Origin of the sequence: Streptomyces alboflavus (genome assembly GCF_000716675.1) — a bacterium.
GTDB classification, from domain to species: Bacteria; Actinomycetota; Actinomycetes; order Streptomycetales; family Streptomycetaceae; genus Streptomyces; species Streptomyces alboflavus.
In genome coordinates this window covers 1-55807 of record NZ_JNXT01000045.1, presented here as the reverse complement: position 1 = coordinate 55807, position 55807 = coordinate 1, and the positions used below count along the sequence as shown (strand labels likewise).

At 70.8% G+C, this 55807-nt stretch carries 54 protein-coding genes and 1 riboswitch (1 of these 55 cut by a window edge); of the genes, 26 read left to right on the top strand and 28 right to left on the bottom strand.

Annotation, left to right across the window (positions count from 1 at the left end):
* Positions 1–824, top strand: the 3' portion of a protein-coding gene (locus OO63_RS29165) for a bifunctional albaflavenone monooxygenase/terpene synthase (RefSeq protein WP_030359855.1). It extends 550 nt beyond the left edge of the window; only the last 824 of its 1374 coding nucleotides appear in the window; the start codon falls outside the window, past its left edge; its stop codon occupies positions 822–824.
* A 31-nt stretch (positions 825–855) separates the two neighbouring features.
* Here the strand turns inward: OO63_RS29165 and OO63_RS29160 are convergent, their stop codons facing one another.
* On the bottom strand, positions 856–1827 hold the full coding sequence (locus OO63_RS29160) for a GlxA family transcriptional regulator (protein ID WP_030359856.1): 972 nt from the start codon (positions 1825–1827) through the stop codon (positions 856–858).
* Positions 1828–1920: 93 nt separating this feature from the next.
* On the opposite strand from OO63_RS29160, the gene OO63_RS44005 reads away from it, so the two are divergent.
* Positions 1921–2208, top strand: a complete 288-nt coding sequence (locus tag OO63_RS44005; RefSeq protein WP_078619428.1) for a hypothetical protein — start codon at positions 1921–1923, stop codon at positions 2206–2208.
* Here OO63_RS44005 and OO63_RS29155 read toward each other — a convergent pair.
* The 8 genes from OO63_RS29155 to OO63_RS29120 all read right to left on the bottom strand — a co-directional run bounded on the left by OO63_RS29155 (position 2112) and on the right by OO63_RS29120 (position 12234).
* Positions 2112–3152 carry a ribonucleotide-diphosphate reductase subunit beta gene (locus tag OO63_RS29155; RefSeq protein ID WP_030359857.1) on the bottom strand — a complete coding sequence of 347 codons (1041 nt, stop codon included), beginning with the start codon at positions 3150–3152 and terminating at the stop codon, positions 2112–2114. The genes OO63_RS44005 and OO63_RS29155 overlap by 97 nt on opposite strands.
* Positions 3152–5566, bottom strand: a complete 2415-nt coding sequence (locus OO63_RS29150) for a ribonucleoside-diphosphate reductase subunit alpha (protein ID WP_030359858.1) — start codon at positions 5564–5566, stop codon at positions 3152–3154. Before OO63_RS29150 ends, OO63_RS29155 begins: the two co-directional genes overlap by 1 nt.
* Before the next feature lie 129 nt (positions 5567–5695).
* A riboswitch (cobalamin riboswitch) is annotated at positions 5696–5837 on the bottom strand.
* Between the two features lie 258 nt (positions 5838–6095).
* Entirely contained in the window at positions 6096–6800 is a 705-nt protein-coding gene (locus OO63_RS29145; protein WP_030359859.1) for a hypothetical protein, read from the bottom strand.
* A gap of 123 nt (positions 6801–6923) precedes the next feature.
* Complete coding sequence (gene mctP, locus OO63_RS29140) at positions 6924–8546, bottom strand: monocarboxylate uptake permease MctP (protein WP_030359860.1); 1623 nt, start codon at positions 8544–8546, stop codon at positions 6924–6926.
* Entirely contained in the window at positions 8543–8824 is a 282-nt protein-coding gene (locus tag OO63_RS29135) for a DUF3311 domain-containing protein (protein WP_078619427.1), read from the bottom strand. Before OO63_RS29135 ends, mctP begins: the two co-directional genes overlap by 4 nt.
* Before the next feature lie 122 nt (positions 8825–8946).
* Positions 8947–9147: a YbdD/YjiX family protein gene (locus OO63_RS29130; protein ID WP_030359862.1), complete on the bottom strand. Its 201-nt coding sequence runs from the start codon at positions 9145–9147 to the stop codon at positions 8947–8949.
* On the bottom strand, positions 9144–11288 hold the full coding sequence (locus tag OO63_RS29125; RefSeq protein ID WP_030359863.1) for a carbon starvation CstA family protein: 2145 nt from the start codon (positions 11286–11288) through the stop codon (positions 9144–9146). The genes OO63_RS29130 and OO63_RS29125 overlap by 4 nt, the downstream gene beginning before the upstream one ends.
* Positions 11289–11394: 106 nt before the next feature.
* Complete coding sequence (locus OO63_RS29120) at positions 11395–12234, bottom strand: GntR family transcriptional regulator (protein WP_234311252.1); 840 nt, start codon at positions 12232–12234, stop codon at positions 11395–11397.
* Between the two features lie 374 nt (positions 12235–12608).
* Between OO63_RS29120 and OO63_RS29115 the strand changes: the two genes are divergently transcribed.
* From OO63_RS29115 to OO63_RS29100, 4 genes are all read left to right on the top strand, one after another.
* Positions 12609–13883 carry an extracellular solute-binding protein gene (locus tag OO63_RS29115; protein WP_030359865.1) on the top strand — a complete coding sequence of 425 codons (1275 nt, stop codon included), beginning with the start codon at positions 12609–12611 and terminating at the stop codon, positions 13881–13883.
* Between the two features lie 210 nt (positions 13884–14093).
* Complete coding sequence (locus OO63_RS29110; protein WP_030359866.1) at positions 14094–15083, top strand: carbohydrate ABC transporter permease; 990 nt, start codon at positions 14094–14096, stop codon at positions 15081–15083.
* Entirely contained in the window at positions 15080–15910 is an 831-nt protein-coding gene (locus OO63_RS29105; protein WP_030359867.1) for a carbohydrate ABC transporter permease, read from the top strand. Before OO63_RS29110 ends, OO63_RS29105 begins: the two co-directional genes overlap by 4 nt.
* 6 nt (positions 15911–15916) lie before the next feature.
* Positions 15917–17419 (top strand): glycoside hydrolase family 3 protein, encoded by a 1503-nt coding sequence (locus tag OO63_RS29100; RefSeq protein ID WP_030359868.1) that lies wholly within the window; start codon positions 15917–15919, stop codon positions 17417–17419.
* A 122-nt stretch (positions 17420–17541) separates the two neighbouring features.
* Here the strand turns inward: OO63_RS29100 and nagB are convergent, their stop codons facing one another.
* Positions 17542–18327: a glucosamine-6-phosphate deaminase gene (gene nagB, locus OO63_RS29095; protein ID WP_030359869.1), complete on the bottom strand. Its 786-nt coding sequence runs from the start codon at positions 18325–18327 to the stop codon at positions 17542–17544.
* A gap of 562 nt (positions 18328–18889) precedes the next feature.
* Here nagB and OO63_RS29090 point away from each other — a divergent pair.
* Positions 18890–19960 carry an SIS domain-containing protein gene (locus OO63_RS29090; protein ID WP_030359870.1) on the top strand — a complete coding sequence of 357 codons (1071 nt, stop codon included), beginning with the start codon at positions 18890–18892 and terminating at the stop codon, positions 19958–19960.
* 97 nt (positions 19961–20057) lie between these two features.
* Here the strand turns inward: OO63_RS29090 and OO63_RS29085 are convergent, their stop codons facing one another.
* Positions 20058–20894, bottom strand: a complete 837-nt coding sequence (locus tag OO63_RS29085) for an SDR family oxidoreductase (protein ID WP_078619426.1) — start codon at positions 20892–20894, stop codon at positions 20058–20060.
* Positions 20895–20989: 95 nt separating this feature from the next.
* Here OO63_RS29085 and OO63_RS29080 point away from each other — a divergent pair, with 95 nt between their 5' ends.
* Complete coding sequence (locus tag OO63_RS29080) at positions 20990–21586, top strand: TetR/AcrR family transcriptional regulator (RefSeq protein WP_030359872.1); 597 nt, start codon at positions 20990–20992, stop codon at positions 21584–21586.
* A 415-nt stretch (positions 21587–22001) separates the two neighbouring features.
* Complete coding sequence (locus OO63_RS29075) at positions 22002–23468, top strand: sensor histidine kinase (protein ID WP_031192731.1); 1467 nt, start codon at positions 22002–22004, stop codon at positions 23466–23468.
* Between the two features lie 220 nt (positions 23469–23688).
* Here the strand turns inward: OO63_RS29075 and OO63_RS29070 are convergent, their stop codons facing one another.
* Together OO63_RS29070 and OO63_RS29065 are read right to left on the bottom strand one after the other, a co-directional pair.
* Entirely contained in the window at positions 23689–23946 is a 258-nt protein-coding gene (locus OO63_RS29070; protein ID WP_016639615.1) for a WhiB family transcriptional regulator, read from the bottom strand.
* Between the two features lie 319 nt (positions 23947–24265).
* Complete coding sequence (locus OO63_RS29065; protein WP_030359874.1) at positions 24266–25234, bottom strand: diacylglycerol/lipid kinase family protein; 969 nt, start codon at positions 25232–25234, stop codon at positions 24266–24268.
* Positions 25235–25336: 102 nt separating this feature from the next.
* Here OO63_RS29065 and OO63_RS29060 point away from each other — a divergent pair, with 102 nt between their 5' ends.
* Entirely contained in the window at positions 25337–25795 is a 459-nt protein-coding gene (locus OO63_RS29060; protein ID WP_030359875.1) for a hypothetical protein, read from the top strand.
* A 146-nt stretch (positions 25796–25941) separates the two neighbouring features.
* Here the strand turns inward: OO63_RS29060 and OO63_RS29055 are convergent, their stop codons facing one another.
* From OO63_RS29055 to OO63_RS29045, 3 genes are all read right to left on the bottom strand, one after another.
* The gene (locus tag OO63_RS29055; RefSeq protein ID WP_078619425.1) at positions 25942–27108 is read right to left on the bottom strand and encodes an RNA polymerase sigma factor SigF; all 1167 of its coding nucleotides are present in this window, start codon (positions 27106–27108) and stop codon (positions 25942–25944) included.
* Positions 27105–27518: an ATP-binding protein gene (locus OO63_RS29050; RefSeq protein WP_030359877.1), complete on the bottom strand. Its 414-nt coding sequence runs from the start codon at positions 27516–27518 to the stop codon at positions 27105–27107. The genes OO63_RS29055 and OO63_RS29050 overlap by 4 nt, the downstream gene beginning before the upstream one ends.
* Positions 27519–27762: 244 nt before the next feature.
* The gene (locus tag OO63_RS29045; RefSeq protein ID WP_030359878.1) at positions 27763–28023 is read right to left on the bottom strand and encodes a UBP-type zinc finger domain-containing protein; all 261 of its coding nucleotides are present in this window, start codon (positions 28021–28023) and stop codon (positions 27763–27765) included.
* 46 nt (positions 28024–28069) lie between these two features.
* On the opposite strand from OO63_RS29045, the gene OO63_RS29040 reads away from it, so the two are divergent.
* Positions 28070–29668 (top strand): Na+/H+ antiporter, encoded by a 1599-nt coding sequence (locus OO63_RS29040; protein ID WP_030359879.1) that lies wholly within the window; start codon positions 28070–28072, stop codon positions 29666–29668.
* A gap of 51 nt (positions 29669–29719) precedes the next feature.
* Here the strand turns inward: OO63_RS29040 and OO63_RS29035 are convergent, their stop codons facing one another.
* The 3 genes from OO63_RS29035 to OO63_RS29025 all read right to left on the bottom strand — a co-directional run bounded on the left by OO63_RS29035 (position 29720) and on the right by OO63_RS29025 (position 31720).
* A complete protein-coding gene (locus OO63_RS29035; RefSeq protein WP_030359880.1) occupies positions 29720–30631 on the bottom strand; it encodes a 1-aminocyclopropane-1-carboxylate deaminase/D-cysteine desulfhydrase in 912 nt (303 codons plus the stop codon).
* Between the two features lie 119 nt (positions 30632–30750).
* Entirely contained in the window at positions 30751–31341 is a 591-nt protein-coding gene (locus OO63_RS29030; protein WP_030359881.1) for an N-acetylmuramoyl-L-alanine amidase, read from the bottom strand.
* Positions 31342–31486: 145 nt separating this feature from the next.
* Positions 31487–31720, bottom strand: a complete 234-nt coding sequence (locus OO63_RS29025; RefSeq protein WP_030359882.1) for a hypothetical protein — start codon at positions 31718–31720, stop codon at positions 31487–31489.
* A gap of 369 nt (positions 31721–32089) precedes the next feature.
* Here OO63_RS29025 and OO63_RS29020 point away from each other — a divergent pair, with 369 nt between their 5' ends.
* From OO63_RS29020 to OO63_RS28985, 8 genes are all read left to right on the top strand, one after another.
* A complete protein-coding gene (locus tag OO63_RS29020) occupies positions 32090–33496 on the top strand; it encodes a family 2B encapsulin nanocompartment shell protein (protein ID WP_030359883.1) in 1407 nt (468 codons plus the stop codon).
* A 130-nt stretch (positions 33497–33626) separates the two neighbouring features.
* Positions 33627–34718, top strand: a complete 1092-nt coding sequence (locus tag OO63_RS29015) for a family 2 encapsulin nanocompartment cargo protein polyprenyl transferase (protein WP_078619424.1) — start codon at positions 33627–33629, stop codon at positions 34716–34718.
* A 466-nt stretch (positions 34719–35184) separates the two neighbouring features.
* Positions 35185–35784: a GNAT family N-acetyltransferase gene (locus tag OO63_RS29010; protein ID WP_030359885.1), complete on the top strand. Its 600-nt coding sequence runs from the start codon at positions 35185–35187 to the stop codon at positions 35782–35784.
* A gap of 218 nt (positions 35785–36002) precedes the next feature.
* A complete protein-coding gene (locus OO63_RS29005) occupies positions 36003–36602 on the top strand; it encodes a dihydrofolate reductase family protein (protein WP_030359886.1) in 600 nt (199 codons plus the stop codon).
* 44 nt (positions 36603–36646) lie between these two features.
* Positions 36647–37024, top strand: a complete 378-nt coding sequence (locus OO63_RS46410; protein ID WP_199819516.1) for a hypothetical protein — start codon at positions 36647–36649, stop codon at positions 37022–37024.
* A gap of 53 nt (positions 37025–37077) precedes the next feature.
* Positions 37078–38013, top strand: coding sequence for a hypothetical protein (locus OO63_RS28995; protein WP_063750473.1), 936 nt, complete (start codon positions 37078–37080; stop codon positions 38011–38013).
* Positions 38010–38711 (top strand): HAD-IA family hydrolase, encoded by a 702-nt coding sequence (locus tag OO63_RS28990; RefSeq protein WP_078619423.1) that lies wholly within the window; start codon positions 38010–38012, stop codon positions 38709–38711. The genes OO63_RS28995 and OO63_RS28990 overlap by 4 nt, the downstream gene beginning before the upstream one ends.
* Before the next feature lie 265 nt (positions 38712–38976).
* On the top strand, positions 38977–39999 hold the full coding sequence (locus OO63_RS28985; RefSeq protein ID WP_063750472.1) for a sigma-70 family RNA polymerase sigma factor: 1023 nt from the start codon (positions 38977–38979) through the stop codon (positions 39997–39999).
* 3 nt (positions 40000–40002) lie between these two features.
* On the opposite strand, the gene OO63_RS28980 is transcribed toward OO63_RS28985, so the two are convergent.
* Positions 40003–42042: an elongation factor G gene (locus tag OO63_RS28980; protein WP_051811298.1), complete on the bottom strand. Its 2040-nt coding sequence runs from the start codon at positions 42040–42042 to the stop codon at positions 40003–40005.
* A gap of 318 nt (positions 42043–42360) precedes the next feature.
* Complete coding sequence (sodN, locus tag OO63_RS28975; RefSeq protein WP_030359892.1) at positions 42361–42756, bottom strand: superoxide dismutase, Ni; 396 nt, start codon at positions 42754–42756, stop codon at positions 42361–42363.
* A 166-nt stretch (positions 42757–42922) separates the two neighbouring features.
* On the opposite strand from sodN, the gene sodX reads away from it, so the two are divergent.
* Positions 42923–43384, top strand: a complete 462-nt coding sequence (sodX, locus tag OO63_RS28970; protein WP_030359893.1) for a nickel-type superoxide dismutase maturation protease — start codon at positions 42923–42925, stop codon at positions 43382–43384.
* Here the strand turns inward: sodX and OO63_RS28965 are convergent.
* Positions 43288–43917, bottom strand: coding sequence for a CGNR zinc finger domain-containing protein (locus tag OO63_RS28965; RefSeq protein WP_030359894.1), 630 nt, complete (start codon positions 43915–43917; stop codon positions 43288–43290). The two genes, sodX and OO63_RS28965, sit on opposite strands and share 97 nt — an antisense overlap.
* 117 nt (positions 43918–44034) lie before the next feature.
* On the opposite strand from OO63_RS28965, the gene OO63_RS28960 reads away from it, so the two are divergent.
* The gene (locus OO63_RS28960; RefSeq protein WP_030359895.1) at positions 44035–44808 is read left to right on the top strand and encodes a class I SAM-dependent methyltransferase; all 774 of its coding nucleotides are present in this window, start codon (positions 44035–44037) and stop codon (positions 44806–44808) included.
* Positions 44809–44918: 110 nt separating this feature from the next.
* Here OO63_RS28960 and OO63_RS28955 read toward each other — a convergent pair whose 3' ends face one another.
* From OO63_RS28955 to OO63_RS28945, 3 genes are read right to left on the bottom strand one after another with little or no spacing between them, the layout of a single operon-like run.
* Positions 44919–45680, bottom strand: coding sequence for an amino acid ABC transporter ATP-binding protein (locus tag OO63_RS28955; RefSeq protein WP_030359896.1), 762 nt, complete (start codon positions 45678–45680; stop codon positions 44919–44921).
* Positions 45680–46630, bottom strand: coding sequence for an amino acid ABC transporter permease (locus OO63_RS28950; protein ID WP_030359897.1), 951 nt, complete (start codon positions 46628–46630; stop codon positions 45680–45682). The genes OO63_RS28955 and OO63_RS28950 overlap by 1 nt, the downstream gene beginning before the upstream one ends.
* 37 nt (positions 46631–46667) lie before the next feature.
* On the bottom strand, positions 46668–47627 hold the full coding sequence (locus OO63_RS28945) for an ABC transporter substrate-binding protein (RefSeq protein ID WP_030359898.1): 960 nt from the start codon (positions 47625–47627) through the stop codon (positions 46668–46670).
* Between the two features lie 563 nt (positions 47628–48190).
* On the opposite strand from OO63_RS28945, the gene OO63_RS28940 reads away from it, so the two are divergent.
* The 4 genes from OO63_RS28940 (at position 48191) to OO63_RS28925 (ending at position 51741) form a co-directional block, all read left to right on the top strand.
* A complete protein-coding gene (locus OO63_RS28940) occupies positions 48191–49405 on the top strand; it encodes an NAD(P)-dependent malic enzyme (RefSeq protein ID WP_030359899.1) in 1215 nt (404 codons plus the stop codon).
* Positions 49406–49928: 523 nt separating this feature from the next.
* Positions 49929–50891, top strand: a complete 963-nt coding sequence (locus OO63_RS28935; protein WP_030359900.1) for a zinc-binding dehydrogenase — start codon at positions 49929–49931, stop codon at positions 50889–50891.
* Positions 50892–50971: 80 nt separating this feature from the next.
* A complete protein-coding gene (locus OO63_RS28930; protein ID WP_030359901.1) occupies positions 50972–51181 on the top strand; it encodes a helix-turn-helix domain-containing protein in 210 nt (69 codons plus the stop codon).
* On the top strand, positions 51181–51741 hold the full coding sequence (locus OO63_RS28925) for a Clp protease N-terminal domain-containing protein (protein WP_030359902.1): 561 nt from the start codon (positions 51181–51183) through the stop codon (positions 51739–51741). The genes OO63_RS28930 and OO63_RS28925 overlap by 1 nt, the downstream gene beginning before the upstream one ends.
* Before the next feature lie 201 nt (positions 51742–51942).
* On the opposite strand, the gene OO63_RS28920 is transcribed toward OO63_RS28925, so the two are convergent.
* Complete coding sequence (locus OO63_RS28920) at positions 51943–53022, bottom strand: PadR family transcriptional regulator (RefSeq protein ID WP_030359903.1); 1080 nt, start codon at positions 53020–53022, stop codon at positions 51943–51945.
* Between the two features lies 1 nt (position 53023).
* The gene (locus tag OO63_RS28915; protein WP_030359904.1) at positions 53024–54022 is read right to left on the bottom strand and encodes a DUF4097 family beta strand repeat-containing protein; all 999 of its coding nucleotides are present in this window, start codon (positions 54020–54022) and stop codon (positions 53024–53026) included.
* A gap of 161 nt (positions 54023–54183) precedes the next feature.
* On the opposite strand from OO63_RS28915, the gene OO63_RS28910 reads away from it, so the two are divergent.
* Positions 54184–54981 (top strand): hypothetical protein, encoded by a 798-nt coding sequence (locus tag OO63_RS28910; protein WP_030359905.1) that lies wholly within the window; start codon positions 54184–54186, stop codon positions 54979–54981.
* 28 nt (positions 54982–55009) lie between these two features.
* On the opposite strand, the gene OO63_RS28905 is transcribed toward OO63_RS28910, so the two are convergent.
* The gene (locus OO63_RS28905; protein WP_031192730.1) at positions 55010–55684 is read right to left on the bottom strand and encodes a TetR/AcrR family transcriptional regulator; all 675 of its coding nucleotides are present in this window, start codon (positions 55682–55684) and stop codon (positions 55010–55012) included.
* Positions 55685–55807: the final 123 nt, after the last annotated feature.

Genomic DNA, 55807 nt, shown 5'->3' with positions numbered 1-55807 from the left:
CCGTCTTCGAAGGTCTCTACCGCCGCATGGTGCTCTCCGTCGGCCCGCTCTACCGGGTGCCGACCCCCGCCAACCGGCGCTTCGAGCGCGCCCTCGCGGATCTGCACGCGCTCGTCGACGAGATCATCGCCGAACGCCGCGCCCTCGGCACCGGCCAGGAACAGGACCTGCTGGCCGAATTGCTCCGCGCGCACGACGAAACCGGAGAGCCGCTCGCCGATCAGGAGATCCACGACCATGTGGTCTCCCTCGTCGTCGCGGGCGCGGAGAATGTCGCGTCCACGCTGGCGTGGACGTTCCATCTGCTCACCGAACACCCCGAGCAGGAAAGGCGGTTGGTTGAAGAAGTAAATTCCGTGGCGTCGGGACGCCCGGTGGCCTTCGCCGATCTCAAGGAGCTGCCGCACACCCGCAATGTCGTCACGGAGGCGATGCGTATACGTCCGGCCGCGTGGATTTTCACGCGCCGCTCGGTGGCCGAGACCGACCTCGGCGGCTATCGCATTCCGGCCGACGCGGACATCGTCTACAGCGTGTACGCGATGCAGCGCGATCCGCGTTCGTTCGAGCGGCATCTGGAGTTCGACCCGGACCGCTGGAATCCGGAACGCGCCGCGAGCGTCCCGGAGTTCGCGATGATGCCGTTCAGCGTCGGCAACCGTAAGTGCCCCGGGGATCACTTCAGTCTGGCGGAGCTGACCCTGATCCTGGCCACCGTCCTGCCGAAGTGGCGCCTCAGCCCGGTCGAGTCGACCGACACGGCCACCAAGGTCGGCATCACCCTGCACCCGAAGAAGCTGGTCCTGCGCGCACAGCGGCGCTGACCCGGGGCCCGCGGGCCGGCTCGCCCCGCTCTCATGCGGCCGAGTCGGCCCCGGGCCCGCGGAACGTACGACGGTAGGCGTTGGGCGTGGTGCCGAGCGCGCGGACGAACTGATGGCGCAGCGCGGCCGCGTTCCCGAAACCGGCGCGGCCCGCGATCGCGTCCACCGTCTCGTCCGTCGCCTCCAGCAACTCCTGGGCGTGCAGCAGGCGTTGGCGCAGCAGCCAGCGGTAGGGCGTCGTGCCCGTCTCCTGCTGGAAGCGGCGCGCGAACGTGCGCGGCGACATATGGGCGCGGGCGGCGAGCTGGTCGACGGTCAGCTCCCGGTCGAGGTGGCGCTCCATCCACGCGAGCACCTCGCCGACGGTGTCGCAGCGGGTGCGGGGCAGCGGCCGCTCGATGTACTGGGCCTGGCCGCCGTCGCGGTGCGGCGGGACGATCATCCGGCGCGCGATGGCGTTGGCGACCTCCGTGCCGTTCTCCTTGCGGACCAGGTGCAGACAGGCGTCGATGCCCGCGGCGGTGCCCGCGGAGGTGATGACCGGGTCGGCGTCCACGTAGAGCACGTCCGGTTCGACGATCGCGCGCGGATGGCGCCGCTTCAGCTCCTCGGCGTGCCGCCAGTGCACGGCGCACCGTCGCCCGTCGAGCAGTCCGGCGGCGGCCAGCACGAAGACGCCCGTGCAGACGCTGAGCACCCGGGTGCCGCGGTCGGCGGCGCGGCGCAGGGCGTCGAGGAGGTCGGGCGGGAACTCCCGGGTCACGTAGGAGTCGCCGGCCGGGATAGTGATGAGGTCGGCCTCTTCGAGGCGGTCGAGGCCGTGCGTGGTGGTGATCGAGTACCCGGCGTGGGTGGAGAGCACCGGGCCCTCGGCGGAGGCGACCGCGAAGTCGTACACCGGCAGCCCCTCGTCGCTGCGGTCGAGGCCGAACACCTCGCACACGACGCCGAGCTCGAAGGGGTGCACGCCGTCGAGCACGACGGCGGCCACGTTGGTCAGCATCCTGCCAGTGTGCCGTAGCGTTGGCAGGAAATCGAGGTCGTACGACAGTCCTGCCACTGACGGCGAAGGACGGCCGGCGCGAGAGTGGATGTCATGAACGCACACGACGCACTCAACACGCTGGCCGTCCTCGGAGTCTTCCTGCTCGTGGCGCTGCCCTCGCTCATCGGCCACGCGCACGACCGGCGGATCGACCGCCAGCTGCGCGAGGCCGAGCGAGGGCAGCAGCCCTCAAGCCGGAGCCCGGCTCAGGACCCGGTCCGGGTCCCGGCTCAGGGCCTCGCTCAGAACTCGTCGTCGAAGGAGACCGAACCCTCCACGGCGACCTGGTACGCCGAGGGGCGCCGCTCGAAGAAGTTGGTCAGCTCCTGCACGCCCTGAAGCTCCATGAACGAGAACGGGTTCTCGGAGCCGTAGACCGGCGCGAAGCCGAGCCGCTGAAGGCGCTGGTCGGCGACGCACTGCAGGTACTCGCGCATCGACTCGGTGTTCATGCCGGGCAGGCCCTCGCCGCAGAGGTCCCGCGCGAACTGCAGCTCGGCGTCGACCGCCTCCTTCAGCATGTCCGTGACCTGCTGCTGAAGCTGGTCGTCGAACAGCTCCGGCTCCTCCTTGCGGACGGTGTCCACGACCTCGAAGGCGAAGCTCATGTGCATCGTCTCGTCGCGGAACACCCAGTTGGTGCCGGTCGCGAGGCCGTGCAGCAGACCGCGGCTGCGCAGCCAGTAGACGTACGCGAAGGCACCGTAGAAGAACAGGCCCTCGATGCACGCCGCGAAGCAGATCAGGTTGAGCAGGAACCGGCGCCGGTCGGCCTGGGACTCCAGGCGGTCCAGCTTCTCCACCGAGTCCATCCACTTGAAGCAGAACTCGGCCTTCTCCCGGATGGACGGGATGTTCTCCACGGCCGCGAAGGCGGCGGCGCGGTCGTCCGGGTCGGGCAGATAGGTGTCGAGCAGCGTCAGATAGAACTGGACGTGCACGGCCTCCTCGAACAGCTGCCGGCTCAGGTAGAGCCGCGCCTCGGGGGAGTTGATGTGCTTGTACAGCGTGAGCACGAGGTTGTTCGCCACGATCGAGTCGCCGGTCGCGAAGAACGCGACCAGACGGCCGATCAGGTGCTGCTCCTCGGGCGTGAGCTTGGCCAGGTCGGCCACGTCCGAGTGGAGGTCGACCTCCTCGACGGTCCAGGTGTTCTTGATCGCGTCGCGGTAGCGCTCGTAGAAGTCCGGGTAGCGCATGGGGCGCAGGGTCAGCTCGAAGCCGGGGTCGAGCAGGTTCTTCTCACCACTGGTCGTCGTGGTGTGGTTGGCGGACTGGGACATTACTGGCAGGCCTCGCAGGACTCGGGGTTTTCCAGGGAGCAGGCGATCGCCTCGGGGTCGGTCACCTGCTGGGGGACGGGGGCAGCGGCGGCGGCCTGGCCGGACGCCGCGCGGGCGATGCGCGTCGCCGGGCGCGAGCGCAGGTAGTACGTGGTCTTCAGGCCGCGCTGCCAGGCGTAGGCGTACATCGAGGAGAGCTTGCCGATGGTCGGCGTCTCCAGGAACAGGTTCAGGGACTGCGCCTGGTCCAGGAACGGCGTGCGGTCGGCCGCCATGTCGATGAGGCCGCGCTGCGGGATCTCCCAGGCCGTGCGGTACAGGTCGCGGACGTCCTGGGGGACCCAGGTGAAGCCCTGCACCGAGCCGTTGGACTCGCGCAGCGCCTCCCGGGTCTGCGCGTCCCACACGCCGAGCCGCTTCAGCTCCTGCACCAGGTAGGAGTTGACCTGGAGGAACTCACCGGACAGGGTCTCGCGCTTGAAGAGGTTGGAGACCTGCGGCTCGATGCACTCGTACACGCCCGCGATGGACGCGATGGTGGCGGTCGGCGCGATGGCGAGGAGCAGCGAGTTGCGCATGCCCACCTTGCCGATACGTTCCCGCAGCGCCGCCCACCGGTCGGGCCAGGTCAGCTCGACGCCGTAGTGGTCGGGGTGCAGGACGCCGCGCGCGGTGCGGGTCTTCTCCCAGGCGGGGAGGGGGCCGTTCCGCTCGGCGAGGTCGGCGGACGCCTCGTACGAGGCGAGCATGATGCGCTCGGCGATGCGGGTCGAGAGCGCCCGCGCCTCGGGCGAGTCGAACGGCAGCTTCAGCTGGAAGAAGACGTCCTGCAGGCCCATCGCGCCGAGGCCCACGGGCCGCCACTTGGCGTTGGAGCGCCCGGCCTGCTCGGTCGGGTAGAAGTTGATGTCCACGACGCGGTCGAGGAAGGTGACGGCCGTGCGCACGGTGGCGTCGAGCCGGTCCCAGTCGATGTCGCCGCTCGCTGTGTCGACGAACGCGCCCAGGTTCACCGAACCCAGGTTGCACACGGCCGTCTCGCCGTCGTCCGTGACCTCCAGGATCTCCGTGCAGAGGTTGGAGGAGTGGACGGTGTGGCCCGGCTCGGCCGTCTGGTTGGCCGTGCGGTTGGCGGTGTCCTTGAAGGTCATCCAGCCGTTGCCGGTCTGCGCGAGGGTGCGCATCATGCGGCCGTACAGCTCGCGGGCGGGGATGGTCTTCTGCGCGAGACCGGCCGCCTCCGCCTTCTTGTACGCGGCGTCGAACTGCTCGCCCCACAGGTCGACGAGCTCGGGCACGTCGGCCGGAGAGAACAGCGACCAGGGCTGGTCGGCGGCCACGCGGCGCATGAACTCGTCGGGGATCCAGTGCGCGAGGTTCAGGTTGTGGGTGCGCCGGGCGTCCTCGCCGGTGTTGTCCCGCAGCTCCAGGAACTCCTCGATGTCGGAGTGCCAGGTCTCCAGGTAGACGGCGGCCGCGCCCTTGCGGCGGCCGCCCTGGTTCACGGCGGCGACGGAGGCGTCGAGGGTCTTCAGGAACGGCACGATGCCGTTGGAGTGCCCGTTCGTGCCGCGGATCAGGGAGCCGCGCGAGCGGATGCGGGAGTACGAGAGGCCGATGCCGCCGGCGTGCTTGGAGAGCCGTGCGACCTGGTGGTAGCGGTCGTAGATGGAGTCCAGCTCGTCCAGCGGCGAGTCGAGCAGGTAGCAGGACGACATCTGCGGGTGCCGGGTGCCGGAGTTGAAGAGCGTCGGCGAGGACGGCAGGTAGTCCAGACGGCTCATCAGGCGGTAGAGCGCGGCGACCTCGTCGAGGGCCCGCTCGGAGGTGTCCTCGGCGAGACCGGCGGCCACGCGCAGCATGAAGTGCTGCGGGGTCTCGACGACCTTGCGGGTGATCGGGTGCCGGAGCAGATAGCGGCTGTGCAGGGTGCGCAGGCCGAAGTAGCCGAAGCGGCGGTCGGCGCCGTCGGCGAGCGCGGCGTCCACGAGGCCGTCGAGGCGCTCCGCGTGCAGCGTGGCGAACTCGGCGGTGCGGTCCGCGATCAGGCCCTCACGGTGGCCGACGGCGACGGACTGGGAGAACGACGTGACGCCCTGCGAGGCGGCTTCCTCGCGGATACCGATGGTCAGGAGCCGGGCCGCGAGCTGCGAGTACGCGGGGTCCTCGGAGATGAGCCCGGCGGCCGCCTCGGTCGCGAGCTCCCGCAGCTCCACCTCGTCGGCCTTGGCCGAACGGCCGCGCAGCGCGGCGGCGGCGACCCGGCCGGGGTCGGCGTCGGGGAGGTCGGCGGTGAGGTCGGTCAGGACGCGCAGCAGGGCGGTCCCCGGTCCGTCGGTGGTCTGCGCGGCCTGCTGGGCCTCGGCCTGCTCGGCGGCCTGCGCTGACGCGGGTTCGGCGGGCGCGATGGTCACGTGGTGCTCTCCCTCGCTCGGCTCTGGGCCTGTGGAGAGCGGCACGGCGCGGCTGCGCCCGCGCAGGGGCGACTCCGCGTCCACCAACCCATTCCTCGAGGCCCGGACGTCTCGGCACCCGGACCGGACGGTCCAGGTGCGCTGTCGGCAGGTCGTCGGACTCACCGGCGCATGTTGCGGGCGCGAGCGCACAAATGCGTACCAGTACACCGTTGCGGGACAGTTCCGGACTTGCACCGGATTCCCCTGCGGCGACAGCGAGGACGAGCATACATCTTGTGCTGGCTTTCGGTGCCACCCCTAGATGTTGTGTCGGAGGGTAGCGGCGTTGTCGCGGGACGAGGCGCCCTGAACCTCAACTCGGGGGCGGGGCGTGGCATTCCGAGGGGGCGTACGGCCGCTGCCGGGGGCCCGCGCAGAGGCCGCCGAGGGCCCGCTCGGGAGGTCGCTCAGGCTCCGCTCGGGAGGTCGCTCAGGCCCCGCTCAGCCAGCCGCTGCGGCGTCGCTCAGCCACCCGCTGCGGCTCCGCTCAGCCACCCGCGCCCGGCGGGTCCTGGGGCGCGCCGTCGCCCTCGCGCGGGATGTCGCCGCGCTCCACCGGCGTGGCGGGGGAGGTCTTCTCGGGCAGTACGGCGTCCAGCTCGGCCGCGTTCGCGCGGTGCGCCTCCTCGGCGGCGGCGCGCAGCGTGTCGCGGTCCACCAGGTCGGGGTCGGCGGAGAGCTGGATGCGCAGGCCGTGCTCGGAGCGGACGTACTCGTGCCAGGAGCCGGACCGGCCGGTGGAGCCGGGGTTCTCGGGCGAGTCGGGGCCCGAGGCGCGGTACCAGCCCTTGCCGTCCTTCTCGCAGCGCCCGGCCGGGGGATACACGCTCCGGCAGGTCTTGCCGTCGACGGTGCCCCGCTCCACGCCGACCTTGATCTGCGCGCCGCCCCGCTTCGCCACGTACACCGCCTGGAAGCCGTCGTCCCCGAGAACGCCCACGGACTGCTCCGCCAGTGTGAACCCGTCGGCCTCGGTCACGTACACGTGCGCCGTCCGGGTCTGCGCGGCGCGGGCGCGGTCCTCCAGGTCGGCGCGGGAGGGCGTCGATCCGGCGCCGGAGCCCGCGTTCCCGGAGGCCCTGTCCCCGGAAGCCCTGTTCCCGGACCCGGCGTCCTCGGAGCCGCACCCGGTGAGGGCGAGGGGCGCGAGGAGCAGCAGGGCGGCGGGGAGCAGGAGGCGAGGACGCGGCATGGGCCCATTCTTTCGTACGCCGGTTCGGGGCCGGAGGCGGCACGGCGAAGGCCGCCGCGTCCCGGGCGGAACACGGCGGCCTCCAGGCAGGGTGGCCTCCAGGCAGGGCGGAGCCCGAGGGCGTCAGTGCCCGGCGCCCACCTTCGGCAGCTCCACCGCCACGCCCTTGTCACCGGCATCCGCGGTGTAGTCCTCCGGGGACGTCTCGTCGACGCCGTCGGGGGCGCCCATGGCCTTCAGGACGAAGGTGAGGACGACGGTCACGACGACGTTCAGGACGAACGCGGTCAGGCCGATGTAGCCGATCTCACCGATGCCCGGGATCTCCTTGGACGAGCCGCCGAAGTGCGCTTGCGTCGGCGAGGCGACTCCGTACGCGGCGACCGTCCCGTAGATCATGCCGACCGCCCAGCCGGCGAGCAGCGCCCACCGGTGGAACCAGCGCGTGAACAGGCCGCCGACGAGGGCGGGCATGGTCTGCAGGATCCAGATGCCGCCGAGCAGCTGGAAGTTGATGGCGACCGTCTTGTCCATGGTGAGGACGAAGGCGAGCGCGCCCACCTTCACCAGGAGCGAGACCAGCTTGGAGACCTTCGTCTCCTGCGCGGGTGTCGCGCCGGGCCTGATGAAGTCCTTGTAGATGTTGCGGGTGAAGAGATTCGCGGCCGCGATCGACATGATGGCGGCCGGGACGAGCGCGCCGATGCCGATGGCCGCGAAGGCGACGCCCGTGAACCAGTCCGGGAACATGTCCTCGAACAGCTGCGGGATCGCCAACTGCCCGTTCTCGACCTTCACCCCGGCCGCGATCGCCATGAACCCGAGCAGCGCGAGCAGGCCGAGCATCAGCGAGTACAGCGGCAGGATGGTGGTGTTGCGCCGGATCACGTCGCGGCTGCGCGAGGACAGCGTCGCCGTGATCGAGTGCGGGTACATGAAGAGGGCGAGCGCGGAGCCGAGGGCCAGGGTCGCGTACGTCCAGGTGCCCGCGTCGCCCGGCACGAGCGAGCCGACGGGTTTGCCGGTGGCCTCGTTCGTCGCGGAGAACTTCTCATTGGCGGCGCTGAAGATGTCGTCGAAGCCGCCGAGCTTGATCGGGATGTAGATGATGGCCACCACGATCACGATGTAGATCAGGGTGTCCTTCACGAACGCGATCAGCGCGGGCGCCCGCAGACCGGACGAGTACGTGTACGCGGCCAGCACGCCGAAGGCGATGAGCAGCGGCAGGTCCTTGATGAACCAGTTGGTGTCCTCGCCGCCGCCGACACCCATGACGTCGAGGACGGCCTGGATGCCGACCAGTTGGAGCGCGATGTACGGCATCGTCGCGAGGATGCCGGTGACCGCCACGGCCAGCGAGAGCCCCTTGGAGCCGAACCGGCCCCGGACGAAGTCCGACGTCGTCACGTACCCGTGCTTGTGCGAGACCGACCACAGGCGCGGCAGGAAGGTGAAGATCAGCGGATAGACGAGGATGGTGTACGGCACGGCGAAGAACCCGGCCGCGCCCGCCGCGTAGATCGCCGCCGGGACGGCCACGAAGGTGTACGCGGTGTAGAGGTCGCCGCCGAGCAGGAACCAGGTCACCCAGGTCCCGAACGACCGGCCGCCCAGGCCCCATTCGTCGAGGCTCTGCTCGTTCTCGGCCTTGCGCCAGCGGGACGCCAGGAAGCCCATGACGGTGACCGCGAGGAAGAAGAAGATGAAGACGGCGAGCGCGACGCCGTTCACGCCGTCGTTCACCGGGACGCTCCGTCCTTCTGGGCCTTGCGGCCGCGCTGGTCACGCTGCCACAGCTGGTAGGCGATCATCGTGAGCGCGGTCGAGACCAGCACCCACAGCATCTGGTACCAGTAGAAGAACGGGATCCCGATGAAGGCCGGGTCGGCCTTCGCGTACGAACTCACCCAGAGCATCGCCACGAAGGGCGCCACGAGGCAGAGGGCGATGACCACGCGGACCGGCGTGACCACCGGCTGTCTCACTTCAGGCGCAACTGGCACTTCAGGCGCATCTGACATCCCGCCGCTCCGTTCCCTCACTTATCCCGTTCTTAACGTGCGGGAAATCTAAGTCAGAGATCTCGCGGTACGGAACCCCCGTCCGTATAACGGACGGGTACCGGAAGTGCCGTCGTGCCTGCTCAGCAGCAGCGGAAGCCCGCTCGGGGGTCCGACTCCTGCCGGTCCGTCCGCATCCGCTCGAACGCGCGGCGGCTCGGCACGACGGCGTCCGGATGATCCTTGCGTACGTGCGCCACGTACCGCTCGTACGCGGACTCGTCGGTCAACTCCCTTACGTACCAACGCAGTCCGCGCAGGGCGCGCAGGAGGGGTCCGCTCATGGCGAGCCCGCCGTCTCGCGCTCCTCGGCCGCCGCGATCTCCGCCTTCTCCTCCTTCGTGGCGAAAAGCCCGGCGGGCGCGACCGTCCTGGACTCCTCGAACGGCGCCTCGCTCAGCTTCGACGACAGCGGATCGCGGATGTGGCGCACGCAGATGCGCAGCGCGTCGGCGATCACGATCACGATGAGGAGCGCGAGCGCGGCCGAAAGGACGCCGTCCACCGTGGAGTTGGTGACGACGGTGTGCATGTCGTCCATCGACTTGGCGGGCGGCAGGACCTTGCCGTCGTCGATGGCGTCCTGGTAGATCGAGCGCTGCTTGAAGAAGCCCACGCGCGGGTCGCTGGAGAACACCTTCTGCCAGCTCGCCGTGAGCGTCACCGTGGCGTCCCAGATCAGCGGAACGCCCGTGATCCAGGCCCACTTGAGCCGTCCGGACTTCACCAGGAGCGTGGTGCAGACGGCGAGGGCGACGGCGGCGAGCAGCTGGTTGGCGATGCCGAAGATCGGGAAGAGCTGGTTGATGCCGCCGAGCGGCTCGTGCACGCCGACCCAGAGGAAGTAGCCCCACAGGCCGGTCACGGCGGCGCTGGTGAGGACCAGGCCCGGCTTCCAGCTGATGTTCTTGAAGGGCTTGTAGACGTTGCCCAGCATGTCCTGGAGCATGAACCGGCCCACGCGCGTGCCCGCGTCGAGCGCGGTGAGGATGAACAGCGCCTCGAACATGATCGCGAAGTGATACCAGAAGGCCTTCAGCGAGCCGCCGGTGACCTTGGAGAAGATCTCCGAGACGCCGACCGCGAGGGTGGGCGCGCCGCCGGTGCGCGAGAGCAGCGAACTCTCCTCCACGTTCTTGGCGGCCTGCGCCAAGTCCTCGGGGGAGATGGTGTATCCGAAGCCCGCGACGGCCTTGGACGCCTCCTGCACGGTGTCGCCGACCACGCCCGCGGGCGCGTTCATCGCGAAGTAGAGGCCCGGGTCGATGATCGACGCGGCCACCAGGGCCATGATCGCCACCGCCGACTCCATCAGCATGGAGCCGTACCCGATCATCCGGACCTGCGTCTCCTTCTGGATCATCTTCGGCGTCGTGCCGGAGGAGATCAGGGAGTGGAAGCCGGAGAGCGCCCCGCACGCGATGGTGATGAACACGAACGGGAAGAGCGAGCCCGCGAAGACCGGACCGTCGCCGCGCGAGGCGAAGTCGGTGACCGGGTCCATCTTCAGCGTCGGCAGCGCGATGACGACGCCGAGCGCGAGCAGCACGATGGTGCCGATCTTCATGAACGTCGACAGGTAGTCGCGCGGCGCGAGCAGCATCCACACCGGCAGGATCGAGGCGATGAAGCCGTACGCCACCAGCCAGATCACCAGCGTCGACGGCGCGAGCGTGAACGCCTCCGCCCACGAGGACTCCGCCACCCAGCGGCCCGCGATCAGCGCGAACAGCAGCAGCGCGACACCGATGAGGGAGACCTCGCTGACCCGTCCCGGCCGCAGGATCCGCAGGTAGAAGCCCATGAACAGGGCGATCGGGATCGTCATCGCGATGGAGAAGGTGCCCCACGGCGACTCGGCGAGCGCGTTCACGATCACCAGGGCGAGCACGCCCAGCAGGATGATCATGATGGCGAAGGCGGCGAGCAGCGCCGCGGCCCCGCCGAAGGGGCCGATCTCGTCCCGCGCCATCTGGCCGAGCGAGCGGCCGTCGCGGCGGGTGGAGAAGAACAGGACGACCATGTCCTGCACGGCCCCCGCGAAGATCACTCCCGCGATGATCCAGATCGTGCCCGGCAAATAGCCCATCTGGGCGGCGAGCACGGGACCGACCAGCGGTCCGGCGCCCGCGATGGCCGCGAAGTGATGGCCGAGCAGCACCCGCCGGTCGGTCGGGTGGTAGTCGATGCCGTTGTCGAGCCGCTCGGCGGGCGTGGCCCGGCGTTTGTCGACCTTGAGCACCTTGTACGCGATGAACTTCGCGTAGAAGCGGTAGGCGATGGCGTACGAGCCGAGGGCGGCGGCCACCATCCAGGCGGCGGACACCTCCTCGTCCCGGGAGAGGGCGAGTACGGTCCAGCCGGAGGCGCCGACCAGCGCGACGACTGTCCAGAGGGCGATGCTCTTGGGGTTCGCTGTGCGCACGGGCCGTCCTCCCGTTCACGATCTGCGGTGACGGGAGGACGGTAGGGGCAGGAACGTGGTCCGCGCTACAGGGCGGACGGGATCAGTCCTGGGGGGTGTGCGCGGGTCAGTCCTGGGGGCGCTTGAGGCGGGCCACGAACTTGTACCGGTCGCCCCGGTACACCGACCGCACCCACTCCACCGGCTGGCCCTGGCCGTCCAGCGAGTGCCGCGACAGCATCAGCATGGGCAGGCCCACGTCGGTGCCGAGCAGTCCGGCCTCGCGCGGGGTGGCCAGCGAGGTCTCGATGGTCTCCTCGGCCTCCGCGAGGTGCACGTCGTACACCTCGGCGAGGGCCGTGTAGAGGGACGTGTACTTCACCAGGGAGCGTCTGAGCGCGGGGAAGCGCTTGGCCGAGAGGTGCGTGGTCTCGATGGCCATCGGCTCGCCGCTGGCCAGGCGCAGGCGCTCGATGCGCAGGACGCGGCCGCCGGTGGCGATGTCGAGGAGTCCGGCGAGGGTGTCGTCGGCGGTGATGTAGCCGATGTCGAGCAGCTGGGAGGTCGGCTCCAGGCCCTGGGCCCGCATGTCCTCGGTGTACGAGGTGAGTTGGAGCGCCTGCGAGACCTTGGGCTTGGCCACGAAGGTGCCCTTGCCCTGGATCCGCTCCAGGCGGCCCTCGACGACCAGCTCCTGCAGGGCCTGGCGCACCGTCGTGCGGGAGGTGTCGAACTCGGCGGCGAGGGTGCGCTCGGGCGGGACCGGGGTGCCGGGGGGCAGGGTCTCGGTCATGTCGAGCAAGTGCCGCTTCAGGCGGTAGTACTTGGGCACCCGCGCCGGGCGTACCGACTTGCCGGGGCCGGAGCCGTCCGCTGTGGTGGAGGCGGCCGGGTTTCCCGTCACGGACGCTTCCCCCGTCACGGACGTGCCCGCCCCGGCCTGGGTACTGCCCGCCTCTGTGCCCATGCTCCGCCTTCCCGGCTCCTGTGCTGCTGCTGTCACCGGCTCCTGCGCTGTCGCCACCGGGTCCTCCGTCTGTCGCGGCTCACATCGTGGCACGGTCCGGGGCGAGGGGCGCCCCCTGCTCGCGCGAAGGTCGCGCGGGGCCGCGGTCCCGGGGTGTTTCCGGGGGTGCGACACGGGCCCGTACCCACTCAGGTGTCGGTCCGATAACGGACGTGACTGCCCTTCTTATACACCCTTGACACCTATAAAGGTCTAGGCCAAGCTCCCCGTACTGGTCTACACCATTAAAGACCAGGTCCAGTCCCACGGGCAGTCTTTCGGTCCTCTTGGTCGCTGCGGGTGGGGGGTTGGCTGGCATCCAAAGGAGGATGACTGTGAAGCGCAAGCTCATAGCGGCTATCGGTGTCGCGGGCATGTTGGTCTCTGTCGCGGCCTGTGGCGGCGACGACAAGGACGACAAGAAGTCCGGGGCGGACGGCTTCAAGGGCGAGACGCTGACGCTCTGGGCCATGGACGGCTCGACGCCGGACCAGTGGCAGAAGGACGTCACGGCCGCCTTCGAGAAGAAGACCGGCGCGAAGCTGAAGTTCGAGGTCCAGCAGTGGAACGGCATCCAGCAGAAGCTGACGACCGCCCTCTCCGAGGAGAACCCGCCGGACGTCTTCGAGATCGGCAACACGCAGACCGCCGCGTACGCCAAGACCGGTGGCCTCGCCGAGCTCGATGACCTCAAGGAGACCATCGGCGCCGACTGGACCGAGTCGATGAACAAGGCCTCGGTCATCGACGGCAAGCAGTACGCCGCCCCGTGGTTCGTCCTCAACCGCGTCGTGGTCTACAACAAGAAGGTCTGGGCCGACGCCGGCATCAAGACGACCCCGAAGACCCGCGCCGAGTTCCTCAAGAACCTCAAGCAGATCGGCGAGAAGACCGACGCCGAGCCGATCTACCTGCCCGGCCAGAACTGGTACCACTTCGTCGGCCTGACCATCGGCGAGGGCGCCGACCTTGTCAAGAAGGACGGCGACAAGTACGTCTCCAACCTCGACGACCCCAAGGTCGCCGCGGCCATGAAGACGTACAAGCAGTTCGCGGACCTCTCCAAGGCGCCGAAGAACAAGGACGAGGCCACCCCGCAGCAGGCCGAGATCTTCGCCAAGGGCAAGACCGGCGCCTTCATCGGCATGAGCTGGGAGGCCGCGACCGCGATCAAGGCCAACAAGAAGATCGAGAAGGACATCGGCTTCTTCACGATCCCCGGCGCCACCGCCGCCAAGCCCGAGGGCGTCTTCCTCGGCGGCTCCAACCTCGCCGTCGCCGCGACCAGCAAGAAGCAGGAGCTCGCCAAGGAGTTCCTCAAGATCGCGCTGTCCGACAAGTTCGAGGGTCAGTTCGCCAAGGAAGGCGGCACGATCCCGAACAAGAAGGCCCTGGAGTCCAACCTCAAGGGCAACGCGGCCGCCGAGGCCGCCGCTCCCGCCACCGCGGGCGGCGGCACCACCCCGCTGATCCCGGAGTGGGGCGCGGTCGAGAACCCGCCGAACCCGATCAAGAACTACATGACCGCGGTGCTCAACGGCGATTCGCCCGCCGACGCCGCCAAGAAGGTCGAGGGCGAGCTCAACAAGCGCCTGGCGCAGAAGCAGTAAGGACGCAGACCCCGCCGGGGGCGGCGGGTGAACCGACCCCGCTGCCCCCGGCGTACCCATGGGTGCTCCGCGCTCCCCGCGCGACCCCGCGTTCTCCGCGCCCCCGGTGGCGCCACCCCCGCGCTGCCCATGGCGCCCCCGCGCTGCCCACGGCGCCCCCCCCCGCGCCGCCCCCAGCGTTTCGCGTTGCCCACGAAAGAGATGGCGAGCATGACCGTGCAGAAGACCGAACGGCCGCCCTCCGGCCCGACGGAGGTGCAGACACTGGACGGCGGGCCACGGCCAACGGGCCCGCGCAGGTCCCCAGGACGTCTCGCCGGCCTCACGCCCTATCTGCTACTTGCCCCCGCGATCATCGCCACCCTGCTGCTGCTCGGCTGGCCGCTGGTCAACAACGGGATCCTGTCGTTCCAGAACCTCAACATGCGGCAGTTCATTCTGCACTTGACCGAGTGGAACGGAATCGACAACTACAAGGAGGTCCTCAGCAGCGAGGACTTCTGGCGGGTCACCGGCCGCTCGGTCGCCTTCACCGCCGTCAACGTCGTGCTGATCATGATGCTCGGCACCATGGTCGGACTGCTCCTGGCCCGCCTCGGCCGGAAGATGCGCACCTTCCTCCTGGTCGGCCTCGTCCTCGCCTGGGCGATGCCCGTCGTCGCGGCGAGCACGGTCTACCAGTGGCTGTTCGCACAGCGCTTCGGCGTCGTCAACTGGGTGCTCGCCAAGATCGGCTTCGAGTCGATGGCCGACCACGACTGGCTGGCCACGCAGTACTCCACCTTCTTCGTGGTCCTGCTGCTCATCGTCTGGATGTCCATCCCCTTCGTGGCGATCAACCTGTACGCCGCCACGACCACCATTCCCAAGGAGCTGTACGAGGCCGCGTCGCTCGACGGCGCCGGGGCCTGGAAGCAGTTCACCCAGGTGACGCTGCCGTACCTGCGGCCCTTCCTCTACGCCACCACGTTCCTGGAGATCATCTGGGTCTTCAAGGCGTTCGTGCAGGTCTTCACGATCAATGAGGGCGGCCCCGACCGGCTCACCGAGATCCTTCCCGTCTACGCCTACATCGAGGGCATGGGCAACCAGCACTTCGGCATGGGTGCGGCGATCGCGCTGCTCACCATCCTCATCCTGCTGGCCATCACCTCGTTCTACCTGCGGATCGTGCTCAAGCAAGAGGAGGACGAGCTGTGAAGCGCTCGCTGATGGGCCGCCTGTGGCCCAACCTGGTCGCCGTCGTTCTCTTCATCTTCTGCGTCTTCCCCGTGTACTGGATGTTCGCGACGGCCTTCAAGCCGACCGTCGACATCATCGCCGAGGACCCGGTCTGGTTCCCGACCGACGCCACGCTCGAACACTTCAGGACGGCGATGGAGGTCGACCACTTCTGGACCATGGTCGGCAACTCCCTCACCGTCACGATCCTCGCCGTCCTCTTCTCCCTCATCATCGGCGTGACCTCGGCGTTCGCCCTCGCCCGGATGCGCTTCAAGGGACGGCGCGGCTTCATCATCGGCTTCATGCTGGCGCAGATGGCGCCGTGGGAAGTCATGGTCATCGCGATCTACATCATCGTGCGCGACGCGGACATGCTGAACAGCCTGATCCCGCTGACCCTCTTCTACATGGTGATGATCCTGCCCTTCACCCTCCTCACGCTCCGCGGCTTCGTCGCCGCCGTGCCGAGGGAGCTGGAGGAGTCCGCGATGGTCGACGGCTGCACCCGGATGCAGGCCTTCCGCCGGGTGATCCTGCCGCTGCTCGCGCCGGGCCTGATGTCGACCTCGCTCTTCGGCTTCATCACCGCCTGGAACGAGTTCCCGCTGGTCCTCGTGCTCAACAAGGAAGCGGACGCCAAGACCCTGCCGGTGTGGCTCTCCAGCTTCCAGACCGCGTTCGGCGACGACTGGGGCGCCACCATGGCCGCGGCCTCGCTGTTCGCCATCCCGATCCTGATCCTCTTCGTCTTCCTCCAGCGCAGGGCCGTGGCCGGCCTGACCGACGGCGCCGTGAAGGGCTAACGCACCATGACCTCCTCCTACACCGCCTCCGCGGGCACCCAGGACTCCCTCACGCGCGACGCCCTGACCGTGCTCCAGCCCGGCTTCGGCGGCACCACCGCCCCCGACTGGCTGCTGCGCCGCATCGGCGAGGGCCTCGCCTCCGTCGGCCTGTTCGGCCGCAACATCCAGACGCCCGAGCAGGTCGCCGCGCTCACCGCCCAGCTGCGGGCCGAGCGCGAGGACATCGTCGTCGCCATCGACGAGGAGAGCGGCGACGTCACCCGCCTGGAGGTGCGCACCGGCTCCTCCTTCCCCGGCAACCACGCGCTCGGCGCCGTGGACGACGTCGCGCTCACCCGGGGTGTCGCCGCGGAGCTCGGCCGCCGCCTCGCCGAGTGCGGGGTGACCTTCAACTGGGCGCCGTCCGCCGACGTCAACTCCGACCCCGGCAACCCGGTCATCGGCGTACGCTCCTTCGGCTCCGACCCGGACCTGGTGGCCCGGCACACCGGCGCCTACATCGAGGGCATGCAGTCCGCCGGCGTCGCCGCCTGCGCCAAGCACTTCCCCGGCCACGGGGACACCGCGGTCGACTCGCACCACGCCGTGCCGCACATCGACGTCGACGCGGACGTCCTGAACGCCCGCGAACTCGTCCCCTTCCGCGCGGCCATCGCCGCCGGTACGCGCGCGGTGATGAGCGCCCACATCAGCGTCCCCGCCCTCGACCCGGAGCTGCCGGGCACGCTGTCCCGGCGCATCCTCACCGACCTGCTCCGCGGCGAACTCGGCTTCGACGGCCTGATCGTCACCGACGGCATCGAGATGCGCGCCATCTCCGGGACCTACGGCATCGAGCGCGGCACCGTCCTCGCCGTCGCCGCGGGCTGCGACGCGATCTGCGTGGGCGGCGGCCTGCACGACGAGCTGACGGTCCTCCGGCTGCGGGACGCCCTGGTGGCCGCCGTGCGCGCGGGCGAACTCCCCGAGGAGCGGCTCGCCGACGCCGCCGCCCGGGTGCGCGCCCTCGCCGACTGGGCCTCGGCCTCGCGCGCGGCCGACGCCGGGGGAGCGGCGGACCCGGAGATCGGCCTGCGCGCGGCCCGCCGCGCCCTGACGGTCACCCACACCGAGTCCTCCGCGGGCACGCTCACCGAGGCGCCCTACGTCGCCGCCTTCACGCCCCTGGCCAACATCGCCGTCGGCGACGAGACCCCCTGGGGCGTCGCCGCCGAGCTGACCCGCCGTCTGCCCGGCACCGAGACCGGCTCCTTCAGCGGCGACGACGCGGGCGCGAAGGCCCTCGCGGCGGCGGGCTCCCGACGCGTGGTCGCCGTCGTCCGCGACGCCCACCGCCACCCGTGGATGTCCGCCGCCGTCGACCACCTCCTCACCGCCCGCCCCGACACCGTCGTCGTCGAGATGGGCGTCCCCCAGTCCAAGCCCACCGGCTCCCTGCACATCGCCACGTACGGCGCCGCCCGGGTCTGCGGCCAGGCCGCGGCGGAGGCCTTGACGGGCGCGTGAGGCGCTCGTCCCGGCCCATGTCCCCGGCCCAAGGCGAGATCCGGCGGTAGCAGCACGCGAACGGCGCCGGGCGCCCCCACCACTGGGGGCGCCCGGCGCCGTCTGCGTACCCGTCCGGAGGATTAAAGCCCCTGCCACTCCGGCTTGTTGGCGTACGTGTGCCGGAAGTAGTCCGCCAGCTTCAGCTTGGACGCGGCCGCCTCGTCCACGATCACCGTCGCGTGCGGGTGCAACTGGAGCGCGGAGGCGGGGACCACGGAGGCCACCGGACCCTCGACCGTCGCCGCCACGGCGTCGGCCTTGCCCTCACCCGTCGCGAGCAGCACCAGGTGCCGGGCCTCCAGGATCGTGCCGATGCCCTGCGTGATGACGTGGTGCGGGACCTGGTCGATGTCGCCGTCGAAGAACCGCGCGTTGTCCACCCGGGTCTGCTCGGTCAGCGTCTTGATCCGCGTCCGCGAGGCCAGCGACGAGCAGGGCTCGTTGAACCCGATGTGCCCGTCCGTGCCGATCCCCAGCAACTGCAGGTCGACACCGCCCGCCTCCGCCAGCGCCCGGTCGTACGCCTCACACGCGCCCTGCACGTCCGCAGCGCTGCCGTCGGGCCCCATGAAGGCCGACTCGTCGAGGCCGAGCGGCGCCACGACCTCACGCAGCACCACCGAGCGATACGACTCCGGGTGCCCCGCCGGCAGCCCCACGTACTCGTCGAGCTGGCAGATCCGGGCCCGCGACGCGTCCACTTCGCCCGCGCGGACCTTCGCCGCCAGCGCCTCGTAGATGGGCAGCGGGGTCGAGCCGGTGGCGACACCGAGCAGGGCGTCGGACTTGCGGCGCACGAGGGCGGCCATGGCCTCCGCGATGAGCTCGCCGCCTGCCTTGGCGTCCGGGACGATGACAACTTCCACGCTGGGCCTGCCGATCTGGTGTAGGGGAGGAGCGGGACTGGCGCTCGGAAGAGTGTGGTATAGACCAATCTAGCAGAGCCGCACCACCCAGGTGCAGGGGTCGGACACCCCGGGCGCCCACGACATCAGCCCTTTCCCGCCCGCACACGCGCACGCCCCCACATGTCCATGCTCCGACCCGAACCCGGCCTTCGCCTGCCGACCTGTACTCGCCGTGCTGCGTCGCCTGTACTGCGCCCGGTGTCCTCCTTCCTGCGGCTGCCCGGGCCACGCGGCGGTCCCCGGGGCAGGGCTCCCGCCTTGGCGCTCGCGCTCCTGCGGCCGGCCCGTGCTCCTGCGGCCGGCCCGTGCCACGGCGGCTGACCCAGGGCCACGGCGGCTGCCGCTGGACCACCGTGAGTCCGCGTCACTGCGGCGCGGCCCGGACCCCAGCGACTGCCCCTACGCCGCAGCGGCGGCCCCAGGGACGAGGGGGGAAGTCACCGTGGCCCCTACCCAACCCCGTCCCCCTCCCCGCCCGGAGGGCAAGCGCTCCCGGCCAGTAGCAAGCACAGTGGGAAGCATGACTGCGATGTCGTCCTCCCCTTACAGCGAGCAGCCCGGCCGCATCATGTCCCGTGAGATGGCCGAACAGCCCGAGGTCCTGCGGCGGCTTCTCGACACCGGCGCCCCGGCGATCCGCGAGACCGCCCGACAGGTGGCCGCGCAACGCCCCCGCTTCGTCCTCCTCACCGCCCGCGGCACCTCCGACCACGCCGCCCTCTACGCCAAGTACCTCCTCGAAGTCCGCCTCGGCCTGCCCTGCGGCCTCACCTCCATGTCCACGACCACGGCCTACGGCGCCAAGCCCGACCTCCGGGACGTCCTGGTCGTCACCGTGAGCCAGTCCGGTGGCTCGCCCGACCTCGTCGCCTCCACCCAGGCCGCCCGCGAGGCCGGCGCCATCACCCTCGCGGTCACCAACAACCCCGACTCCCCGCTCGCCGCCGTCTCCGAGCACCACATCGACATCCTCGCGGGCCCGGAGAAGGCCCTCCCGGCCACGAAGACCTATACGGCGTCCCTGCTCGCCCTCTACCTCTTGATCGAGGGCCTGCGCGACGGCGACGGCGCTGCCGCGGGTCCGCTGCCCGACCTCGCCGCCGACCTCCTGGCCCGGCAGCCGGAGATCCGGACGCTCGCCGCCCGCTACCGCTTCGCCGAGCGCATGGTGATCACCTCTCGCGGCTACGGCTATCCCACCGCCAAGGAAGCCGCCCTGAAGCTGATGGAGACCAGCTACATCCCCGCCCTGGCCTACTCCGGCGCCGACCTGCTGCACGGCCCCCTCGCCATGGTCGACAACATCTCGCCGGTCATCGCCGTCGTCCCGGACGGCAGGGGAGGGGAGGCGCTCCAGCCCGTCCTCGACCGGCTCCGCGGACGCGGCGCCGACCTCGTGGTCATCGGGCCCAAGACCCACGTCGAACGGGCCTCCGCCGGATTCGCCCTGCCGACGGACGGGGTCCCCGAGGAGGTCCAGCCCATCCTGGAGATCATCCCCCTCCAACTCCTCGCCTACGAGGTGACGATCGCCCGCGGCCAGGACCCGGACGCGCCCAGGGCTCTCGCCAAGGTGACGGAGACGAGGTGAGGTAGGCGAGGTGAGGGGGACGAGGTGAGGGGGCGCCCCGGCCAGTCGTCCCCCCGGCCCGTGTCGCCCTGCTCCCGCCCCGCCGGGCCGAGGCACCTCAGGTCAGCGAACCCCCCGTCGCGTCCAGCCAGTGCCCCGTCACCCAGCGCCCGTCCTCCGAGGCGAGGAAGGCGACCGCGTCGGCTATGTCCTGCGGTGTCCCGACCTTGCCGAGGGCCGACATGGCCGCCGCGCCCGCCCATGCCTGCTTGTTCTCCTCGCCGCGCAGCCAGGCGGCGTTGACGTCCGTGTCCACGATGCCCGGGGCCACCGAGTTGACCGTGATGCCGCGGGCGCCGAGCACCTTCGACAAGTTCTGAGTGAAGACGTCCAGGGCGCCCTTGGTCATGGCGTACGTCATGATCTGGGGCATCACGGCGGCGCGGGAGAGGCCGGACGAGATGTTGATGACGCGCCCGCCGTCCCGCAGTCGCTCCGCGCCGAGCTGGGTGATGAAGAACGGCGCCTTGACGTTCACCGCGAACAGCCGGTCGTGCTCGTCCTCGTCCGCTTCCGTGAACGAGTGCGACGTGCCGATCCCGGCGTTGTTCACCAGGATGTCCAGGTCGTCCGCGTGTGCGTCGAACGCCGCCCACAGCGCTGCCGCGTCACCCGGCACACCCAGCTCCGCGCCGATCGCGAAGGCGGAGCCGCCCGCCTGCTCGATCGCCGAGACCGTCTCCTTCGCGGCCGCCTCATTGCTGCCGTAGTGCACGGCAACCCGCGCCCCGTCCTGGGCCAGCCTCTCGGCGATCCCCCGCCCGATGCCCCGGCTTGCGCCCGTGACCAAGGCTGTCTTGCCCGCGAGCCGCTTCACCCGCGCCCCGTCCTCCGCGGGCCTCTCCGCCGCCTCTGCGGTCTGCGAGGTCGTCGTCTTCTCCGTCAGTGCACCCATGAGCAGGCGCCCCCCAACTTTCTCTAGCGGTCGCTACACAAAGAACCGTAGCGGATCGCCACCCGCTTTTCTAGCGCGCGCTATAAAATTCACCCATGGCGACGAAACAGCGAGGCAGGCCGCGCTCCTTCGACCGTGAGACGGCGCTGGAGCAGGCCCTGCGACAGTTCTGGGAGCACGGGTACGAGGCGACGTCCGTCGCCGACCTCACCCGCGAGATGGGCATCGGCGCCCCGAGCCTGTACGCGGCCTTCGGCGACAAGCGGACGCTCTTCGAGGAGGTCCTGGTGCGCTACGCGAGCACGTACGGAGCCTTCGGCGGGCGCGCCCTCGCCGAGGAGCCGACGGCCCGCGGCGCGATGGAGCGCATCCTGCGCGAGGCCGTCGACTCCTTCACCGAGCCGGGCCTTCCCCACGGCTGCCTCGTCATCCACGCCGCGACCAACTGCACCACGCCGGAGGTCGAGCAGACCCTGCGCGAGCAGCGCAACGCCAACGTCGCGACCTTCGCGGCCCGCATCCAGCAGGGCATCGACGCGGGCGAGATCGCGGCCGGCGTCGACGCCGGGGACCTCGCCCGCTACGTCGGTGCGGTGTTCCAGGGCCTGTCCCAGCAGTCCCGCGACGGCGCCACCAGGGAAAACCTCCAGGTCGTCGTCGACCTGGCGATGCGGGCCTGGCCGGAGGCCTGAGCGGGTCGACGCCGGGGTCGAGGCCGGAGCCGGCGGCGGTCGGGTGAGGCGTCGGCGCGGGCTCCCCGCCAGGTCCGGACCTGCCCCCGATTCTGGAGGAAGATCCGACAACAAACCCCGTCCCGCGCATAGACATGGGAGAATGGTCTAGTCCACAATGCGGGAGTAAAGCTCCGCTCTTCCCGCACAGAAGAGCGGCCGAGGAGCCGGTGCTCTCTGCCCTGACCGCGCCGGGCACTCCTCAATCGGTGGCCGGTACCGCACATTCTGGCCGCCGATGCACCTGAAGGGCCGCGGTGTTGGGGTCGGGTTGAGGGTCCCGCCCCGGCGCCGCTGCCCGACGGGGACCGGCGCCGGGAGCAGAACACCCCCGGACCTGCCCGGACCGCCAGGTACGCTCGCACACGTGCCCTCCATGAACGACCTCGTACGCCAGCACACCGCCCTCGGCGACTCCGACCTCGAGTGGCTCCATCTGCTGGTCTCGGAGTGGCAACTGCTCTCCGACCTCTCCTTCGCCGACCTCGTGCTGTGGGTGCCCACCCGCGACGGCACGCGCTATGTCTCCGTCGCACAGATGCGCCCCAACACCGGACCGACGTCCTACCAGGACGACATGGTCGGCCACCTCGTCCCGCGCGGCCGCCGTCCGCTGCTCGACGCGGCGCTCGACGAGGGCCGCATCGTGCGCGAGGGCGACCCGGAGTGGCGCGAGGAAGTGCCGGTGCGGGTCGAGTCCATCCCCGTACGCAGGGAGGGGCGCGTCCTCGGAGTCATCGCCCGCAACACCAACCTCCTTACGGTGCGCACCCCTTCGCGCCTGGAGCTCACCTACCTCCAGTCGGCGTCCGACCTGGCGCAGATGATTGCCGCGGGATCGTTTCCCTTCGAGGGGCAACAGGTCGACATGGACGCATCCCCGCGCGTGGGGGACGGCCTTGTGCGCCTGGACGCGGACGGCGTCGTCCAGTACGCCTCGCCGAACGCCCTCTCCGCGTACCACCGCCTCGGTCTCGCCGCCGACCTGGTGGGCCACCACCTCGGCAAGGCCACCGCCGAACTCGCCCCGTCCCGGGGCCCGGTGGACGAGGCCTTGACCAAGCTGGCCAGCGGCTGGGCGCCCCGCGAGTTCGAGATCGAGGGCGGCGACGGCGTGATCCAGCTGCGCGCCATCCCGCTCAAGCCCAAGGGGCCGCGGATCGGTTCGCTCGTCCTGCTGCGGGACGTCACCGAACTGCGCCGCCGCGAGCGAGAGTTGATCACCAAGGACGCCACCATCCGGGAGATCCACCACCGGGTGAAGAACAACCTCCAGACGGTCGCGGCCCTGCTGCGCCTGCAGGCGCGCCGCATCGACTCCGTCTCCGGCCGCGAGGCCCTGGAGGAGGCGGTGCGGCGCGTGGGCTCCATCGCCATCGTCCACGAGACGCTCTCGCAGAACCTGGACGAGCGCGTGGAGTTCGACGAGATCGCCGACCGTGTCCTCGCCATGGTCGCGGAGATCTCACCGGGCACGGTCACGGGTCGGCGCACCGGCCGCTTCGGCATTCTCGACGCCGAGGTCGCGACGCCGCTGTCGATGGTCCTGACGGAGATCCTGCAGAACGCCCTGGAGCACGGTTTCACCCAGGGGGACACCGGCACCGTCGAGGTCTCCGCGGTCCGCGGCGGCACCGCGAAGGACGCCCGGCTTCTGATCACCGTCCAGGACGACGGCGTCGGACTGCCCGACGACTTCGACCCGCATCGCTCGGGCAACCTGGGCCTGCAAATCGTGCGCACCCTCGTCGAGGGCGAGCTGGGCGGCACGTTCGACATGGTCAAGGCGCCGGAGCGGGGGACCCGCGTCGTCCTGGATATTCCGGTACGCGGCGACAAGTAGCACGCGCACACGGCAGGGACACTTGCACACGGCAGGGACACTCGCACACAGCAGGAAGCCCCGGACCATGTCGGTCCGGGGCTTCCTGCTCACGTTGCGATGCGCATCGGGGGTACTGCGCGGCTGCGGCTCGGGGGCGGGGGTTGCGTACGCGCTGTCTACGGATCAACACCGTCAGGCACACGCGCCGCCAAGCTCAGGCTCGTAAGGGGCGTGGGCGTCAGGCGCTGGCCTGGCGCGCCCGGTTGCGGGCGGCGCGGCGCTTCATCGCGCGGCGCTCGTCCTCGCTGAGGCCACCCCAGACGCCGGAGTCCTGGCCGGACTCGAGCGCCCACTGCAGGCACTGCTCCATGACGGGGCAGCGACGGCAGACGGCCTTGGCTTCCTCGATCTGCAGCAGCGCAGGACCGGTGTTGCCGATGGGGAAGAACAGCTCGGGGTCTTCCTCGCGGCAAACGGCGTTGTGACGCCAGTCCATGGCTGCTACCTCTCCTTGGTCTTACATGAAGATTGCTTGTGAATGTGAACGCTTTCACGAATCCCCCCGCACGGGAAGGGCCGACTACCAGTTGCCTGGCGTGGACCTTGTGGTGAGAGGAGGGGTTCTGGCGACCTGTAGAGGCCGATGTTGCGGGCCGTCCCGATCGCCATGTAGAGATTCGCAAACCTCGGCGGCGGATACAACCCCTTCCGGAAAGTTTTTTTTGATTCCTCGGTGTCGACTGAGTCACAGCCGTACTTCCATGGGGTGGAGCCTGGCCTAAACGTTCGAGTGAAAGGACTTTAGGCCCTTCCACTCACACAATCACACGCAGTGCACGGCGTACGCCTGTGAACGTCACGCTCGTCCGCAGCCCCAGGTGGTCACCGTCCATCTGGAGGGGGAGGGGCACCTTCGAATGCAAGGTGAAGTCCGTCAGGTCGTGCAGCGAGACGGCGTTCTTTCCGTGGGGCCCGCGGTCGGGTGTCGACCGGAGCAGCTGGGTGCCGTACCGGGCCACAGAAGCCGTCGAAAGACGCTTGAGCCCCAGCACGTCCAGGCCCGTCTCGAAGGACGCCTTCGGGGACGCGTACAACGGACGATTGCCCAGGTAGGACCAGGGGGAGGTGTTGCAGACTATGGACATCACGAGGTCCGTCACCGGCTCCTCGCCGGCCTGCTCCAGGGTGATCGAACCGTGCCGGCGGTCGCCCTCGCCGAGGAACTGGCGTACCACCTGGCGCACGTAAAGAGCGTGCGTCGAGCGCTTGCCGCGCTCCCTGTGCTGTTCGACCCGGCCGACCACTCCGGCGTCGAATCCCAGCCCCGCCGCGAACGTGAACCAGCGCGACGGCACCGCTTCGTCATCCGTCCCGGGGGTCCCGGAGACCCGGCCGAGGCTCACTGTGCGTTCACTTCCTTCACGCAGCGCGTCCAGGAGGGCGCCGGTCGCCTCCACGGCGTCGTTCGGCAGGCCCAGGGCGCGCGCGAAGACATTCGTCGAACCCCCGGGGACGACGGCGAGGCGGGGCAGGTTCTCCGGAGAGGGGCCGTTGTGCAGCAGACCGTTGACGACCTCGTTGACCGTGCCGTCGCCACCGAGGGCCACGACCAGCTCGATGTCCTTGCTCTCCGCGGCCTGCCGGCCGAGGTCCCGGGCGTGACCGCGGTACTCCGTAGTGACCGCTTCCAGCTTCATCTCGCTCGCGAGCGCGTGGATCAGTACGTCACGTGTGCGCGCACTGGTGGTAGTAGCCGCCGGGTTGACCACGAGAAGTGCACGCATGCGCAGCAGACTACCTAGGGGTCTTTACCTGGCCCAGACCGAGGTCTGGCCCGAACCGCACCGACGTGCCGCTCCCCGGACGCTCGGGGCTACCCTCGATGCGTGAGCACTGAGCCGAAGACCACCCCCGAAGCCCCCGCGTCGGGCCCCCGCCCCGGGCGCCTCACGGCCGCCGCGGCACTCGCCGCGCTGGAGGGCTTGGCCCTCGTCGTCGGCGGTGCCTACATGCTCGTCATGGGGCTCGCGGGCGACCCCGACAACCCGCGCCAGGCGACGACGGGCGGCGTCACGCTGATCGTCCTCGCACTCCTTCCGCTGCTCGCCGCGCGCGGTCTGCTGCGGCTGCGCAGCTGGGCGCGCGGGCCCGCGATCATCACGCAGATCATGGCGCTGCCCGTGGCCTGGCAGCTGCTCCAGGCGGACAGCGCGATGATTCCCGGCGGTATCGCGCTGGCGGCGGTCGCGGTCGCGACGCTGGTGCTGCTCATCCATCCCGCCACCACCGAGGCGCTCGGCATCGGCGGGGCAGGGAACGGGAACGTACAGGAAGGCGGCAAGTAGCCGCACGGACCGGCACACGGTCGCAGGAACGCCACTGGGGGCGGCAAGGTCATCCTTGCCGCCCCCAGTGGCGTTCCTGCGACCGTGTGCCGGTCCGTGCGGCCCGCTCACTCCTCGGTCACTCCTGCTCCTCGGTCACTCCTGCGTCACTCCTCGACGAGGAGCTTCTCGCGCAGCTGCGCGAGGGTGCGCGCGAGCAGCCGGGAGACGTGCATCTGGGAGATGCCGACCTCCTGGGCGATCTGCGACTGCGTCATGTTCCCGAAGAACCGCAGCAGCAGGATGCGCTTCTCGCGCGGCGGCAGGTCCTCCAGGAGCGGCTTGAGAGATTCGCGGTACTCGACGCCCTCCAGGGCCTCGTCCTCGGCGCCGAGGGTGTCCGCCACGGCCGGTGACTCGTCGTCCGTGTCCGGGACGTCCAGGGACAGCGTGGAGTACGCGTTCGCCGACTCCAGGCCCTCCAGGACCTCCTCCTCGGAGATCGCCAGCTTCTCGGCCAGCTCGTGCACGGTCGGGGAGCGGCCGTGCAGCTGCGACAGCTCGGCCGTGGCCGTCGTCAGCGCGAGACGCAGCTCCTGCAGCCGCCGCGGCACCCGCACCGCCCAGCCCTTGTCGCGGAAGTGGCGCTTGATCTCGCCGACGACCGTCGGGGTGGCGTACGTGGAGAACTCGACGCCGCGGTCCGGGTCGAACCGGTCCACCGACTTGATGAGGCCGATCGTGGCGACCTGGGTCAGGTCGTCCAGGGGTTCGCCGCGGTTGCGGAAGCGGCGGGCCAGGTGCTCCACGAGCGGCAGGTGCATGCGGACCAGCTGATTGCGCAGCTCCGCGTACTCCGCGCTGCCGTTCTCCAGGGCGCGCAGCTCCACGAACTTCGCCCGCGCGCCGCTGCGGTCCTGTGGATCGTGCCGGCTGTGCTGCTCGTGCTCGCTCATCGTCCCGCCCGTCACCCGCCGCCGCCCTTCTGGGGACTCGCCCCCAGTGCTGGACGCCCGGGGGGACCCCCTGCGTGCGGCGCCTGCTTGGTCCTGTCGCCCGCCCGGGCCGGACAGCTCGTCGGTCCCGTCCCCGGCGGTCGGCTCTGCCTGCTCTTCGGCGGCGGCCGTCCCGGCCACCGCCCGCTGACCCTGCTGCTCCGGGTCCTGTGGGTGCGGCCTGGCCTGCTGCTCGGGGATGCCGCCGGGGGCAGGCCCCGGCTCCACCGGAGCGCGCCCGGAGGCCGGACGCGTGCCGCCCCTGCCGCGGGCGGGCAGACCGTGTGTGCCACGTGTGCCGCGCTCTTCGTCCCGCACCGGCCCGTCCCCGTTCCTCACGCCGGCCCGGGTCCCGCGCCGCGCTGTTTGTAGAGGCTGATCGAAACGGTTTTGTCGTCGGCGACCGAGGAGTTGACCTTGCCCGCGAGGGCCGAAAGGACCGTCCATGCGAAGGTGTCGCGCTCCGGGGCGCGGCCGTCCGTGGTGGGCGCCGAGACGGTCACCTCCAGGGAGTCGTCGACGAGCCGGAAGACGCAGCTGAGCACGGAACCGGGCACGGCCTGCTGGAGCAGGATCGCGCACGCCTCGTCGACAGCGATGCGGAGGTCCTCGATCTCGTCCAGGGTGAAGTCCAAGCGTGCTGCGAGGCCGGCCGTGGCCGTACGCAGCACCGACAGGTAGGCACCCGCAGCCGGAAGGCGGACCTCCACGAAGTCCTGATTCCCGGGCTCGCCTGCGATCTGGGACACCCTCACCTCCAAGGTGGTACAAGCACTTTCGGGGCTCCGGCCGTCGCGCCGCGGCGGTCCGGACTGCGTCACACGGGTGACGCACCACGTTTTTCAGCGGTGACGCTACCGCGCTGCTCAGTTCCGTGTCCCGGGGCCCCACCCCGTTGCTGTCACTCATAGTAAGCCTACGGGTACGGACAGTGGCTAGGGGTTTCGCGGACCCAATTGGAAAGAACGAGCGTCGGGTTGACGTACCCAGGCCTCAGACGATCGAACCGTCGACAAAGCACCAACGCCAGTTCTCGCCCGGCTCGAAGGTCCGCATCACCGGATGGCCGGTCTCCTTGAAGTGCGCCGTCGCGTGCTGGAAGGGCGACGAGTCGCAGCAGCCCACGTGCCCGCAGTCCAGGCACAGCCGCAGCTGCACGGGGTGGCTGCCGGCCGCGAGGCATTCCAGACACGTTTCGCTCAGAGGCGTTGGTTCGGGGTGGGGCAGTGCGCTGACGTGCGAGCACTCGTTCATGATGGCCAGGTTACGACGGGAGACCGGACGGCGAAGGGCCTTGCCGATGGACGTACTGCCCCTGGTGGCGCTGATCGCCGCGAGCGCCGCTGTCGCGGGCGCCGCGCGCCGCACGCCGGTCCCCGCACCGCTGCTCCTGGTGGGCGTGGGCCTGATCGCGGCGTACGTCCCCGGAGTGCCGGAGTACCACCTCGACCCGCATGTGGTGCTGCCGCTGATCCTGCCGCCGCTGCTGCACACGGCCGCCCTGGAGAGCTCGTATCTGGACCTGCGGGCCAATGTGCGGCCCGTCGCGCTCCTCTCCGTTGGTTACGTTCTGTTCGCGACGCTGGCCGTCGGCTGGCTCGCCTATCTGCTGATCCCCGATCTCCCGCTGACCGCCGCGCTCGTCCTGGGGGCGGTGATCGCACCCCCGGACGCCGTGGCGGCCACGGCCATCGCGCGCCGTGTGGGACTGCCCTCGCGCATCACGACGATCCTCCAGGGCGAGTCCCTGGTGAACGACGCCACCGCGATCACCGCCTACAAGGTGGCGCTCGCGGCGGCCGTCGGCGAGGGCGCGAGCTGGGGCGGCGGCATCCAGGAGTTCCTGGTCGCCGCGGTCGGCGGGATCGGCGTGGGGCTGATCCTGATGGTGCCCATCCACTGGTTGCGCACCCACCTGAAGGAATCGCTGCTGCAGAACACGCTGTCGCTGCTCATCCCCTTCGTCGCGTACGCCGCCGCGGAGCAGTTCCACGCCTCCGGAGTGCTCGCCGTGGTCGTGGTGGCCCTCTACTTGGGGCACCGTTCCTGGCAGGTCGACTTCGAGACGCGACTCCAGGAGGCCGCGGTCTGGAAGGTCGTGGGCTTCCTCCTGGAGTCGGCGGTCTTCGCGCTCATCGGGCTGCAGCTGCCCGTGGTGCTCGGGGAGCTCGGTGAGTACAGCGTCGGACAGGCGATCTGGTACGCCGTCGCGGTGTTCGTGTGCGTCGTGGTGGTGCGCTTCGTGTGGTCGTATCCGGCGACGTATCTGCCGCGCGCGCTGTCGGCGCGGATCCGTGAGCGCGAGGGCGACATGGACTGGCGGCGGCCGCTGATCGTCAGCTGGGCCGGGATGCGGGGCGTGGTGTCCCTGGCGATCGCCTTCTCCATCCCGTTGATGACGGACGACGACGAGCCCTTCCCCGGCCGCAACCTCGTGCTCTTCCTGACCTTCACGACGGTCATCGGGACGCTGGTGGTCCAGGGGCTCTCGCTGCCGTGGCTGATCCGGGTCCTGAAGGTGCCAGGGCGGGACGCGCAGGCGCAGACACTGGCCGAGGCGCAGGCCCAGAACGCCGCCTCGCAGGCCGCGGAGGCCCGGCTGAGGGAGCTGATGGAGGACGAGCGCAACCAGCTGCCAGGGCCCCTTGAGGACCGTCTGCGCACCGTTCTCGAGCGGCGCCGCAACTCGGTCTGGGAGCGGCTCGGCCAGTCCAACCCCGTCACGGGGGAGTCCGCGGACGACACCTACCGCAGGCTCGCGCGCGAGGCGATCGCCGCGGAGCGCGAGGTGTTCGTACGGTTGCGGGACGAGCGGCGCATCGACGACGAACTGATGCGGACCCTGCTGCGGAAGCTGGACCTGGAGGAGGCGGCGGCCCACCGGGAGATCGAGGAGTGAGCGCAGGGCCCCTTCGGGAGGCCGGTGCGGGCCGAGCGGGCCACGGGCGGTTCAGTCGGGCGGCGTGCCTGTGATGACCGCCGTGACCGTTGTCCCCGGAGCGAAAGCGCCCTCTTCGGAGAGTGCGGTCAGCGCGTACAGGAGCTTGGCCACGTACACACGCTCCACAGGGAGGCCGTGGCGCTGCTCGAAGTCGTCGGCGAAGGCGGTGAGTTCGTCGGTGGTACGGGCGTAGCCGCCGCAGTGGAAGCGGTCGTCGAGGGTCCAGTTGGTGCCGGGGGCGCCGAAGGCGGAGCGCTGGAGGCCCGCTATCTCGGGGCCCAGGAAGCCGCCCTTGAGGACGGGTATGCCGAGCGCGCGCTGGCCGGGGGCGAGACCCGCGGCCAGGCCCGCGAGGGTCCCGCCGGTGCCGCAGGCGACGGCCGCGACGTCGGTGTGGCCGCGCAGCTCCGCGCCGAGGGGCGTGCAGCCCTGGACGGCGAGGGCGTTGCTGCCGCCCTCGGGGATGACGTACGCGTCCTCGGTGGCCGTCCGCCGCCGGAGCGCGGCCAGGACCGCGGGATCCGCCTTCTGCCGGTACGCCGACCTGTCGACGAAGTGCAGCCGCATGCCGTCCGCCGCGCACTGGGCGAGGGACGCGTTCAAGGGGCGGTCGGCCAGTTCGTCGCCGCGTACTACGCCGACGGTGGCGAAGCCCAGCAGGCGGCCCGCGGCGGCGGTGGCCCGCAGGTGGTTGGAGTAGGCGCCGCCGAAGGTGAGCAGCGTTCCGTGGCCCGCCGCGCGCGCCCGCTCCAGGTTGAGGACGAGCTTGCGGTACTTGTTGCCGGGCAGGTCCGGGTGTATTCGGTCGTCGCGCTTGAGGAGCAGGCGGACGCCGCGGGCCTCGAAACGCGGGTCCGTGACCTGCTGGAGCGGGGTGGGGAGCCGGGGCCGCAGGGCGGAGGCGGGCGGGGTGGGGGACACCCCGCCATTCTCCCTCGTGGTGGGCGGGCCGGGGCTGGTGGAGCGTGGCGGAGCGAAGGTGGGGGGTTGGGGGAGCGGAGGCGCGGACAGGGAGGCGTGTCTGGCCGGGGCCTCGTGGGCTACTTCAGTCGCTCTCCGATCCGCTCCCGCATCGAGTCCATCGTGAACCCCTTGGGGTCGATCTTGCCGGGCTGCCACTCCAGGTGACCGATGACGGAGCGCTCGGTCCAGCCGTGGTGACGGCAGACGGCGGCCGAGACTCTCTCGATGGCGTCCAGCTGCTCATCGGTCCAGGGGTCCTCGCCGTCGCCGAGGTTCTCGCACTCGAAGCCGTAGAAGTGGCGGTTGCCGTCGGTGTTGGCCTCGTTGTCCGGCGGGAGGCGCTTCTCCGCGATGACGGCGCGCAGGACGTCGTCGTCGCCGAGCCCGGCGTGGTTGGAGCGGCCGTAGCCGACGAGGTGGACGCGGCCGTCCTTGGTGATGACGCCGTGGCAGAGCGGGCCGGGCAGGCCCGCGTAGCCGTCGCGGCAGATTTCCACGGTCCGCTCGGAGCCGGAGGTGACCGTGTGATGGATCATCACGCCGTGCACCGGGCCCCAGGGGCCCACATGATTGCGGTTGTGCTCGCGCCAGTTGCCGACTTCGACGACCGTGACGCCTTCGTCCTTCAGCAGGTCCAGGAATCTGTTCGCGGACATGGGTGGGGCCATGACCGCCTCCTTTGCGGGCGCGACGGTCGCCGGTCGCGAACCGCCTCGTACGCAGCTTGTACCGGAACCGCCGGTGCCCGAACCATCTGTTCGGGCACCGTGCGAGTCGATCCGGTCAGCCGGAGGGCTGGTCGGCCCCGGTCGGTCAGGCGCGCAGGAAGCCGTCGCCGTGCGTCGCGATGTGTGCCTCCAGGGCGGAGAGTGCCTGCTGGGTGGCGTCCGGAGTGCCGCTGCCGCGCCGCTCCGCGTAGTACGCCGCGCCGAGCTGCTTGAGCAGGTCGTTGCCCGCCCGCTGTGCCTGCACGTCGTCCAGCTTCTGCTTGCCCTGGTTGAGACCCTGCTGCACCTGTTCTCTGGCGCGGTCCAGGAAGCCTGCCATGTCGCTTCTCCCGATGGTTCGGTGCTGATGGTGCGTACGCTGCGCTCGCCCTTGTGAACGAACGCACAGATCTTGGAGTTCCCCCTCGCCGCGTCGCCGTACCCGGTGGGCGCCCGCGTCAGCCGGTCGGCCCGCACCTCAGGGGTTGGCCGGAATCATTCGGCTCGGCGGCTGATATTCCGCTTCCGGGCGCGCGTGGAGCGCCGTCGTCGGGGGCCCTGGACGGACGTACGAGGGATCGGGCCTGGTTGGCGGCAACGTGCCCCGTCCGCCTCGATCCATTCCCGCTCATTTGTGTAATGGCGCGCGTACTCACCGTGCTGGAAGGGTTGCGAGCCAGGTCAGCGCATGATTGGGAGGGCATTGTCCATGTCGGTAGGCGAAGAGATCCGTACGGAGCAGGACCAGCCGCAGCAGAGTCTCGGCACATCCGCCGCGCGGAATCTGGCCACCACCACCAAGTCCGCGCCGCAGATGCAGGAGATCAGCTCCCGCTGGCTGCTGCGGATGCTGCCCTGGGTGCAGGTGCAAGGCGGTACGTACCGAGTCAACCGCAGGACGAGCTACTCGGTCGGGGACGGCCGGGTCACGTTCGTCAAGACGGGAGACCGCGTCGAGGTGATCCCCGCCGAGCTCGGCGAACTGCCGGTCCTTCGGGACTTCGAGGACCAGGAGGTGCTCGGCGAGCTGGCGCGCCGCTGCCAGCAGCGCGAGTTCGAGGCCGGCGGGGTGCTCACGTCGTTCGGCAGCCAGGCGGACGAGGTGTTCCTGCTCGCCCACGGCCGCGTCGAGAAGGTCGGCACGGGCCCCTACGGAGACGACACGGTGCTCGGCACGCTCGCCGACGGCGCGTACTTCGGCGAGCAGGCCCTCATCGACCCGGAGACCATCTGGGAGTACACGGTCCGCGCGGTGACGGCCTGCACGGTCCTCACGCTCCCGCGCCAGGACCTGGAACAGGTGGCGGAGCGCTCCGAGTCCCTGCGCGCCCACCTCGAGCGGATGCGGGCCATCCCGGAGCAGCGCACCAACAACTACGGAGAGGCCCCCATCGACCTCTCCGCGGGCCACGTCGGCGAAGCGGTCCTGCCCGGCACCTACGTGGACTACGAATCGCGACCGCGCGAGTACGAACTGAGCGTCGCCCAGACCGTGCTGCGCATCCACACGCGCGTGGCCGACCTCTACAACCAGCCGATGAACCAGACCGAGCAGCAACTGCGGCTCACCGTAGAGGCCCTGAAGGAGCGCCAGGAGCACGAGCTCATCAACAACCGCGAGTTCGGACTGCTCAACAACTGCGAGTACGACCAGCGCCTGCAGCCGCACGACGGCGTGCCGAGCCCGGACGACATGGACGAACTGCTCACCCGCAGGCGCGGATCGAAGCTGTTCCTCGCCCACCCGCGCGCGATCGCCGCGTTCGGCCGCGAGTGCAACAAGCGCGGGCTCGTCCCGGAGACCATCGACGTGTCCGGTCACCGCATCCCGACCTGGCGCGGCGTGCCGATCTTCCCGTGCAACAAGATCCCGGTGACCGAGGAGCGCACGTCCTCGATCATCTGCATGCGTACGGGCGAGGACGAGCAGGGCGTCGTCGGACTGCACCAGGCGGGCATCCCGGACGAGATCGAGCCGAGCCTGTCCGTGCGCTTCATGGGCATCAGCGACCAGGCGATCATCTCCTACCTGGTGTCGACGTACTACTCCGCGGCCGTCCTGGTGCCGGACGCCCTCGGCATCCTGGAGAACGTCGAGATCGGCCGGTGGAGGTGAGTCGACGTCCTGCCGGGACGGGCGGCGGGCCGCCGCCCGTGTCTGCGGGCACACCAGCGGGTACACCCCTGGCGTACGCGCCCGCAGGCCCAGGATCCGCCACCGTCCGCCGCCCCGCCGGAGTGAGTCCATGACGGACACCACGGACATGACGGACTGCGCGCCCCGACCGCGCGGACGGGTCCTCGGGGAGCACGTCCTCGGGGAGGCCTACGAGGCCGCGGAGATCCTGTCGGCGGCGCGGCTGTGCGTCGACCCGGAGCTGCGCGCCGCGGTCGAGTCGCTGCCGGGTTCGCTGCGCCGCATCGCGCTGTACCACTTCGGATGGGAACACGCCGACGGCACGCCCGCGGCCGGGAACGCGGGCAAGGCCATCAGGCCCGCCCTCGTCCTGGCCGCGGTGCGGGCCCTCGGCGGGGACCCGCTGAGCGCGGTCAGGGCGGCCGCGGCCGTGGAGCTGACGCACAACTTCACGCTGCTCCACGACGACGTCATGGACCGCGACGCGACCCGCAGGCACCGCCCCACCGCGTGGACCGTGTTCGGCGACTCCGACGCGATCCTCGCCGGGGACGCGCTGCAGGCACTCGCGCAGCGGATGCTCGCCGAGGACCCCCACCCCGGGGCCCCGGCGGCGGCCGCCCGCCTGGCCGCCTGCGTCGTCGAGCTGTGCGCGGGGCAGCACGCCGACTGCGCCCTGGAGAGCCGGGGCCCGGACGAGGTCTCGCTGGCGGAGTGCCTGGCCATGGCCGAGGCCAAGACCGGCGCGCTCCTCGGCTGCGCCTGCGCGATCGGCGCCGCGTACGCGGGCGCGGGGGTCGACACGGTGGAGGCGCTCGACGGGTTCGGGCGGCAGGCCGGCCTCGCCTTCCAGCTCATCGACGACGTGATCGGCATCTGGGGGGACCCGGCGCGCACCGGCAAGCCCGCGCGCGCGGACCTCGCCGTCCGCAAGAAGTCGCTGCCGGTGGTCGCCGCGCTGGCCTCCGGCACGCCCGAGGGGGCGGAGCTCGCCGGGTTGTACGGCCGGGAGCCGGGCCAGGGAGACCTGGAGCGGATGGCCCGCGCCGTCGAGGGGGCCGGGGGCCGGGACTGGGCGCAGCTGCACGCGGCGGACCGGATGTCGCGGGCGCTCGGGGAACTCGCCCGCGCGGTCCCCGACCCCGAGCGGGCGGGTGGCCTGCTGGCGCTCGCGGAGTTCGTCACACGCCGGTCCCACTGACCGTCCGGGGGACTCCCGGCGGGGCGTGAGAGGGGGCGCTCCGCCGGGAGTTCGACGGTCGTCCTGGGCCAGCCGGTGGTGCGGGAGGGGGTGGGGCGCTGCCGGTCGGCGTACGGTCAGGGGCCGTACGCCGACCGGCTCGCCGAACGGTCGTGAGGGGTACGCCAATCGGTTCGCCGTGCCGTCAGGGGCCGTACGGCGATCGGCTCGCCGTGCGGTGCGGTGCGGTGCGGGGCCGTGCGGTGCGGTGCGGGGCCGTGCGGTGCGGGGCCGAGCCGGTCGGCCAGGGGCCGGACAGCTCCGGCGGCCGACCCTGAAACCGGTGCCCGCGCGGCCGTCGTCGCGCGCGAAACGACCACTTAGGCTGCAACCGGCGTCGCCGAGCCCGGGGTTGGCGGACACTGGCCGACGGGCCCGGAGCACGGGCGACGAGGCGAGGACAAGGACGAGGCGAGGGGGAGACGTCGTGGGCGTGCCGATCCGGAGAGCCGGGGAGAGCGACCGGGCCGAGGTGGTCGGGCTGCTCGACGAGGCGTTCATGCGGGATCCGGTGAGCAGTTGGCTGTTCCCGGACGAGCGGCGGCGGCGGGAGCGGCACGGCGGGCTGATGGAGGCCTTCCTCGACATGGCCTTCGCCGAGGGGTACGTGGACATCGCCGAGGACGGCTCGGGCGTGGCCCTGTGGTGGTCGGTGCCCGCGGGCCCGGCACCCGAGGATGCCGCCGACGGGCCCGTGCACCTGCGGCAGGCCGTCGACCCGGACAACGAACGCGTCGAGACGATCGGCCGCCTGACGTCCGAGATCCACCCGTCCGACCGGCCGCACCAGTACCTCCACATGATCGGCGTGAAGCCGCAGCGGCAGGGCGAGGGCATCGGCTCGGCCCTGGTCGCGCCGGTGCTCGAGCGGTGCGACCGCGAGGGGCTGCACGCCTATCTGGAGGCGAGCAGCCCGCGCGGCCGGGAGCTGTACCTGCGCCTCGGCTTCACCGACCTCGGCAACGCCCTTGACCTGCCCGACGGGCCGCGGATGTGGCCCATGTGGCGTGAGCCGCAGATGGTGTGACACGGAGGATTCGATCGGCCCTGTCGGCCTGTCGGCCCTGTCGGCCCCGGATCGGTCCTGGCGCAAGCAGCCAGGACCCCCGGGGCCGTTTTTTCGGCAGCTTCGGCGAAACACTTGAAACCACTGCACCTGAAGCACTATAAATGCAGTTGTTCGAGTCGGGGTGGCCACAACCGCCCTGTCTCGCCCCCACTGCCATCTGCGGAAAGAGAATCAGCTTGCGAAAGCTCACCTACTTCGTCGCCGTCTCGATCGACGGGTTCATCGGTGACCCGAGTGGCGACGCCAACTCCTTCATGCCGTTCGTGGACGAGGAGTTCCTCGGGTACCTCAAGGCCGAGTACCCGGAGACCGTCTCCGCCCCCGCGCGTAAGATGCTCGGCTTCGGCGACGACGTGCCGAACCGGCGGTTCGACACCGTCATCCAGGGCAGGGGCAGCTACCAACTCGGCCTGGACCAGGGCGAACCGAGCCCGTACAGCCACCTGCGCGAGTACGTCGCCTCACGCAGCCTCCAGACGTCCCCCGCCGCCAACGTCGAGATCGTCGCCGACGACCTGCTCGGCAAGGTCCGCGAGCTCAAGGCCGAGGACGGTGAACTCGGCATCTGGCTGTGCGGCGGCGCGGAGATCGCCGGCCAGCTGATCGACGAGGTCGACGAGCTGGTGCTCAAGACCTATCCGGTGCTGCTCGGCTCGGGCATGCCCATGTTCGCGGGCGTGGAGTCCGCGATCGGCGAGTTCGAGCTGTCCTCGTCCCGGGTCTTCGGCAACGGCGTCGTCGTCCGTACGTACACCCGCAAGCGCGGGAAGAGCTGACCGCTGGGCTGTCCGACCTCGGGGAACCGCCCTACCCTGGGGTCATGGGCAGCGATGGACGCCGGTCCGGCCCCCGCCCGCAGAGCGAACCCGTGTGCGAGCACTGCGGACGGCCCGTCGGTACGGCCATCAAGCGGCGCAAGGTGCTCGGGGCGTACGTCCCTGTGTGGGGCCCCGCCCCTTGCCGTAACCCGGAGTGCGACGCGTGCGTCGTGGACGAGCCGGGCGGGAAGTCGCGGTCGGGCCGCGGCTACAAGAGCAAGTACAAGCGCGGGCACCTGTCGAGGCGTACCCCGGAGACCGGCAAGAAAGCCGCCCCGGGGCCCGGCGGGCAGCCCGCGCCGAAGGTCGACCTGGAGCCCGGCGCGACCGCGGCCGACCCCGAGGCCGAACCGCGGGCGGAGCCGCAGCCCGGCTCCTAGTCGGGCCTCCGTGACACCCCTGACTGTCAGTGGGCGCGGTTAGGGTTCTGCGCATGAAGGTGACGTGGGGGGTGCGAGGGTCACGCCGCGTGGCCGTCGCGGTGGCCGTCGTGGCGCTGGCAGCGCTGGCGGGTTGCGGGTCCGCGGCGGGCGGATCCGGCGGGGACGCCGCGCGTGACTCGGGGATGCCCGAGGTCGACGACGAGAAGGACCTGTCCGGACTGCCCCTGGAGCGGTACGAGTTCAGCGCGCGTGACCACGCACTCCGGGAGCGGGCGACCGCCCGTTTCACACAGCGGTGCATGAGGTCCCGGGGCTTCGCCGACTTCCCCCGGCACTGGCGGGAGCAGGGCGCAGAGATGTCCAACCGCCTGCTGGCGGTGGCCATATCGACGACCCTGTACGGCTCCTTGGACCTCGACGCCGCACGCACCCGGGGCTACGGCATCGACCGCGAGGCGCTCAAGAAGTTCGAGAAGAGGCGCGAGCCCAAGGGACGCCTGGTCACATCGGCCGAGTACAGCACGCTGCACGCCGCCGAGGACGGCTGCGCCCAGGTCGGGGCGCGGCGCGTGCTGGCGGGCGTCAAGGACGAGACCCGCATGACGGCGTACGTCGTCGGCCGGCGTGCGGCGATCGACAAGGCCGTCGCCAAGGACCCGCGGATGCGCCGCGCCCTCGCCACCTGGGCGGACTGCGTCGTCGACAAGGGCTTCAAGCGGTACGCGAGCCCGGAAGCCGCCTTCCGCGACAAGGCGTGGCACCGCGGCGACGAAGGCGACACCCGGCGCACCCGCCGCGAGCGGGACACAGCGGTCGCCGACATCGAGTGCAAGCGCGAGCACAACACCGCAGGGGTGTGGCGGACCGTCGTGGCCGAGCGGCAGCGACGCGACATATCCCGGCACAGATCCGCGTACGAATCCGTGCGCGCCGACCAGGAAAGGGTGCGGTCGACCGTGCGGAACGTGCTGGGGGCCGGTGGATGAACGACCACAGGCGCAAGTCTCCCTTCCCTGACCACAGGGAGCACAGGGAGCACAGGGAGCACAGGGAGCACAGTGGCAGACCTCCCCTTCCGTTCGACGCGGTCCTCACCGACCTCGACGGCGTCATCCGCTTCTACGACATGTCGGACGTCGCCGAGCTCGAACGCGCCGCGGGACTGCCCGAAGGCGCCACCGCCGAGGTCGCGTTCGCGCCGGAGACCGATCTGCCGCTGATGCTCGGGCGGATCGGCAAGTCGGAGTGGGCCGATGCGATCGCGGCCGGACTCGCGCGCGGGCACGGCCTCGCCCCGGCGCGCGGGCACGAACTCGGCATCGCCCTGGCCGACTCCAAGTTCTGGGCCGACCAGACGGTCGTCGGCCTGCTGCGGCGGGCCCGCGCGCGCGTGAAGGTGTCGATCGTCACCAACGCCACCCCCTGGCTGGACGACGACCTGGCGCTGCTCGGCCTCAACACCCTGGTGGACGACGTGGTGTCCAGCGCCGTGCTCGGCGTGGTGAAGCCCGACCGGCGCATCTACGAAGTCGCCGCCGAGCGCGTCGGCGCCGCGGTCGACCGCTGTCTGTTCGTGGACGACCGCCAGGAGAACGTGGACGCGGCCGTGGCGCTGGGCATGACGGGCGTGCTGTACCGGGGGCCGGACGACCTCGAGGCGGCGCTGGGGCCCGTGTTGGGCTGAGAGGGCCGGGCGCGCCGGGGGCGTGCGCACGCGCCGGGTGTACGGGGCCGGGGTGCTCCCGGCCCCGCGCCCCACCCCGTGTCGCCCGACCGTGCCGGGGCATCGACGTCCTTCATGGCAATGTCCTCCATGTCACATCGGCTAGATCGCTGCCGTCGTACCGCTTCGTGATCTGCTGGTCGGCACCCGCTGTGTCGACCCGCGGCGCCCTGCCGTCGTCGGTACGTCACTGCTACGACGGATCACGGCAAAGGAATGTGACGGGATGGACGGAAGAGATCTTCTGGCGCAGCGCTTCGAAGAGCACAGGCCTCGCCTGAGGGCGGTCGCGTACCGCATGCTCGGCTCGCTGAGCGAGGCCGAGGACGCCGTCCAGGAGACGTGGTTGAAGCTCAGCCGCGCCGACGACGAACGCGTGGAGAACCTGGGCGGCTGGCTCACCACGGTGATCGGCCGCGTCTGCCTCGACCTGCTGCGCTCACGCAAGCAGCGCGGCGAGCAGCCCCTCGACGTCCAGGGGGCCGACACCCATGTGCCCGACCCGGAGGTCAGCCCGCTGCCCGGCGGCCGGGACGCCGTCGACCCCGAGCAGGAGGCCCTGCTCGCGGACTCGGTGGGGCTCGCGCTGCTCGTCGTCCTGGACACGCTGAGCCCCGCCGAGCGCCTCGCGTTCGTGCTGCACGACATGTTCGCCGTGCCCTTCGAGGACATCGCGCCCATCGTCGAGCGGGCCCCCGCCGCGACCCGGCAGCTCGCCAGCCGCGCCCGCCGCCGGGTGCGCGACGCGGACCGCACGCCCGGCCCGGACTCGGACCGCACGCGCCAACGCAAGGTCGTCGAGGCCTTCCTCGCGGCGGCCCGCAAGGGCGACTTCGACGCGCTGCTCGAACTCCTCGACCCGGGCGTGGTGCTGCGGGCCGACGGCGGCGGTGCCGAGGGGCTCTCCCGGCTCGTGCGGGGTGCGACCGCGGTGGTCGCCGGGGCGCGCTCGTTCGCCACGCTGGCGCCGACCACGTATCTGGCGCTGGTCAACGGCAAGGTGGGGCAGATCGCCGTCCACAACGGAGAGCCGTTCTCCGTCGGGGAGTTCACCGTCAGGGACGGCCGGATCGTCGAGATCAACATCCTGGCGGACCAGGAGCGGCTGCGGGACCTGGTGGACGAGCGGACGGTCGCGGCGGTCATGTCGGCGGGGTCCGTGGGAGACGCCGGGGGCGGCAGTGGCGTCGCTGCCGGAGCCGATGCCACCCCCGAGGCCGTCGACGGCGCACCCCCCGCCGCCGACTGACCCTCACCCCACCCGGGTCCGCCGCGTGACCCGCTGCACGTACTCCTTCCGGTCCAGCGGATTGTGGTCCGTGCGCGGGCGCGCCGGCGGCGTCCCGGTCACCGGCGCGTAGTGGTCGAAGGCGGACTCCAACTCGCCCTCGCCGCGCGTCAGTCCGGGCAGCGCCTGCTCGAGGCCGTGCACGCGCGCGGCGGGGATCACGCCGTCGATGATGTACACGGACCCCTGCGCCGTCGGCGCGTGCGGCACCGCGCGCAGCCGCCCGAGCGCGGGCAGCAGCGTGCCGAACACATCGGCGGGCGCGGTGAGCCGGAACCGGTGCATCGGCTCGTGCACCCGCGTCCCCGCCCGCCGCAGCGCGTCCATCAGGACGAGCGGGGTGAGCTGGCGGAAGTCACCGGCCGTGCTCGACATGCTCTTGTCGAAGACGGCGTGGGCGTGGCTCTGCCGCGGCCAGTACCCGGAGTGCGTCATCGTGACGAGGCAGTCGGGCACCTCCCATCCGTGCAGCCCCTGCGCCAGCGTCTCCTTGACCGTCTCCTCCACCGCCTTGAAGAACGCGTAGGGCATGGCGCCGAGTTCCACCCCGAGCCGGAATTCCACACCTGTCCCGGCCGGGGCCGGGTCCACCCGCAGCCCCACGGTGGCGAGGAACGGATTGGGGTCGGTGTCGATGAACTCCGCGTGCGCGCCGGTGCCGACGACCCGCTCCACGCACAGGGTCGTGCTCTCGCGGAAGTCGACGCCGATGCCGAACTCGTCGGCGAGCGTCGCCTCGATGACCTCCTTCTGCACCTCGCCGTACAGGGACACGGAGATCTCCTGCCGCAGCGCGTCCTGCCGCAGGTCGATCAGCGGGTCCTGCTCGGCGAGCTGTGTCAGCGCCGCGTGCAGGGCGGCCCGGTCGGCGGCGCACCGGGGCGCGACGACCGTCTCGAGGGTCGGCGGGGCGAAGTGGTGTGCGGCGGTGTGCCGTTCGGGTACGTGGCGCGGGTCGCCGAGCACGTCCCCGATGCGTACCCGGTGGAGCCCCCACAGCTTCGCGATCCGCCCGGCGGTCACGGTGTCGCGCCGCACGGCCGCGCCCCGCTCGAAGACGCTGACGGCGGTGACCTTGCCGTCGAGCCCGGGAAGCGCCACGCGGTCGCGCACGCGCACCGTCCCGGAGAAGAGCCGCGCGTACGCCACCTTCTCGCCCGAGGGGCCGCGTTCGACCTTGAAGACGGTGCCCGCGACGGGCCCGTCCGCCGCACCGGCCGCCGCGGGCAGCAGCTCCTTGACGGCGTCGGTCAGCGCGCCCAGGCCGGTGCCGGTCATGGCCGAGCCGAAGAACACCGGGTGGACCTGGGCCCGCCGGGTCTGGTCCGCGAGGGCCGCGCGCAGCCCGCCGGGTGTGAGGACGGCGGCGTCGCCCTCGACGTACGCCGACAGCAGCTCGTCGTCGCGCTCGGCCAGGACCTCGGCCAGGCGGGCGGTGAAGCGGGGGTCGTCGGCGGCGTACGGGATGTAGCGCGCCGCGTGCGCGCCAGGGGCGCGCACCGTGCCCATGGGGATGACGGCGGGCGTCAACCTCCGGGCGAGTTCGGCGAGTACGCGCTCGGGGTCCGCGCTGCGGCGGTCCACCTTGTTGACGAACACGAGCGTGGGGATACCGAGCCTGCGCAGCGTACGCATCAGGACGCGGGTCTGCGCCTGGACGCCCTCGACGGCGGACACGACGAGCACGGCGCCGTCGAGCACGCTGAGGACCCGCTCCACCTCGGCGATGAAGTCCGGGTGGCCGGGGGTGTCGATGAGGTTGACGGTGACGTCGTCGATCGCGAACGACACGACCGCCGACTTGATGGTGATGCCGCGCTGCCGCTCGAGGGCGAGGGAGTCGGTCTGGGTGCTGCCCGCGTCGACGCTGCCGATCTCGTCGATGACTCCGGCGGAGTGCAGCAGCCGCTCGGTCAGGCTGGTCTTCCCGGCGTCCACGTGCGCCAGGATGCCCAGGTTAAGGGTGTGGTGGAGCTTCTCCTGCTGATGCGTGTGCGCTTGCACTAGGCGTCATGTCCTCGTGTCGGGGGGCGATTCCTTCCTGGTGGGACATGGACGTCTGGCGCATCTGAGGGCTCCTGGTTCCGTCGGTCGGCGGGGTGGTGACGGGGTAACTGCAACAGGCGGGCCGGGGCGCGGGCAACTGATTTAGTGCCCGCGGTGACGGTGATGGTGACGGCGGCGGTGCGGAAGGCGAGCCAGAACGCGGCGGCACAGAAGTCGGCGGCGGAAAACGACCGCACCCGGCCCATCGGGTCCGCCGAGAACGGCGGCCCCGGGGGACCGGGTGCGGTCAGGCGGGCGCGAGGCCCGGGGGCTGAATCAGGCCTTCTTGGTCTCCCAGAAGATGCGGTCGATCTCGGCGATCAGCTCAAGGGCCTTCTCACCGGTCTTCGGGTCCGCCGACGCCTTCGCGGCCGAGAGCGCCTTGAGGGTGTCGTTGACCAGCGTGTGCAGCTCCGGGTACTTCTCGAAGTGCGGGGGCTTGAAATAGTCGCTCCAGAGCACCGACACGTGGTGCTTGGCGAGCTCGGCGCGCTGCTCCTTGATGACGGTGGCGCGAGCCTGGTAGTGCGCGTCGTCGTTGGCGGCCATCTTCTCCTGCACGGCCTTGACCGACTCCGCCTCGATGCGGGCCTGGGCCGGGTCGTACACGCCGCAGGGCAGGTCGCAGTGCGCGCTGGCCTTCACCTTGGGGGCAAACAGGCGGGAAAGCATTGAGCTGTCCTCCTCGTGATCGTCTTCTCAGGGGGGACATTACTCCGTGAGAGACCTGATTTCGCGAGTGCCCCCATGGGCTTAGGACAAAAGTCCAGGGTCACACTGGAGACGGTGGAGGATGGGACCGGGAGGCCGGTGGAGGATTGGTCCGGGAGGTTGTCTGATGCCGGAGACGACGGCAGACGGGCGGGAGACACGCGTGCCGTTCCAGCTGATCGAGGTCGACGGGCCGTCGATGGTGCCCACGCTGAATCCGGGGGACTGGATGCTGGTGCGGCACGGCGCCCGGGTGCGCCCCGGTGACGTGGTGATCCTGCGTCATCCGCTGCAGCAGGACCTGCTGGTGGTCAAGCGCGCCGTCGAACGGCGCGACGGCGGCTGGTGGGTGCTCGGCGACAATCCGTACAACGCGGGGGGCGACAGCACCGTCTACGGAGTCGTGCCGGAGGAGCTGGTCCTCGCCCGCGTGCGGGCGCGGTTCCGGCCGCTGAGCAGGTTCCGTGAGGAGCGGGAGGCGCGCGGGCGGCGTCAGCTCTCGCTCGCCGCGCTGGTCTCCTGGACCTTCTCGGCGGTGCGCCCCGTGCTCGCGGACCGCTCGCTCTCCAGGCGCTTGCGCGCGCGGTAGGCGGCGACGTTCGCGCGCGTGGCGCAGCGGTCCGAGCAGTAGCGCCGGGAGCGGTTGGTCGAGGTGTCCAGATAGGCGTTGCGGCACGGCGTCGCCTCGCACAGGCCGAGCCGGTCCACGCCGTGCTCCGTGAGGTGGAAGGCGAGGCCCATCGCGGCGATGGCCGCGTACCCGGCGGTGACGTTCGACGGGTGGTCCGCCAGGTGCATGTGCCACAGGGGGCGGCCGTCGTCGTCCCGATAGTCGTGCCCGGAGATCTGGGGGCTGACCGGGAACTCCAGGAGCAGTGAGTTCAGCAGGTCCACGGCCAGCGTCTCGTCCCCGCCGTCGGCCGCCTCGAAGACGGCCCGCAGCCGCGCCCGCACCGAGCGGAAGCGCGTCACGTCGGAGTCCGTGGCGCGCCGCGCGGCCTGCTGGTTCTCGCCGAACAGCTCGCGGATCGTGACCACGGAGGTCAGCGAGTCCTTGTGACGAGCCGGTTCCTCGGTGTTGACCAGGCGCACGGCGTAGTCCGAGTAATAGGCCAGTTCCACTTGTAGTCCTTACGGGGGCGGGCTATCTTCGTTCTCGTGCGAGGTAACAGTCGCTTTTCGTTCGCGGGTGTTACTCGACGAGATTAGTCGAGCGTAGTACGGGACGGAGGTCTTCCGGTGACGGAAACGACGAGCGGTACGGGGTTCGGGACCGACTGGCGTGCCTGGCAGGAGAGTTGGGATCGGCAGCAGGAGTGGTACATGCCGGACCGCGAGGAGCGGTTCCGCGTGATGCTCGACATGGTCGAAGCCCTCGTCGGCCCGGAGCCGCGCGTCCTTGACCTCGCCTGCGGTACGGGAAGTATTACGGACAGACTCCTCAAAAGGTTCCCGAAGGCGGTCAGCACGGGCGTCGACCTCGACCCCGCCCTGCTCGCCATCGCCGAGGGCACCTTCGCCGGCGACGACCGCGTCACCTTCGTCACCGCCGACCTGAAGGACCCGGGCTGGACCTCCCAGCTGCCCCACGACTCGTACGACGCCGTCCTCACCGCGACCGCCCTGCACTGGCTGTTCAGCGAACCCCTCGCCGCGCTCTACGAACAGCTCGGCAAGATCGTGGCCGACGGCGGCGTCTTCATGAACGCCGACCACATGCCCGACCCGACCACCCCGCGCATCAACGCCGCCGACCGCGAGCAGCGACACGCCCGCCAGTCCGCGGCGAAGGCCGCCGGTGTCCTCGACTGGGCGGACTGGTGGGGCCTCGCCGCCAACGACCCGGTGCTCGCCGAGCCCACCGCCAAGCGGTTCGAGATCTACGGAGAGCACGCCGACGGCGACACCCCGCCCGCCGAGTGGCACATCCGCATCCTCCGGGAGGCGGGTTTCGCCGAGGCCCGCACGGTGTGGTCGTCGCCTTCGGACGCCCTGGTCCTAGGCCTCAAGTAGGGAATCCAACTCTCCTACGTAGAGGGGCGGTACGGATCACCGATCCGTACCGCCCCTCTACGTAGGCACCGATTTACGGCACTGCGGCCTCTTCCGGTGCTGACGCCCCGCTACAGGACCTTCGACAGGAACGACTTCGTCCGGTCGTGCTGCGGGTTCGTCAGGACGTCCCGCGGGTTGCCGGACTCGACCACCACACCGCCGTCCATGAAGACCAGGCTGTCGCCGACCTCGCGCGCGAAGCCCATCTCGTGGGTCACGACGACCATCGTCATGCCGGACTCGGCGAGGTCGCGCATGACGTCGAGGACGTCACCGACCAGCTCCGGGTCGAGCGCCGACGTCGGCTCGTCGAAGAGCATCAGCTTCGGGTCCATCGCGAGCGCGCGGGCGATGGCCACCCGCTGCTGCTGGCCGCCGGAGAGCTGCGAGGGGTAGTTCTTCGCCTTGTCGGCGAGCCCGACCCGCTCCAGGAGCTGCCCGGCGCGCTCCCGCGCCGCCGCCTTGGACTGGCCCTTGACCTGGACCGGCGCCTCCATGACGTTCTCCAGGGCCGTCATGTGCGGGAACAGGTTGAAGCGCTGGAAGACCATGCCGATGTCCCGGCGCTTCAGGGCGACTTCGCTGTCCTTCAGCTCGTACAGCTTGTCGCCCTTCTGCCGGTAGCCGACCAGTTCCCCGTCGACGTACAACCGCCCGGCGTTGATCTTCTCCAGGTGGTTGATGCAGCGCAGGAACGTCGACTTTCCGGAGCCCGACGGGCCGATGAGGCAGAAGACCTCGCCGGACTTCACCTCCAGGTCGATGCCCTTGAGGACCTCGACGTGGCCGAACGACTTGTGGACGCCCTCGGCCTTGACCATGGCGGTCATCAGCGCACCCCCGTACCCGAACGGTTGCCCAGCGACAACATGTTGGCCTTGATCTTCTGCCAGGGAGTGTCCGGCAGGGCGCGCGAGGAGCCGCGCGCGTAGTAGCGCTCCAGGTAGAACTGACCGACGCTGAGGATCGACGTCATGATCAGGTACCAGGTGGCGGCAAGGAGCAGTGCCTCCACCGTCGCGCCGGACGAGGTGCCGATGTCCTGGGCGTACCGCAGCAGCTCGTAGTACTGCACCGCCGCGACCAGCGACGTCGTCTTGAGCATGTTGATGACTTCGTTGCCCGTCGGCGGCACGATCACGCGCATGGCCTGCGGGATGACGATGCGCCGCAGCGTCTTGTTGTGGCTCATGCCGAGCGCCTGCGAGGCCTCCGTCTGGCCTTCGTCGACCGAGAGCAGGCCCGCGCGGCAGATCTCCGCCATGTACGCGGCCTCGTTCAGGCCGAGACCGAGGAGCGCCGTCAGGAACGGCGTCATGAAGTCCGACCACTCGTCCTTGTAGACCGGACCGAGGTTGATGTACTCGAAGACGAAGCCGAGGTTGAACCAGATGAAGAGCTGGACCAGGACCGGCGTACCGCGGAAGAACCAGATGTAGAACCACGCGATCGACGAGGTCACCGGGTTCTTCGACAGTCGCATCACCGACAGGACGATGCCGCCGCCGACGCCGATGAGCATCGAGAGGACCGTGAGGATCAGGGTCTCCCGGACGCCCTTCATGATGCGGTCGTCGAAGAAGTTGTCCGGGATCGCGTCCCAGTTGATGTCGCCATTGGCGAACGCCATGACGAGCGCGCCGAGCACGCCGATGGCGAGGACGGCCGCGACGTACCGGCCGTAGTGGCGCACCGGGATCGCCTTGATCGCCTCGGGGGCGGAGCGCGGTGGCTCATCCTTGGGCGCGGAGTCGCCCGACTTGCTGATGTCCGTTGTCACGGGTGTGGCCTTTCAGCGACGAGATGACGAGACGCGGTCACTTGCCGCCGTTGATCTTGGCTTCCTTGACTGCGCCTGCGTCGACGCCCCACTTCTTGATGATCTTCTCGTACTGGCCGTTCGCGATGATCGCGTCCAGCGCCATCTTGATCGCGTCACGCAGCTTGGGGTTGTTCTTGGCGATCGCGATGCCGTACGGGGCGGCCTCGACCTGCTCGCCCACCAGCTGGAAGTCCTTGCCGCCGCCGGAGGTCTTGACCGCGTACGCCGCGACCGGGAAGTCCGAGGAGCCGGCGTCCGCGCCACCGGAGCGCAGCCGGGTCTGGGCCTGCTGGTCGTTGTCGAAGGACTCGATCGAGATCTTGCCGCTCTTGCACTTCTTCGACTCGGCCTTGGCCATGTCGTGCGAGACGGTGCCGCGCTGGACCACGATCTTCTTGCCGCAGAGGTCCTGCCAGGTCTTGATGCCCTGGTCGTCGCCCTTCTTGGTGTAGATCGAGACGCCCGCCGTGAAGTAGTCGACGAAGTCGACGCCGGTGCCGACCTTCTTGCCGGTCTCCTCGTCGATGCCTTCCTGGCGGTTCTTGGTGTCGGTCATGGCCGACATGGCGATGTCGTAGCGCTTGGAGCGCAGACCGCCGAGCAGCGTGTCGAAGGTGCCGTTGTCGAACTCGAACGTCACGCCGAGCTGCTTGCCCATCGCGTCCGCGATGTCCGGGTCGATACCGACCGTCTTGCCGTCCTTGTCCTTGAACTCGACCGGCGGGTAGGCGATGTCCGAGCCGACCTTGATGACGCCCTTGTTGCGGATGTTCGCGGGCAGCTCATCGGAGAGCGGAGCGCTGACGACCTTCTTGCCGCCGTCTTCCTTCTTGTCCGTCTGGTCGCCGCAGCCGGTCAGCAGCAGCGTGCCGGCGACCGCGATCGCGCCGACAGCGACGATCCGGGACTTCGCGGACTTCGCGGCGGTCGTGCGACAAATGGTGCCTGCGGTCATAGGGGTTCCTCCGGCGGATGGGGGAGCAGCCATGCGGTCGTGCACACACCTTCGGGTGTCGCGACCTCGTGTGATGAGGCATCTTGCCATTCGGACAGCCCGATTCTGGGGCCTGGAGATGTCAAAATCGGATAACGGGCGATCCGCAAACCCCAACAGCCCGGTGCGTCACGGTCATTACCGCGCCGGTGCGAACGGTCGCCAACCATTTGATAACCACCCAATCTCGCGATGCGGACTGCCGGGGTGGAGATTTCCAAAGAATACGGACATTTTACCCCTGTGGTTCCAGGGATACCTGCTGTTCACATCGATCTGACACAGATATGGCTCGTCGGCGGTCGGAAGCATCCGGTAGAAAAGACGGTTACACCCCTCATCCGGGGCCAGGGCACGTGTGCGGCGTGCCCGCGCGTTCGGACGTACCTCCCGTACCGCTCCGCCGACAGGCGGGGAGCCGACGGCCGCAAGGCCCGATGGCTCACACCGGACGCGGTTCCCGCCCCACTTCTCCACCAGGAAGTGGTTCACCCTCAACCTGAAGAATTAAGGGGTCAGACACAGTGGCAGCGGAGATCGTCAATCCTCGCAGCGACAGCACAGCCGGGCACGAAGGCGCGGAGGAGCCCTTCGATCCGGCCTTCGCGCTGCATCGCGGCGGCAAGATGGCCGTCCAGGCGACCGTGCCGGTGCGCGACAAGGACGACCTGTCCCTGGCGTACACGCCGGGCGTCGCGAAGGTGTGCAGCGCCATCGCCGAGAAGCCGGAGCTCGTCCACGACTACACGTGGAAGTCGAACGTCGTCGCCGTCGTCACCGACGGCACCGCCGTGCTCGGCCTCGGTGACATCGGCCCGGAGGCCTCGCTCCCCGTCATGGAGGGCAAGGCCATCCTCTTCAAGCAGTTCGGCGGGGTCGACGCGGTGCCCATCGCGCTCGCCACGACCGACGTCGACGAGATCATCGACACGGTGGTCCGGCTCGCGCCGTCCTTCGGCGGCGTCAACCTGGAGGACATCTCCGCGCCGCGCTGCTTCGAGATCGAGCGGCGGCTCCAGGAGCGCCTCGACATCCCGGTCTTCCACGACGACCAGCACGGCACGGCCGTCGTCACCCTGGCCGCCCTGCGCAACGCGGCGCGGCTGACCGGGCGCACCCTCGGTGACCTGCGGGCCGTGATCTCCGGCGCGGGCGCGGCCGGTGTGGCCATCGCGAAGTTCCTGCTCGAGGCCGGGCTCGGCGATGTCGCCGTCGCCGACCGCAAGGGCGTGGTGTCCCGGGACAGGGACGACCTCACGCCGGTCAAGCGGGAGCTCGCGGAGCTCACCAACAAGGCCGGGCTGAGCGGCTCGCTCGAATCCGCTCTGGCCGGCGCGGACGTCTTCATCGGCGTCTCCGGCGGTACGGTGCCCGAGCCCGCGGTGGCCTCCATGGCCCCTAACTCGTTCGTGTTCGCCATGGCCAACCCGAACCCCGAGGTGCACCCCGACATCGCCCACAAGTACGCCTCCGTGGTGGCGACCGGGCGCTCGGACTACCCGAACCAGATCAACAACGTGCTCGCGTTCCCCGGGATCTTCGCGGGCGCGCTGCAGGTGCGGGCTTCTCGGATCACCGAGGGCATGAAGATCGCGGCGGCCGACGCGCTGGCCGGTGTCGTCGGCGACGAGCTGTCCGCCGACTACGTCATCCCCTCGCCGTTCGACGAGCGGGTGGCTCCCGCGGTCACGGCGGCTGTCGCGGCGGCCGCGCGGGCCGAGGGTGTGGCTCGGCGCTGAGCCTTGCGTCTGGGCCCCGCCGGGTTGTCCGGCGGGGCCCTCGCTTTTTTGTTTCCCGCCCGCTCACCCGCTTCTGGCCATCCGCGGGGTGGACGCCGCTTGTGGGGGTGGGGCGCCGGTGGCGCCTGCGGGCCCTGGCGGGCGGTGCCGCTTGCGTCGCCTGAGCTGGGCTTCTGGGGTGAATCCCTGGGCTGGGCCTCTGGGCTGGATCCCTGAGCTGGGCCCCTGGGGTGGGCCCCTGGGGTGGGCTTCCGAGCTGAGCCTCTTAGCTGGGCCCTTGTGCTGGCCCTCTGGGTTGGGCTTCTGACCTGTGGGCAATCGTCCCGCTGAGCGACAGGGGTCTCCCCTGGTCGAGCGGAGCCGAGAGCTTGGGGAAGGGTGGGCACAGCGGCGGTGCGACGGGTGCGACGCCAAGCACGACGGCCCATGCCGCACCGGGGGGTGCCCCCGGCGAGGGGGCGCGGCGGGGGTCACACCCGCGAGACGTTCCGAAGGCCCAGGGGCCAGGCATATCGTCGGCGCCATGTTCGCTGCCTACGCCGCCCGCATCAACCGCGATCACCCCCTCACCGGCCTGGAACTGGGGGAGCGCCCCGCCCCCGCTCCGCGCCCGGGCTGGTCGACCGTGAACGTCAAGGCCGCCTCCCTCAACCACCACGACCTGTGGTCCCTGCGCGGGGTCGGCCTGGACGAGGACAAGCTCCCGATGATCCTCGGCTGCGACGCGGCCGGCCTCGACGAGGACGGCAACGAAGTCGTCCTGCACTCCGTCATCGGCCAGTCCGGCCACGGCGTCGGCCCGCGCGAGCGCCGCTCCATCCTCACGGAGAAGTACCAGGGCACCTTCGCCGAGCAGGTCGCCGTGCCCACCTGGAACGTCCTCCCCAAGCCCAAGGAACTCTCCTTCGCGGAGGCCGCCTGTCTCCCCACCGCCTGGCTCACCGCGTACCGCATGCTCTTCACCAACGCGGGCGTACGCCCCGGCGACTCGATCCTCGTCCAGGGCGCCGGCGGCGGCGTGGCGACCGCCGCCATCGTGCTCGCCAAGGCCGCTGGCCTGAAGGTCTTCGCCACCAGCCGCGACGAGGCCAAGCGCAAGCGCGCCCTCGAACTGGGTGCGGTGGAGGCCCTGCCGGCCGGCGCCCGGCTGCCGCAGCGGGTCGACGCGGTCATCGAGACGGTCGGTGCCGCCACCTGGTCGCACTCCATCAAGTCGCTCCGCCCCGGCGGCACGCTGGTCATCTCCGGCGCCACCAGCGGCGACCGCCCCTCCCACGCCGAACTGACCCGGGTCTACTTCCTGGAGCTGCGCATCGTCGGCTCCACCATGGGCTCCAAGGACGAACTGGAAGACCTCCTGTCCTTCTGCGCCGCCACCGGCGTACGCCCCGTCATCGACGAAGTCCTGCCCCTCGACCGCGCCCGCGAGGGCTTCGAACGCCTGGAGGCGGGCGACCAGTTCGGCAAGATCGTGCTGACCGTCTGAGGCGCCGACCGGCTGAGACCGCCGAGCCCGCACTGTCAACCATGGTTGACAGTGCGGGCTTGTCAACGTACGTTGACAACATGACCGAAGCAACGGATCTCGCCGAGCGCGCGGGCGACCGCGATCCACGCGTCGGGCTGCGAGCCGTCACCGCGCTGCGGCGCCTGGTGGAGCAGCTCGAGGCCGTGCAGGTGCGCAGCGCGCGCCACCAGGGCTGGTCGTGGCAGGAGATCGCCGCGGAACTGGGCGTGAGCAGGCAGGCCGTGCACAAGAAGTACGGGAGGCAGTGATGTTCGAACGCTTCACCAAGGGTGCCCGTGACGTGGTGACGGGCGCGGTCGAGCAGTCCGAACGGGAGGGCGCCGACTCCATCGACGACGGACACCTGCTGCTCGCCCTCCTCGACCGTGAGGGCACCCGCGCTTCCTTCGCCCTGGCCGCCCTCGGTGCCGACCGGCGCCGTGCGGACATCACCAGGGCCCTGGCCGAGGCGCGCCGCCGGGGCGGCCTCACCCAGGCGGACGCCGACGCCCTCGCCGGGCTCGGCATCGACGTCGAGGAGATCGTCTCCCGCGTCGAGGAGACCCATGGCGCCGGAGCGTTGGCGGGCGTGGGCGCCCGCCGCGAACGCCGTGGCCTTGGGTCCTGGATCGGCCACCGTGGCTTCACCCGTGATGCCAAGGACACCCTGGAACGGTCCTTGCGCATCGCCACCGCCCGCCGCGACCGCAGCATCGGCGACGAGCACATCCTCCTCGCCCTGACCACCCGCCCCGGCATCGTCGCCGAGGCCTTGGCGGACCACGGGGTGACGCGGGCCGCTGTGGAACGCGTGCTGTATCAGGCCTAGGGCCCTATGGGGCGGGGCGAGTGCGGGGGTCGCCCGCCCGCCTGCCTCGGCCCGGGCCGACATCGGGCCTCACGGCCCCGGGCCTCACGGCCCCGGGCCTCACGGCCCCGGGCCTCACGGCCCCGGGCCTCACGGCCCCGGGCCTCACGGCCCCGGGCCCCGGCCGATGTGCCGGGGCTCCGTGGCCCGGTGGGTGTCGCGTCAGGGCTTGGGGGACTCGGGCGCCTTGGGGGTCCGCAGGGCCACGCCGATGTGGGCCGCTGCCTCCGAGAGGTGGCGGCGGGCCTCGCGAAGCTGATCCTCGGAGACCCCGCAGTCGCGGGCCGCGTCGCGGATGTCGTCGCGGAAGCGGTCCAGGAGCCGCTCCAGGTCGCGCGCGGGCTCGCCGCTGGACTCCTCGTGGGCCCAGTCCGGGACGTACTCGACGGGCACGTCGTCCCGCTCGACCGTGAACACGGGTCCCGGCTCGGACGTCTTGCCGCCCGAGGCCTTGTCCGACGTCCCGAAACCGAAGTCCTTGCCGAACTCCTTCCCGAAGTCGCCGAACTCCTTGGCCAGCTCGGCCAGTCCCTCGCGGACACCCGTCGGCCAGTCACCCCGTGCGAAGTGGTCCTGCACCTGCTCCTGCACCCGCCTGGCCATGCGCTGCAGCTCCTCCTGGGCCTCTGCCCGCACCCGCTCCTGCGCGTCCTTCGCCTGTCGCCGGGCCCGCTGGGCTTCCTCGCGAGCCCGGCGGCTCTCGTCCTTCGCCCGCCGCGCCTGCTCCTTCCACTCCTGCCGGGCGCGCCGGAACTCCTCCTTCGCCTGTCGCCAGCCGTCGCTGTCCGCCCAGGAGCTGTCGAAGAAGTCCGAGGGGTTCGGGAAGCCCGCGCCCGTGCCGGACTTGCTGCCGGCGCGCGCCTCCTGAGCGGCCGCCCGCATCTCCCGCCGCAACTCGCCCGCCGCACCCTGCACGCCGTCGCGGATCTCGGCGGCGAGCCCCGCCATCGACTCACGGATCTCCAGCTCCAGGTCGGCCAGCTCGCCGCTGCGGTCGGCCAGCTCGGCGCGGCCCGCGTCGGTGATCGCGTACACCTTCCGGCCGCCCTCGGTCGTGTGGGTGACCAGGCCCTCCGCCTCGAGCTTGGCCAGGCGGGGGTACACGGTGCCCGCCGAGGGGGCGTACAGCCCCTGGAAGCGCTCCTCGAGGAGGCGGATCACCTCGTAGCCGTGGCGCGGGGCCTCGTCCAGGAGCTTCAGCAGATACAGGCGCAGGCGGCCGTGGGCGAACACGGGAGGCATCTCAGAGCACCTTCTTGTCGGTCGGGCCGTCGGCGGCGTCCGCCTTCGGGGCATCGGCGGGGGTGTCCGCGTCCTGGCCGCCGCTCGGGGTGGCGGCCGGAGAGGGCGGGGTCGGGAGCGGGGAGTCCGAGGGGGGTGCGTCCCGCGAGGGCTCATCCGCCTTGTACAGATCGTGCTTGTACAGATCTTCCTCCACCGAGGGTTTGCGCAGAAGCGCGATCGAGCCGGAGATCGTCTTCGCCCGCAGCCGGCCGCTGCCCGACCCCAGCTTGCCGGTGAGCTTCTTCGCGCCCCACTGGCCGCTGACCCGGAGGTCGTCGAAGTCGCTGGACACCGAGCCGCTCGCCGTATCGGCCCGCACCTCGGCGTGGGCCGGATGCGGGAGGCGGACCGCTATCTCGCCGGAGATGCTGGTGAGCCCGACATCGGCCGATCCCGTGGCCGGGTCCAGGTCCACGATCATCGCGCCGCTCACGGATTCGGCCCGAACGGAGGACCCGGAGCCTTCGAAGACGGTCAGGTCGCCCGAGATCGAGTCGAACCGCAGGTCACCGGTGACGCCCTGGGCCGCGACGTTGCCGGAGACCGTCTCGGCCCGGACCGGTCCCGTGAGGCCGACGAGGGTCGTGTCGCCCGTGATGCCCCGCACCTCGGTGCGGCCCTCGATTCCGGTGACCACGGCGCCCGCGCCGATCGCGCCCACCTCGACACGGGTCCCGGCCGGCACCGCCAGCGAGATCACCGTGCGGCGGCGGGTGCCGCGCGGGTCGAGCCACTCCAGGAAGCCCTTCCACGGCAGGTCGTCGTACGCGACGGACAAGGTGCCGTCGTGCTGCGTCACGGTGAGCGGAGGGCCCGATATCTCGGAGACCTCCAGTCTGGCCGAGTCCTCGTCTGTGCCGACGACATTCACCGTGCCGTTCACCACGCGCACGCGCAGTGTCCTCACGGGCTCCTCGAACGTCAGCTTCCTGGGCTCGGCGACGGACCACTCTGGCATGGTGGCGGACCTCCTTGAGCGGGTCGGACGCGACGCGCCATATCGCGTCTCTGATATACACGATATATCGCGGATACGGAAAGTCAAGACCTATCTCTTCTCCGCGGTCGCCCGTCGTCTGCTTCTGGGCCGGAAATCATGAAATGTCCTAGCGTGGAGCCATGTCATCCGAGCCGACCGGATCCGCGGGTGCGCTGCTGCTCTGCCGGGCCGGAGTGGACGCCGTCGAGACGGTCGCGCAGCTGCTGCGGGAGCAGATGCTGCTCGCGCCCGCGGGGGACGAGTGGAGCGTGCTCGTGCCCGAGGGCAAGCCGTGGCTGTACGGCGACGAGCAGGTCGACCGGGTGCTCACCGGCTGGGCCACCGCTCTCGCCGTCGCCTCGCCCGGGCCCGTGCTCGCGCTGTGGTGGGACGCCGACCGCTCCGGCTACACGCTCGCGGCGGGCTTCCGGCGGACGGTCGGGTACGTGTGGCTGGCCAACGGCACGCCGGTCGGCGAGGACGAGGCGATGCGGTCGTTCGCCGCGCGCCTGGGCCTGGACCCGGTGCTCGACATGCAGGCCCTGGACGCGTTGGCCAGGCCGGACTCGGCGGCCGACGCGCGCGCCCGGATGCGGGGGCTCCTCGCCGTCCTCGCCCGGGCGGGCGTCGACCTACCGCCCGGCCTGAGCCCCGGCGAGCCCGCCGACCGCCTCCGGGAGGTCGCCCGGGTGCTGGACGGTGTCCGCCACGTCGAGTGGTCCGGCTGGCGGGACGCCGTACGGGCGGAACTCGACGCCGTCGAGAGCGGGCCGCTGTCCCGAGCCCTCGCCGGGGCCCAGCTCGCGGTCGGCATCCCCCTCCTGCTCTGGCTCCCGCGTCGCCGCGGCAGTGGCTGGGCGGTGGCCGGGGCGGTCCTTGTGATGCACGGGGTGCTGGGGCTCGTCCGTGAGCGGAGGAAGGCCCGGGGCGGGGAGTGATGTGCGGGGTCGTCCGGACAGGGACGGCTCAGCGGGGCTTCGTCGCGTCGAGGACCAGGTCGAGCAGCCGCCCCGGCTGCTCCGGGTCGCCCGCCGCTGACGCTTGCTTGTGCGTGGTGGAGAGGGCGATCCCGACGACCAGTTGAAGCAGGTCGGCCGGTGACAGGTCGCGGCGGGCGGCGCCCGAATCCTGGGCCCGCGTCAGCAGCGCGCCTGCCGCGTCGAGGATGCGCTGATGGCAGTCGGAACCCAGCGCGCCGGTCGCTTCCAGCTCCTCCAGCATCAGCGCGCCGCCCAACCCCTGGTTCACGCGCGCGTGGTCGAGGAACGCGCGCAGCCACTCCTCCAGTGCGGCGCCCGCAGAGTCGGCCGACAGCAGGTCCTGCGCCCGGGCGCACAGCGTGTCGACGCGCTCCTTCAGGACGGCGGCGAGCAGTTCGGGGCGACCGGAGAAGTGGCGGTACAGGGTGCCGGGGCCCACGCCCGCGCGGCGGGCGATCTCGTTCAACGACGCCTCCGGGCCCGCCTCGGCGAAGGCCTCCCGCGCGGCGCTGACGATGCGCTCGCGGTTGCGGACGGCGTCGGCGCGGGCGGGGCGGCCGGTCGTGGCGGGCCCGGCCGCGAGGGTGGCTGCGGAGGCCCGCGCTCGGGGCTGGCCCTGGGGCTGGTGCTGGTGCTGGTGCTGGTGCTGGGGCTGGTTCATCTCTGCGTCCCGGGGCGTGGGTTTCCCGAGAGCGGGCGGATTCCGGGATCCGGGCCGAGGTCGGGACGGTCGAGGGGAGAGGGCGGGGCGGCGGGGGTGAGGAGGAGGCGGGAAGGCGGAGGG

What these genes read in the sequence shown, in the direction of transcription:
- OO63_RS29160 (WP_030359856.1), bottom strand. Translation starts at nt 1,827, where the DNA reads ATGCTGACCAACGTGGCCGCCGTCGTGCTCGACGGCGTGCACCCCTTC.
- OO63_RS44005 (WP_078619428.1), top strand. Translation starts at nt 1,921, where the DNA reads ATGAACGCACACGACGCACTCAACACGCTGGCCGTCCTCGGAGTCTTC.
- OO63_RS29155 (WP_030359857.1), bottom strand. Translation starts at nt 3,152, where the DNA reads ATGTCCCAGTCCGCCAACCACACCACGACGACCAGTGGTGAGAAGAAC.
- OO63_RS29145 (WP_030359859.1), bottom strand. Translation starts at nt 6,800, where the DNA reads ATGCCGCGTCCTCGCCTCCTGCTCCCCGCCGCCCTGCTGCTCCTCGCG.
- OO63_RS29135 (WP_078619427.1), bottom strand. Translation starts at nt 8,824, where the DNA reads ATGTCAGATGCGCCTGAAGTGCCAGTTGCGCCTGAAGTGAGACAGCCG.
- OO63_RS29130 (WP_030359862.1), bottom strand. Translation starts at nt 9,147, where the DNA reads ATGAGCGGACCCCTCCTGCGCGCCCTGCGCGGACTGCGTTGGTACGTA.
- OO63_RS29120 (WP_234311252.1), bottom strand. Translation starts at nt 12,234, where the DNA reads ATGGGCACAGAGGCGGGCAGTACCCAGGCCGGGGCGGGCACGTCCGTG.
- OO63_RS29110 (WP_030359866.1), top strand. Translation starts at nt 14,094, where the DNA reads ATGACCGTGCAGAAGACCGAACGGCCGCCCTCCGGCCCGACGGAGGTG.
- OO63_RS29100 (WP_030359868.1), top strand. Translation starts at nt 15,917, where the DNA reads ATGACCTCCTCCTACACCGCCTCCGCGGGCACCCAGGACTCCCTCACG.
- OO63_RS29090 (WP_030359870.1), top strand. Translation starts at nt 18,890, where the DNA reads ATGACTGCGATGTCGTCCTCCCCTTACAGCGAGCAGCCCGGCCGCATC.
- OO63_RS29085 (WP_078619426.1), bottom strand. Translation starts at nt 20,894, where the DNA reads ATGGGTGCACTGACGGAGAAGACGACGACCTCGCAGACCGCAGAGGCG.
- OO63_RS29080 (WP_030359872.1), top strand. Translation starts at nt 20,990, where the DNA reads ATGGCGACGAAACAGCGAGGCAGGCCGCGCTCCTTCGACCGTGAGACG.
- OO63_RS29075 (WP_031192731.1), top strand. Translation starts at nt 22,002, where the DNA reads ATGAACGACCTCGTACGCCAGCACACCGCCCTCGGCGACTCCGACCTC.
- OO63_RS29070 (WP_016639615.1), bottom strand. Translation starts at nt 23,946, where the DNA reads ATGGACTGGCGTCACAACGCCGTTTGCCGCGAGGAAGACCCCGAGCTG.
- OO63_RS29065 (WP_030359874.1), bottom strand. Translation starts at nt 25,234, where the DNA reads ATGCGTGCACTTCTCGTGGTCAACCCGGCGGCTACTACCACCAGTGCG.
- OO63_RS29045 (WP_030359878.1), bottom strand. Translation starts at nt 28,023, where the DNA reads ATGAACGAGTGCTCGCACGTCAGCGCACTGCCCCACCCCGAACCAACG.
- OO63_RS29040 (WP_030359879.1), top strand. Translation starts at nt 28,070, where the DNA reads ATGGACGTACTGCCCCTGGTGGCGCTGATCGCCGCGAGCGCCGCTGTC.
- OO63_RS29030 (WP_030359881.1), bottom strand. Translation starts at nt 31,341, where the DNA reads ATGGCCCCACCCATGTCCGCGAACAGATTCCTGGACCTGCTGAAGGAC.
- OO63_RS29025 (WP_030359882.1), bottom strand. Translation starts at nt 31,720, where the DNA reads ATGGCAGGCTTCCTGGACCGCGCCAGAGAACAGGTGCAGCAGGGTCTC.
- OO63_RS29020 (WP_030359883.1), top strand. Translation starts at nt 32,090, where the DNA reads ATGTCGGTAGGCGAAGAGATCCGTACGGAGCAGGACCAGCCGCAGCAG.
- OO63_RS29015 (WP_078619424.1), top strand. Translation starts at nt 33,627, where the DNA reads ATGACGGACACCACGGACATGACGGACTGCGCGCCCCGACCGCGCGGA.
- OO63_RS46410 (WP_199819516.1), top strand. Translation starts at nt 36,647, where the DNA reads ATGGGCAGCGATGGACGCCGGTCCGGCCCCCGCCCGCAGAGCGAACCC.
- OO63_RS28995 (WP_063750473.1), top strand. Translation starts at nt 37,078, where the DNA reads ATGAAGGTGACGTGGGGGGTGCGAGGGTCACGCCGCGTGGCCGTCGCG.
- OO63_RS28990 (WP_078619423.1), top strand. Translation starts at nt 38,010, where the DNA reads ATGAACGACCACAGGCGCAAGTCTCCCTTCCCTGACCACAGGGAGCAC.
- OO63_RS28985 (WP_063750472.1), top strand. Translation starts at nt 38,977, where the DNA reads ATGGACGGAAGAGATCTTCTGGCGCAGCGCTTCGAAGAGCACAGGCCT.
- sodN (WP_030359892.1), bottom strand. Translation starts at nt 42,756, where the DNA reads ATGCTTTCCCGCCTGTTTGCCCCCAAGGTGAAGGCCAGCGCGCACTGC.
- sodX (WP_030359893.1), top strand. Translation starts at nt 42,923, where the DNA reads ATGCCGGAGACGACGGCAGACGGGCGGGAGACACGCGTGCCGTTCCAG.
- OO63_RS28955 (WP_030359896.1), bottom strand. Translation starts at nt 45,680, where the DNA reads ATGACCGCCATGGTCAAGGCCGAGGGCGTCCACAAGTCGTTCGGCCAC.
- OO63_RS28945 (WP_030359898.1), bottom strand. Translation starts at nt 47,627, where the DNA reads ATGACCGCAGGCACCATTTGTCGCACGACCGCCGCGAAGTCCGCGAAG.
- OO63_RS28935 (WP_030359900.1), top strand. Translation starts at nt 49,929, where the DNA reads ATGTTCGCTGCCTACGCCGCCCGCATCAACCGCGATCACCCCCTCACC.
- OO63_RS28930 (WP_030359901.1), top strand. Translation starts at nt 50,972, where the DNA reads ATGACCGAAGCAACGGATCTCGCCGAGCGCGCGGGCGACCGCGATCCA.
- OO63_RS28925 (WP_030359902.1), top strand. Translation starts at nt 51,181, where the DNA reads ATGTTCGAACGCTTCACCAAGGGTGCCCGTGACGTGGTGACGGGCGCG.
- OO63_RS28920 (WP_030359903.1), bottom strand. Translation starts at nt 53,022, where the DNA reads ATGCCTCCCGTGTTCGCCCACGGCCGCCTGCGCCTGTATCTGCTGAAG.
- OO63_RS28915 (WP_030359904.1), bottom strand. Translation starts at nt 54,022, where the DNA reads ATGCCAGAGTGGTCCGTCGCCGAGCCCAGGAAGCTGACGTTCGAGGAG.
- OO63_RS28910 (WP_030359905.1), top strand. Translation starts at nt 54,184, where the DNA reads ATGTCATCCGAGCCGACCGGATCCGCGGGTGCGCTGCTGCTCTGCCGG.
- OO63_RS28905 (WP_031192730.1), bottom strand. Translation starts at nt 55,684, where the DNA reads ATGAACCAGCCCCAGCACCAGCACCAGCACCAGCACCAGCCCCAGGGC.